The organism is Thermococcus sp. (assembly GCF_027063845.1).
Classification (GTDB): Archaea; Methanobacteriota_B; Thermococci; order Thermococcales; family Thermococcaceae; genus Thermococcus.
On record NZ_JAMOQU010000089.1, the window covers coordinates 1 to 56,726 of the forward strand.

The 56,726-nt window shown below is 54.1% G+C and carries 55 protein-coding genes and 7 tRNA genes (1 of these 62 running past the window's edge); 35 read left to right on the top strand and 27 right to left on the bottom strand.

All coding sequences use genetic code 11. The annotated features are described in order from the left end of the window. From MVO87_RS06530 to MVO87_RS06560, 7 genes are all read left to right on the top strand, one after another. On the top strand, window positions 1-251 hold a 251-nt coding region (locus tag MVO87_RS06530), incomplete at its 5' end, for a hypothetical protein (protein WP_297552630.1). Further along, window positions 238-1,584: a hypothetical protein gene (locus MVO87_RS06535; protein ID WP_297515591.1), complete on the top strand. Its 1,347-nt coding sequence runs from the start codon at window positions 238-240 to the stop codon at window positions 1,582-1,584. The genes MVO87_RS06530 and MVO87_RS06535, both read left to right, overlap by 14 nt. Window positions 1,585-1,619: 35 nt before the next feature. Beyond that, window positions 1,620-3,104: a glycerol kinase GlpK gene (gene glpK, locus MVO87_RS06540; protein ID WP_297552632.1), complete on the top strand. Its 1,485-nt coding sequence runs from the start codon at window positions 1,620-1,622 to the stop codon at window positions 3,102-3,104. A 208-nt stretch (window positions 3,105-3,312) separates the two neighbouring features. Then, a complete protein-coding gene (locus tag MVO87_RS06545; RefSeq protein ID WP_297552634.1) occupies window positions 3,313-3,843 on the top strand; it encodes a hypothetical protein in 531 nt (176 codons plus the stop codon). Between the two features lie 153 nt (window positions 3,844-3,996). Then, window positions 3,997-5,484, top strand: a complete 1,488-nt coding sequence (locus MVO87_RS06550; protein ID WP_297552635.1) for an NAD(P)/FAD-dependent oxidoreductase — start codon at window positions 3,997-3,999, stop codon at window positions 5,482-5,484. Then, window positions 5,484-6,740: an NAD(P)/FAD-dependent oxidoreductase gene (locus MVO87_RS06555; protein ID WP_297552637.1), complete on the top strand. Its 1,257-nt coding sequence runs from the start codon at window positions 5,484-5,486 to the stop codon at window positions 6,738-6,740. Before MVO87_RS06550 ends, MVO87_RS06555 begins: the two co-directional genes overlap by 1 nt. Next, window positions 6,737-7,081 (top strand): DUF1667 domain-containing protein, encoded by a 345-nt coding sequence (locus MVO87_RS06560; protein WP_297552639.1) that lies wholly within the window; start codon window positions 6,737-6,739, stop codon window positions 7,079-7,081. Before MVO87_RS06555 ends, MVO87_RS06560 begins: the two co-directional genes overlap by 4 nt. Here MVO87_RS06560 and MVO87_RS06565 read toward each other — a convergent pair. From MVO87_RS06565 to MVO87_RS06585, 5 genes are all read right to left on the bottom strand, one after another. After that, window positions 7,078-7,869, bottom strand: a complete 792-nt coding sequence (locus MVO87_RS06565; RefSeq protein WP_297512291.1) for a hypothetical protein — start codon at window positions 7,867-7,869, stop codon at window positions 7,078-7,080. The two genes, MVO87_RS06560 and MVO87_RS06565, sit on opposite strands and share 4 nt — an antisense overlap. Before the next feature lie 243 nt (window positions 7,870-8,112). Next, window positions 8,113-8,346: a hypothetical protein gene (locus tag MVO87_RS06570; RefSeq protein ID WP_297512288.1), complete on the bottom strand. Its 234-nt coding sequence runs from the start codon at window positions 8,344-8,346 to the stop codon at window positions 8,113-8,115. 155 nt (window positions 8,347-8,501) lie between these two features. Then, window positions 8,502-8,717, bottom strand: coding sequence for a hypothetical protein (locus MVO87_RS06575; protein ID WP_297512285.1), 216 nt, complete (start codon window positions 8,715-8,717; stop codon window positions 8,502-8,504). Continuing rightward, window positions 8,708-9,412 carry a PrsW family intramembrane metalloprotease gene (locus MVO87_RS06580; RefSeq protein ID WP_297552668.1) on the bottom strand — a complete coding sequence of 235 codons (705 nt, stop codon included), beginning with the start codon at window positions 9,410-9,412 and terminating at the stop codon, window positions 8,708-8,710. Before MVO87_RS06580 ends, MVO87_RS06575 begins: the two co-directional genes overlap by 10 nt. Window positions 9,413-9,457: 45 nt before the next feature. Beyond that, on the bottom strand, window positions 9,458-10,135 hold the full coding sequence (locus tag MVO87_RS06585) for a metallophosphoesterase (RefSeq protein WP_297552640.1): 678 nt from the start codon (window positions 10,133-10,135) through the stop codon (window positions 9,458-9,460). Window positions 10,136-10,226: 91 nt separating this feature from the next. On the opposite strand from MVO87_RS06585, the gene MVO87_RS06590 reads away from it, so the two are divergent. Continuing rightward, complete coding sequence (locus MVO87_RS06590; protein ID WP_042688742.1) at window positions 10,227-10,505, top strand: hypothetical protein; 279 nt, start codon at window positions 10,227-10,229, stop codon at window positions 10,503-10,505. Here the strand turns inward: MVO87_RS06590 and MVO87_RS06595 are convergent. Beyond that, window positions 10,492-11,073: a hypothetical protein gene (locus MVO87_RS06595; RefSeq protein WP_297512491.1), complete on the bottom strand. Its 582-nt coding sequence runs from the start codon at window positions 11,071-11,073 to the stop codon at window positions 10,492-10,494. The two genes, MVO87_RS06590 and MVO87_RS06595, sit on opposite strands and share 14 nt — an antisense overlap. A gap of 39 nt (window positions 11,074-11,112) precedes the next feature. Continuing rightward, complete coding sequence (locus MVO87_RS06600; RefSeq protein WP_297552642.1) at window positions 11,113-11,793, bottom strand: HAD family hydrolase; 681 nt, start codon at window positions 11,791-11,793, stop codon at window positions 11,113-11,115. A gap of 176 nt (window positions 11,794-11,969) precedes the next feature. Between MVO87_RS06600 and MVO87_RS06605 the strand changes: the two genes are divergently transcribed. The 3 genes from MVO87_RS06605 to gcvPB all read left to right on the top strand — a co-directional run bounded on the left by MVO87_RS06605 (window position 11,970) and on the right by gcvPB (window position 16,205). Continuing rightward, window positions 11,970-13,265: a phospholipase C gene (locus tag MVO87_RS06605; protein ID WP_297552644.1), complete on the top strand. Its 1,296-nt coding sequence runs from the start codon at window positions 11,970-11,972 to the stop codon at window positions 13,263-13,265. A gap of 84 nt (window positions 13,266-13,349) precedes the next feature. Continuing rightward, complete coding sequence (gcvPA, locus tag MVO87_RS06610; RefSeq protein WP_297552670.1) at window positions 13,350-14,696, top strand: aminomethyl-transferring glycine dehydrogenase subunit GcvPA; 1,347 nt, start codon at window positions 13,350-13,352, stop codon at window positions 14,694-14,696. Continuing rightward, on the top strand, window positions 14,697-16,205 hold the full coding sequence (gene gcvPB / locus MVO87_RS06615; RefSeq protein WP_297512659.1) for an aminomethyl-transferring glycine dehydrogenase subunit GcvPB: 1,509 nt from the start codon (window positions 14,697-14,699) through the stop codon (window positions 16,203-16,205). Between the two features lie 388 nt (window positions 16,206-16,593). On the opposite strand, the gene MVO87_RS06620 is transcribed toward gcvPB, so the two are convergent. Both MVO87_RS06620 and MVO87_RS06625 read right to left on the bottom strand, forming a co-directional pair. Further along, window positions 16,594-16,670, bottom strand: a tRNA-Thr gene (locus MVO87_RS06620). Between the two features lie 31 nt (window positions 16,671-16,701). Beyond that, window positions 16,702-17,295 carry an RNA ligase partner protein gene (locus MVO87_RS06625; RefSeq protein WP_297512679.1) on the bottom strand — a complete coding sequence of 198 codons (594 nt, stop codon included), beginning with the start codon at window positions 17,293-17,295 and terminating at the stop codon, window positions 16,702-16,704. A gap of 58 nt (window positions 17,296-17,353) precedes the next feature. Between MVO87_RS06625 and MVO87_RS06630 the strand changes: the two genes are divergently transcribed. Beyond that, the gene (locus MVO87_RS06630) at window positions 17,354-18,562 is read left to right on the top strand and encodes a hypothetical protein (RefSeq protein ID WP_297512661.1); all 1,209 of its coding nucleotides are present in this window, start codon (window positions 17,354-17,356) and stop codon (window positions 18,560-18,562) included. 233 nt (window positions 18,563-18,795) lie between these two features. On the opposite strand, the gene MVO87_RS06635 is transcribed toward MVO87_RS06630, so the two are convergent. The 3 genes from MVO87_RS06635 to MVO87_RS06645 form a co-directional block, all read right to left on the bottom strand. After that, window positions 18,796-21,096, bottom strand: coding sequence for a TRAP transporter permease (locus MVO87_RS06635; RefSeq protein WP_297552646.1), 2,301 nt, complete (start codon window positions 21,094-21,096; stop codon window positions 18,796-18,798). Window positions 21,097-21,098: 2 nt separating this feature from the next. Then, a complete protein-coding gene (locus MVO87_RS06640; RefSeq protein ID WP_297512665.1) occupies window positions 21,099-21,476 on the bottom strand; it encodes a DUF1850 domain-containing protein in 378 nt (125 codons plus the stop codon). Between the two features lie 74 nt (window positions 21,477-21,550). Beyond that, window positions 21,551-22,591, bottom strand: coding sequence for a TAXI family TRAP transporter solute-binding subunit (locus MVO87_RS06645; RefSeq protein WP_297512667.1), 1,041 nt, complete (start codon window positions 22,589-22,591; stop codon window positions 21,551-21,553). A gap of 228 nt (window positions 22,592-22,819) precedes the next feature. Between MVO87_RS06645 and MVO87_RS06650 the strand changes: the two genes are divergently transcribed. The 8 genes from MVO87_RS06650 to rpl12p all read left to right on the top strand — a co-directional run bounded on the left by MVO87_RS06650 (window position 22,820) and on the right by rpl12p (window position 28,224). Further along, a complete protein-coding gene (locus MVO87_RS06650; protein WP_297512681.1) occupies window positions 22,820-23,638 on the top strand; it encodes a D-aminoacyl-tRNA deacylase in 819 nt (272 codons plus the stop codon). A gap of 115 nt (window positions 23,639-23,753) precedes the next feature. Then, window positions 23,754-24,875, top strand: a complete 1,122-nt coding sequence (gene ftsZ, locus MVO87_RS06655) for a cell division protein FtsZ (RefSeq protein ID WP_042688716.1) — start codon at window positions 23,754-23,756, stop codon at window positions 24,873-24,875. 30 nt (window positions 24,876-24,905) lie between these two features. Continuing rightward, on the top strand, window positions 24,906-25,091 hold the full coding sequence (locus tag MVO87_RS06660; RefSeq protein ID WP_297512670.1) for a protein translocase SEC61 complex subunit gamma: 186 nt from the start codon (window positions 24,906-24,908) through the stop codon (window positions 25,089-25,091). Window positions 25,092-25,101: 10 nt separating this feature from the next. Further along, entirely contained in the window at window positions 25,102-25,560 is a 459-nt protein-coding gene (locus MVO87_RS06665) for a transcription elongation factor Spt5 (RefSeq protein ID WP_042688711.1), read from the top strand. A gap of 34 nt (window positions 25,561-25,594) precedes the next feature. Then, the gene (locus tag MVO87_RS06670) at window positions 25,595-26,086 is read left to right on the top strand and encodes a 50S ribosomal protein L11 (RefSeq protein ID WP_297512672.1); all 492 of its coding nucleotides are present in this window, start codon (window positions 25,595-25,597) and stop codon (window positions 26,084-26,086) included. A gap of 79 nt (window positions 26,087-26,165) precedes the next feature. After that, complete coding sequence (locus MVO87_RS06675; protein ID WP_297512673.1) at window positions 26,166-26,816, top strand: 50S ribosomal protein L1; 651 nt, start codon at window positions 26,166-26,168, stop codon at window positions 26,814-26,816. A gap of 5 nt (window positions 26,817-26,821) precedes the next feature. After that, entirely contained in the window at window positions 26,822-27,844 is a 1,023-nt protein-coding gene (locus tag MVO87_RS06680) for a 50S ribosomal protein L10 (RefSeq protein ID WP_297512674.1), read from the top strand. Between the two features lie 59 nt (window positions 27,845-27,903). Further along, entirely contained in the window at window positions 27,904-28,224 is a 321-nt protein-coding gene (gene rpl12p / locus MVO87_RS06685) for a 50S ribosomal protein P1 (RefSeq protein ID WP_042688703.1), read from the top strand. 49 nt (window positions 28,225-28,273) lie between these two features. On the opposite strand, the gene MVO87_RS06690 is transcribed toward rpl12p, so the two are convergent. Continuing rightward, window positions 28,274-28,675: a hypothetical protein gene (locus MVO87_RS06690; protein WP_297552648.1), complete on the bottom strand. Its 402-nt coding sequence runs from the start codon at window positions 28,673-28,675 to the stop codon at window positions 28,274-28,276. Between the two features lie 118 nt (window positions 28,676-28,793). Between MVO87_RS06690 and MVO87_RS06695 the strand changes: the two genes are divergently transcribed. The 6 genes from MVO87_RS06695 (at window position 28,794) to dnaG (ending at window position 33,922) form a co-directional block, all read left to right on the top strand. Then, window positions 28,794-28,871, top strand: a tRNA-Arg gene (locus tag MVO87_RS06695). 917 nt (window positions 28,872-29,788) lie between these two features. After that, complete coding sequence (gene dcd, locus MVO87_RS06700) at window positions 29,789-30,268, top strand: dCTP deaminase (RefSeq protein WP_297512677.1); 480 nt, start codon at window positions 29,789-29,791, stop codon at window positions 30,266-30,268. 276 nt (window positions 30,269-30,544) lie between these two features. Then, complete coding sequence (gene hpkA, locus MVO87_RS06705; protein ID WP_042688694.1) at window positions 30,545-30,748, top strand: archaeal histone HpkA; 204 nt, start codon at window positions 30,545-30,547, stop codon at window positions 30,746-30,748. 69 nt (window positions 30,749-30,817) lie between these two features. Next, window positions 30,818-32,092: a TIGR04013 family B12-binding domain/radical SAM domain-containing protein gene (locus MVO87_RS06710; RefSeq protein WP_297514333.1), complete on the top strand. Its 1,275-nt coding sequence runs from the start codon at window positions 30,818-30,820 to the stop codon at window positions 32,090-32,092. A 46-nt stretch (window positions 32,093-32,138) separates the two neighbouring features. Continuing rightward, window positions 32,139-32,540: a toprim domain-containing protein gene (locus MVO87_RS06715; RefSeq protein WP_297514349.1), complete on the top strand. Its 402-nt coding sequence runs from the start codon at window positions 32,139-32,141 to the stop codon at window positions 32,538-32,540. Further along, window positions 32,537-33,922, top strand: coding sequence for a DNA primase DnaG (gene dnaG, locus MVO87_RS06720; protein WP_042688685.1), 1,386 nt, complete (start codon window positions 32,537-32,539; stop codon window positions 33,920-33,922). The genes MVO87_RS06715 and dnaG overlap by 4 nt, the downstream gene beginning before the upstream one ends. On the opposite strand, the gene MVO87_RS06725 is transcribed toward dnaG, so the two are convergent. Continuing rightward, complete coding sequence (locus tag MVO87_RS06725) at window positions 33,923-34,651, bottom strand: hypothetical protein (protein WP_297514339.1); 729 nt, start codon at window positions 34,649-34,651, stop codon at window positions 33,923-33,925. It lies immediately after the preceding gene. Window positions 34,652-34,761: 110 nt separating this feature from the next. Here MVO87_RS06725 and MVO87_RS06730 point away from each other — a divergent pair, with 110 nt between their 5' ends. Next, complete coding sequence (locus MVO87_RS06730) at window positions 34,762-36,477, top strand: glutamate--tRNA ligase (RefSeq protein WP_297514342.1); 1,716 nt, start codon at window positions 34,762-34,764, stop codon at window positions 36,475-36,477. Window position 36,478: 1 nt separating this feature from the next. Here MVO87_RS06730 and MVO87_RS06735 read toward each other — a convergent pair whose 3' ends face one another. The 3 genes from MVO87_RS06735 to MVO87_RS06745 form a co-directional block, all read right to left on the bottom strand. Next, a complete protein-coding gene (locus MVO87_RS06735; RefSeq protein WP_297514344.1) occupies window positions 36,479-37,783 on the bottom strand; it encodes a sodium-dependent transporter in 1,305 nt (434 codons plus the stop codon). A 125-nt stretch (window positions 37,784-37,908) separates the two neighbouring features. Continuing rightward, window positions 37,909-40,407, bottom strand: a complete 2,499-nt coding sequence (malP, locus tag MVO87_RS06740; protein WP_297552650.1) for a maltodextrin phosphorylase — start codon at window positions 40,405-40,407, stop codon at window positions 37,909-37,911. Window positions 40,408-40,501: 94 nt separating this feature from the next. Next, the gene (locus MVO87_RS06745) at window positions 40,502-42,379 is read right to left on the bottom strand and encodes a phosphoenolpyruvate carboxykinase (GTP) (protein WP_297552672.1); all 1,878 of its coding nucleotides are present in this window, start codon (window positions 42,377-42,379) and stop codon (window positions 40,502-40,504) included. A 242-nt stretch (window positions 42,380-42,621) separates the two neighbouring features. Between MVO87_RS06745 and MVO87_RS06750 the strand changes: the two genes are divergently transcribed. The 3 genes from MVO87_RS06750 to tmk all read left to right on the top strand — a co-directional run bounded on the left by MVO87_RS06750 (window position 42,622) and on the right by tmk (window position 45,112). Beyond that, the gene (locus MVO87_RS06750) at window positions 42,622-43,707 is read left to right on the top strand and encodes a nucleotidyltransferase family protein (RefSeq protein WP_297552674.1); all 1,086 of its coding nucleotides are present in this window, start codon (window positions 42,622-42,624) and stop codon (window positions 43,705-43,707) included. A gap of 10 nt (window positions 43,708-43,717) precedes the next feature. Continuing rightward, window positions 43,718-44,428, top strand: coding sequence for a phosphohexomutase domain-containing protein (locus MVO87_RS06755; protein ID WP_297513877.1), 711 nt, complete (start codon window positions 43,718-43,720; stop codon window positions 44,426-44,428). 63 nt (window positions 44,429-44,491) lie between these two features. Further along, window positions 44,492-45,112 (top strand): dTMP kinase, encoded by a 621-nt coding sequence (gene tmk, locus MVO87_RS06760; RefSeq protein ID WP_297513865.1) that lies wholly within the window; start codon window positions 44,492-44,494, stop codon window positions 45,110-45,112. Window position 45,113: 1 nt separating this feature from the next. Here the strand turns inward: tmk and MVO87_RS06765 are convergent. After that, window positions 45,114-45,190 (bottom strand) — tRNA-Thr (locus tag MVO87_RS06765). Between the two features lie 98 nt (window positions 45,191-45,288). Between MVO87_RS06765 and MVO87_RS06770 the strand changes: the two genes are divergently transcribed. Beyond that, a tRNA-Asn gene (locus tag MVO87_RS06770) sits at window positions 45,289-45,364 on the top strand. 5 nt (window positions 45,365-45,369) lie between these two features. Continuing rightward, window positions 45,370-45,447, top strand: a tRNA-Ile gene (locus MVO87_RS06775). A gap of 819 nt (window positions 45,448-46,266) precedes the next feature. Here the strand turns inward: MVO87_RS06775 and MVO87_RS06780 are convergent. From MVO87_RS06780 to psmB, 6 genes are all read right to left on the bottom strand, one after another. Beyond that, window positions 46,267-46,344 (bottom strand) — tRNA-Pro (locus MVO87_RS06780). A gap of 444 nt (window positions 46,345-46,788) precedes the next feature. Next, window positions 46,789-46,876 (bottom strand) — tRNA-Leu (locus tag MVO87_RS06785). 52 nt (window positions 46,877-46,928) lie between these two features. Continuing rightward, the gene (rpiA, locus tag MVO87_RS06790; protein WP_297513859.1) at window positions 46,929-47,618 is read right to left on the bottom strand and encodes a ribose-5-phosphate isomerase RpiA; all 690 of its coding nucleotides are present in this window, start codon (window positions 47,616-47,618) and stop codon (window positions 46,929-46,931) included. Window positions 47,619-47,622: 4 nt separating this feature from the next. Next, window positions 47,623-47,994, bottom strand: a complete 372-nt coding sequence (locus tag MVO87_RS06795) for a hypothetical protein (RefSeq protein ID WP_297513857.1) — start codon at window positions 47,992-47,994, stop codon at window positions 47,623-47,625. A 69-nt stretch (window positions 47,995-48,063) separates the two neighbouring features. Next, window positions 48,064-50,010 (bottom strand): beta-CASP ribonuclease aCPSF1, encoded by a 1,947-nt coding sequence (locus MVO87_RS06800; protein WP_297513874.1) that lies wholly within the window; start codon window positions 50,008-50,010, stop codon window positions 48,064-48,066. 10 nt (window positions 50,011-50,020) lie between these two features. After that, entirely contained in the window at window positions 50,021-50,629 is a 609-nt protein-coding gene (gene psmB / locus MVO87_RS06805; RefSeq protein WP_297513854.1) for an archaeal proteasome endopeptidase complex subunit beta, read from the bottom strand. A gap of 102 nt (window positions 50,630-50,731) precedes the next feature. Here psmB and MVO87_RS06810 point away from each other — a divergent pair, with 102 nt between their 5' ends. Then, window positions 50,732-51,898 carry a P-loop NTPase family protein gene (locus MVO87_RS06810; RefSeq protein WP_297552676.1) on the top strand — a complete coding sequence of 389 codons (1,167 nt, stop codon included), beginning with the start codon at window positions 50,732-50,734 and terminating at the stop codon, window positions 51,896-51,898. 62 nt (window positions 51,899-51,960) lie between these two features. Here the strand turns inward: MVO87_RS06810 and gdhA are convergent, their stop codons facing one another. Beyond that, window positions 51,961-53,226, bottom strand: coding sequence for a glutamate dehydrogenase (gene gdhA / locus MVO87_RS06815; protein WP_297552652.1), 1,266 nt, complete (start codon window positions 53,224-53,226; stop codon window positions 51,961-51,963). Between the two features lie 597 nt (window positions 53,227-53,823). Here gdhA and MVO87_RS06820 point away from each other — a divergent pair. Together MVO87_RS06820 and MVO87_RS06825 are read left to right on the top strand one after the other, a co-directional pair. Continuing rightward, window positions 53,824-55,383: a sodium:neurotransmitter symporter family protein gene (locus MVO87_RS06820; protein ID WP_297552654.1), complete on the top strand. Its 1,560-nt coding sequence runs from the start codon at window positions 53,824-53,826 to the stop codon at window positions 55,381-55,383. Between the two features lie 154 nt (window positions 55,384-55,537). Beyond that, on the top strand, window positions 55,538-56,272 hold the full coding sequence (locus MVO87_RS06825) for an alpha-glucosidase (protein WP_297512497.1): 735 nt from the start codon (window positions 55,538-55,540) through the stop codon (window positions 56,270-56,272). A gap of 5 nt (window positions 56,273-56,277) precedes the next feature. Here the strand turns inward: MVO87_RS06825 and MVO87_RS06830 are convergent, their stop codons facing one another. Then, entirely contained in the window at window positions 56,278-56,595 is a 318-nt protein-coding gene (locus MVO87_RS06830) for a P-II family nitrogen regulator (RefSeq protein WP_297512499.1), read from the bottom strand. A 63-nt stretch (window positions 56,596-56,658) separates the two neighbouring features. Then, a protein-coding gene (locus MVO87_RS06835) for a 1,4-alpha-glucan branching protein (RefSeq protein ID WP_297552656.1) crosses the window boundary here: on the bottom strand, window positions 56,659-56,726 show its final stretch. The gene runs 2,038 nt beyond the window's last position; only the last 68 of its 2,106 coding nucleotides appear in the window; its start codon lies off the right edge, out of view; its stop codon occupies window positions 56,659-56,661.

The window sequence follows — 56,726 nt, forward strand, 5'->3', positions numbered from 1 at the left end:
CGCTTGAAAAATACTTGCCGTATCTAACCCCGGACGAGAGAAAAGCCGTCGAGGATTACATGGCCGGCCTAAACGAGACACTTCACCAAACCAAAGGGCAGGAGAACCTGTGCATAGCAGTTTTTGCTACTAACCCCGAGGCGATAATTCCGGACTATGGGGGCCACTCCGAGTTCCTAGCCAAATTCGCCCTTGTTGCCGTGTTTGTGGGACTCGCACTGGGGAGGTGCCGGGACAATGAAACACGATAAGACCATCTTCATTTGCATCATTGTCCTTCTGTTCATGGTGCTCGCGACCATTATTCCCGCCGAGAGATACTCCGGCCCCGGCGACCGTTTCATTCTCACCAACGGAGAGTTCAACGAAATCCTTCACTCATTCAACGCTACGAACCTCTGGAACTGCAACCCCAGAGCCATGATGGCCGTCGAATGCAGGGTCTACACCGATGGTGAGCTTAACGAGACGTTATCATTCTTCGAGAGCCTCCCACACGACACCATCGTTCTATATGCGGGAGAAGGGGGTTCATTTAACGTCCTACTCACCAATGAGACCGCCTTTAGGGAACCGCTTCCCCGAAATTGCGTTATCGTAGGCCGCAAGGAAGCCGGTGTCGTCTTCAGCAAAACGGAGCGGGAGAAACTGCGGAGGAAGCTTCAGGCGTTCAAAGAGCTTGAGAGCGTCCTCCAGAACCCAGAGGAAAGGGTGTTTATCCACAATAGGACTGTTGAACTCACCGCCGACCTTGAGTACGCCCTCGGCCTGCGGAGCAAGGGCAGACCCTGCAACATCACCCTCGTCACCGTCAATATAGACTACCCAAAGCCCGAAAGCAACGTTCCGTTCATGGCCCTCCTCTGGACAGGGGCTGGAGTTTCATCCATTGCGGGAGTTATTTTGAGCAGGGATAAGGATAAGAAGCTCGTCTTTGGAGCCCTCCTAGTTCTCTCACTAATTTTTGTTGGGACGTATCTGCACGACTCGTGGGTTCAATGGAATTCTGAGAGGGCAGTTCCAATCATTGAAGCACTCAATGAGAGCAACGCCACCTTTAAGGACGCGAGTAACTTTGCCGTTCTCTACGTCACACTCGACGGCCCTGAAAAGGCAAGAGAACTCGTGGAACTTCTCAACGAGTTCAACGTTAGGGTCCGGGTCACCTGGAACGGGCCCAGAACCCTCAGGCTCGACGGAATACTGTCCCTTGGGAAGCTGGAGACGTTTAAAAACGCCTCTCGAGGAGTGGGCTCTGTATTTATCCACAACAACAGCCCCACTTATGAGGAGTTCATAAGGAAATACGAGCTTGAGAACAAAATAATCGAGGAGCACCTAAACGAGGTATCCCCGAAAAGCAGGGAAGTGCTAAGGGAGGTCATTAGAGAAAACCAGCAGACCATTAAAAACCTAAGAATGGCCATGTATAACCGAGTCCAGCTGATAATCTTGGTTTCGCTTCCATATACTGCCTCGCCGGAGGCCTATCACGACCTCTCTTCAAAGCTGATGTTCGTTGGGGTTTTTCTTGGCCTCGGTTGCATCCTTACCAGCGTCACGGAAGATAAGCGAAACCGTTAATACCCCCAGTGCAGAGGTTCAATCTCGGTGGTCATATGGAGCGCTACGTCCTATCACTGGATGAGGGAACTACCTCAGCCAGGGCTATAATCTTCGACAGAGAGAGCAACATCATCGGACTGGGCCAGTACGAGTTCCCCCAGCACTATCCCAAGCCCGGCTGGGTGGAGCACAACCCGGAGGAAATCTGGGACGCTCAGTTCAGGGCCATCAAAACTGCCCTTGAGAGAGCGAAGGTGGAGCCGGACCAGATAGCAGCGATAGGCGTTACAAATCAGAGAGAAACTACGATAGTCTTTGACCGCGACGGAAAACCGCTCTACAATGCGATAGTCTGGCAGTGCAGGAGAACGGCCGAGATGGTGGAGGAGATAAAGCGCGAATACGGGAACGTGATAAAGGAAAAGACGGGCCTCGTTCCCGACGCGTACTTCTCCGCGAGCAAGCTCAAGTGGCTCCTCGACAACGTTCCCGGTCTGAGGGAGAAGGCGGAGAAGGGCGAAGTCCTCTTCGGAACCGTCGATACTTTCCTAATCTACCGCCTCACGGGTGAGCACGTTACAGATTACTCCAACGCCTCAAGGACAATGCTCTTCAACATAAAGAAGCTCGACTGGGACGACGAGTTGCTCGAAATCTTCGGGATTCCCGAGGGGATTTTGCCAGAGGTGAGAGAATCGAGCGAGGTCTACGGCTACACGAAGAAGGAGCTTTTGGGTGCTGAGATTCCCGTGAGCGGTGACGCCGGTGACCAGCAGGCGGCGCTGTTCGGACAGGCAGGCTTCGAGACTGGAATGGTAAAGGCCACCTACGGAACGGGGAGCTTCATCTTAGCCAACACCGGAAAGACCGTCCGCTACTCCGACAATTTGCTCACGACGATAGCATGGGGACTCAACGGAAAGGTCACCTACGCCCTTGAGGGAAGCATTTTCGTAACGGGTGCAGCGGTTCAGTGGCTCCGCGACGGGATAAAGATTATCAAAAAAGCTTCCGAGACCGAGGAACTCGCGACCAAGCTGGAGAGCAACGAAGGAGTCTACTTCGTCCCGGCCTTCGTCGGCCTCGGCGCACCTTACTGGGATCAGTTCGCGAGGGGACTGATAATCGGCATAACGCGCGGAACGGGAAGGGAGCACCTCGCGAGGGCAACTCTGGAGGCGATAGCATACCTAACGCGCGACGTCATAGAGGAGATGGAGAAGCTCGTCGGGATAAAGGAGCTCCGCGTTGACGGCGGGGCAACTGCGAACGACTTCCTGATGCAGTTCCAGGCGGACATACTGAACAGGCGCGTTGTCAGGCCCGTCGTCAAGGAAACCACCGCGCTCGGCGCTGCCTATCTGGCGGGACTGGCCGTCGATTACTGGGAGAGCCTTGAAGAGATAGAGAGCCTCTGGAAGGCGGAGAAGGTGTTCGAGCCAGGTATGGACGAGGGAACGAGAAGAAAGCTCTACCACGGATGGAAGGAGGCGGTAAAGAGGGCCATGGGCTGGGCGAAGGTCGTGGGGAGTCCCTGATTACCATCCATACCACTAAATTTTTATACCCCGCTTTAGTATAGAACCGGGGGGAGTTATGAGAAAAGAACTCGCAATTTTTGTTGTGCTCCTAATGATTTTCGTGCTTGGGCATGTTTTCTTGGACGATGATAGCACACACGAACTATACGAAGGGAGCCGTTCCCCAGCTACACAAACCACTCCAAATGCGCCCTCCGTTAACCAGGTGCTCATCAAGCTTGGCTCTTACACCTCCATCTGCTGGGAGGTGAACGGAACCTCGCTTTCGGTGCTCGGAATTCAGGCAAAGCGAATCAGGGGCTGTCTTAACCATTCGAACGGCTCCGCGGTTTACTGGATTGAGGACGTTAACGGGAGGAGATTTCCGTACAGGGTAAACTCCACGATGGATGAGATTGAGTGGTCAATTGTTACCCATACAGTCTGGCCAGAGCTGAACATCGTGAACTTCCTCTGGTGGGTTCTGGAAAACGGAAACGTTACGAGCGTCGAAAGAATCGGGAATCACTACGAGTTGCACGCATCCCTCGAGTACGAGGAGGAGTCCAACGCTGGAACCATTGAAGACCCATACTTCGTGAGAATCTCTGAGAGGTGGAACGTTACGCTCATCCTCGATGAAAACGGGGAACCCGTTGGAGGCCATTTCGTCGGGAGGGCTCGGGGTAATTCAAACGTCGTCGGCGCCAACTGGTTCAGGGAAGGGAACTTTACCATCCTCGGCGAATGGAAATGAATGAACACTTCCGTCCATTCAAATCCTGTCCTGCCCTGTCCTTTTTTCTAATGCCCCAAAGGGTTCTTTCATCGCTTTTTTCGCCAAACTAAAGGTTAAGGAAAGCTTTAAAACACCCGACATCGTTTCTGGAGTCAGATTGAGGTGAAGATTATGAAGACGAAAGTTGCCATAATAGGGGCTGGAATCAGCGGGGCGAGCATAGCGAGGGTTCTCAGCAGGTACGAGAACCTCGAAGTCCACCTGATAGAGAAGGCCCCAGACGTGGGCTGGGGGGTGAGCAAGGCCAACACAGCTCTGATTCACGGTGGCTACGACGACGACCCCGAGAAGTATCCCACGAGGGCGAAGCTGTGCATAAGGGGAAACAGACTCTGGCACCAGTGGGTCAAGGAGCTTGAGATTCCGCACGTCTGGAACGGGGCCCTGATAGTCGCAACGAAGGATGAGGACTTTGACGAGCTCGAGAGGCTTTTGGAGCGCGGAAGGAAGAACGGCGTCCCCGAGATGAGAATCGTTGATAGGGATGAGCTCTTCCACCTTGAGCCAAACCTCACGAGGGAAGCGATTGGAGCGCTGTGGGTTCCAATAGTGGGCCAGATTGGGCCGATTCCAGCCGTTATTGCGATAACCGAGAACGCCGTTGCGAACGGTGTGAAGACGCACCTCGAGACGGAGGTTACTGGCATAAAAGTCGAGAACGGCGAGGTTAAGGGTGTTGAGACGAAGGACGGCTTCATCGAGGCGGACATCGTTATCAATGCAGCGGGTCTTTACGCGGACAGAATAGCGAGAATGGCAGGCATAGACTACTTCGAAATCCACCCGAGGAAAGGTGAGTACTGGATTTTTGACGACGACGTTCCCGGGCCGAAGCGCGTCCTCTTTCCGACGCCGACGCCGATAAGCAAGGGAATAGTCGTGACCACCGAGATTTCAGGACATCTGATGATAGGGCCGAACGCCCAGGATTTACCGCCCGAGGAGAAGGAGAACCTCGCCACCACAAGGGAGGGCCTTGAGCAGGTCTGGGAGGGGGCCAAGAAGCTCTGGCCACAACTCCCGCCAAGGAACAAAGTAATCAGGACTTTTGCAGGTCTAAGGCCCGAGCCGACGGGAGGAGACTTCATAATCAAAGCCGAGGAAGAGGTCTGGGGCTTCATCAACGTCGCTGGAATACGCTCACCCGGCCTGACGAGCGCCCCTGCGATAGCCTATGAGGTAGCGGAGATTATAAAGCGCGACCTTGGAATCGAGCTGAAGGAAAAGGAGAAGTGGAACCCCTACAGGAAGGAAATCAGCCACTTCTTCACCATGACGCCCGAGCAGGTGAACGAGGCTATCAAGAAGAACCCAGCTTACGGAAAGATAGTGTGCCGCTGTAACAACGTCAGCGAGGGCGACATCCTTGAGGCCATAGAGAGGATGAAGTTCATAGGTGTTAAAACACCGAGCGTTGATTCCGTCAAGTTCAGGACTAAAGCCACAACTGGAACCTGCCAGGGAAGCTTCTGCAGGCCGAAGATTGTCCAGCTTCTTGCCAGGGAATACGGAGTAGAGCCCTGGAAAGTTACGCTAAAGGGTAAGGGAAGCGAGATTGGAATAGGAGACGTCAAGGTTCTCCTCAGGGGGGATGCCTGATGTTCCCGAGGATTCCAATGCTGAGCTACGACGTCGTTGTCATCGGTGGCGGTCCGGCCGGAATGGCGGCCGCGATTAGAGCCAAAGAACTCGGGCTAAAGGTTTTGCTCCTCGACGAGAACGACTACCTTGGAGGAATACTCCCCCAGTGCATTCACCCCGGCTTCGGCCTGCACTATTACAGGGAAGAGCTGACAGGACCCGAGTTTGCTTCACGCCTCGCGAAGAGGCTGGTCGAGCTTGGCGTGGAGTACAGAACGGCCGCGAGGGTTCTCGAGATTAAAAACTACTCCGACCTCGAGAAGGTTGTAATCTTCACATCGCCGGGCGGGGCCTATCAGGTCTGGGCGAAGGCGGTAATCTACGCCGCGGGAGCGAGGGAGAGGCACGCCTTCGAGATAGGAATCGTCGGTGACAGGGTTTCGGGAATCTACACGGCCGGAGAGGCCCAAACGCTGATGGACCTCTATGGCATAATGCCAGGTAAGGAGATAGTCATCGTGGGTTCGGGCGACGTTGGGCTGATAATGGCGCGCCGGTTCGCCCTTGAAGGCGCGAAGGTCAAGGCCGTTGTCGAGCTGATGCCCTATCCCGGGGGACTGGCGAGAAACGTGATGATTCTCAGGGACTTCAATATTCCTCTCTACCTGAGCCACAAGGTCGTGGAAGTCCGCGGAAAGGGCCGCGTTGAGCGGGTAAAGGTTGTCAAAGTCGACGAAAACCTCAACGAAATTCCCGGAAGCGAGTTCTGGATTGAGGCGGATACGTTGATAATATCTGCAGGTCTCGTCCCGAGCGTTAAAAAATTGAAGAAGATAGGGGTTGAGATTGACCCCGCAACGGGCGGACCGGTCGTGAACGACAGGCTGGAAACCAGCGTCCCGGGGATATTCGTTGCCGGGAACTCGCTCCTGATAAACGACCTCGTTGACTACGTCGCAGAGCAGGGTGAATTAGCGGCGGAGGGGACCAAGGAGTTCATCGAGAACGGGGGAATCGAGAGCAGGAAGTGGGTTAAGGTAGAGAAGGGTGAAAACGTCCGCCTGATTGCGCCCCACTACCTCAGTGGAGATAGGGACGTCTACCTCTACCTGCGCGTGTCTAAGCCGATGGAGGACGTCGAGCTCAGGATTCCAGAAATCGACAAGGGGATGAAGCTCCCCGTGGTCAAGCCGGCCGAGATGCTGAGGATAAAACTGAAGGCAGAGGAAATCAGAAAGGCCGAGAAGCTCACCGTGGAGGTGGTGAAGGCATGATATACCGCTTCACATGCATCGTCTGCCCCCTTGGCTGTTCAATCGAGGTCGAGGTGGAAAACGGAAAGGTCAAGGAAGTCAAGGGGTGCAGGTGTCCTCGCGGTAAGGAGTGGGCAGTTCAGGAGGTCACCAACCCAAAGAGGGTCGTGATGAGCGTCGTGCCGGTTGAAGGAGGAGCCCTGCCCACAGTGAGCGTCAAGACGGCCGAGCCGGTGCCGAAGGAGAAGATACCCGAGCTTATGAAGTTTCTGGCGAAGCTCAGGCTCAAAGCCCCGGTGAAGGTCGGAGAAACTGTTGCGGAGTGGAAGGGGATAAAAATAGTGGCGACGAGAGGGGCTTAGTCCCAGAGTCCATCAAAACGTGGGGCGTTTTCCACCCCCTTCGGCTTTTCTATTACCACGGGCTCGTTAATCTTGTTAAGAGCCTCGCTGTCGTGAACTATCACGTGGACTGGAATCGTATCGTTGGTGAGTGAGTGGGGGATATTGAGGGTGAGGTCAAAGTACGTCTCAATGTAGTATGGGGTGCCATCCCTCTTGAGCTTCACGAGAACCCAGCCATCATGGGTCTCAACGGTGCCGTTTATCTCGAAGAGTCTGTCCAAGGCATAGGTTCTCCCCGTGGCGTTGGCGAACTGCTCGAAGGTAACGTTGAGCTTGAACTGGTAACCACCATCAACGGGCATTATGCTCACGTTGGTCGAGTTGAGGATTGCCCGTATCGCATCGAGGTTGTAAGAGCCGGCGCCGGTTTCCTGGTTATCGGTGGCGTTGTACCACTTACCGTCAACTTTGAGGTAGGTATCGTTGCCCTCAATATAAAGGGGCCAATTGAACGTTATGTTGAGGCCGTTGTAGTAGACCCAACCGGTATAGTTGCCAAGGGCCCTCTTCTTCATGCGGTCCATCATGGCTTTTATCCTGAAATGCATGGTCATATTGACGGTGGTATTGTCGTCAGGTATCGTGAAGTCCATGGCCATCGTGAAGTTCTCATCATAATGGGCCGTTTTTATGTTCTTTATGGCCTTAATGACCTTCTCCTCGGTTAGGCCGGTGCTCTTACCAACGCATCCGGCGGCGAGGACAACAATCGCAACGAGGAACAGCGAGAGGGCAACCTTCCTCATCACTACTACCTCCGCTCGTTTTCAAGTAGGGGAGGAGAATCGAGTTTAAATACTTTTCGATTAAGGAAAAATTGAAAACTATATTGGATAAAACACCCTCATTGTAAGTGGTTACAACTAGAGGAATATCGTTCTTGAGAGAGAAGAAAGAGGTTAACACCACTCCCCGAGGACCATAAAGTTTCCCGTCAACAGGCCCTCACTTCCCCCAGCAGAGATGTAAGTTCTCCGCTCGAAAACACCTCAAAGAAGTCTCCTATTGGAATCCACACTAAGAACAAGCCTCATGCTGAGCTTGGTGGTTATAATATAGGGGTTTTCAAGCGGACCGGCGTTCACGGTCTCCGTCCTGTTGAGCTGTAACGTTAAGTGATAAATCTCATCTGAACGGGTGATGTTTACAAGCTTTCCGTTCTGGGCGACGTATCTGATGAAGTTCAAAACGTTCCACTCAATCCACGCACTGTTGAAGGCCAAATCTCTGAGAAAAGTATCGTTGGTTTCAGGGTTCAAAACAACAGCATACTCCCTTCCATCCCTGATTATCCTCCAGAACGCGCTGGAGTTCTAAAGGATGTAAGAAGTGTAAGGAGAAAAACAACAAAAATCGCCAGGAGAACGCGTTTCATCAGTTATACTTCGAATTTCTGGAGGAAAATCCTCAAATCCGTTTTGAAGGGCTCCTCGGCGCGCTGGAGCTCCTCGTTCAGAAGCTGGAGGAAGTTCTCCTCGTCGGTCGCCTCCTCCCAGAGCCTTCTAACGAGGTTCTCCAGCCTGTCCCAGTACTCCACGTAGGGGCGGGCTTCAAAGAGGGCCCGTTCAAGCTTTTCGTCGTTTTTCACCGCCATCCCCTCCTGAAGAGGTAATACCAGAACCTCTGCCTGTCTTCTTCTTCTCCCAGGATGAGGAAGTAGCGGAGGATGGAGAGGTTAACGAGGAGGAGGAATATCAGCATTATGTTATAGGCCGGAACAGTCGCGCTCAAGAAGGCGAAGTAGTCCCAGGTGAAGTGAAGGAATATCGCAAGGGCGTAGAAGTTGCCCAGGATTACGGGTCGGCCCTCCGCCCTTAGGCCGTAGCCCACCCCTATTATAGCGGTCCACGTTGCGTGGGCGATTGGCGTCAGGAATGCCCTCGTCAGCGTCACCGCGACGCCCCAGCCGAGGCCGTAGAGGAAGTTTTCGGTGGCGGCGAAGCCGAGACCCGCGGCGACTCCGTAGACGAGGCCGTCCATTATACCGTCCATCTGGCCGGCCTTATAGGGAAACCTGACCGCGAGGGCCTTGGCCGGCTCCTCAACGAGACCAGCAACAAGCGCAACGTAAAAGGCCGTCGTTGGGAGAATGGGCTGTATAAGACCTCCAACGGTCAGAACACTCTCTAGGATGTAAGATATGCCAACCGAGAGCGTCGCACCGAGGAGGAACGTCGCTATAACGTAGCGCTTTGGTTCTGGCTCGTACTTGTCCTTGTGATAGAAGTACCAGAGTATCGCGAGTGCAGGAGCGTAGGCGAAGAACAAAAGCGTTGTCAGCACGTCCATCGCTATCACCTATGAGGGTAATCTTTGAGGGGTTTAAATCTTTCGTTATAACCGTGAGAGAACTTCCCGAAGCTGGGACAGCTTCCCGAAGTCTAGGAGTTCATTATCGAGGGGCACCAAAACCCTAAAGTCCTCCGGGTAGAACCGCAGAAATGGCGAAACAATTTCTCTGAGAACGTCGTTGCCGTAGGCCCAGGGGCTGAACGCGGGCAGGACGATGAGCTTCTCGCCGAGGAGAAAGGCCGGGACCTTAACGATGGCCCCAACCTCGTCCCTGAGCCTTATCGCCGGGTGCTCGTGGCCGATTATGAAGCGCTCACCTTCAACGACCCTGTGACCGTGAACGAGCTTCCACCTTCCGAGCTTAAGTTCATCAACGACCTCAACGCCGAGCTCTCGGAGCCAGAGAGTTCCAACGTCGTGGTTCCCTCTGACGAGGACTATCTCTTCAACGAGCGGACCAATCTCTTCGAAAAACGCCTTGAGCTCCGCCCTCTCACGCCACTCCGGGATGAAGGAGTGCTTCAGGTCGCCGTTTATGATGAGCCTCTTCGGCCTTTCGCGCTTTATCAGGCCCTTTAAATCCCCCACGACCTCATGGAAAACCCTGGGGAGGTAGAACCCCTCCCTGGCCATCGCTATCTCGTATCCGAGGTGCAGGTCGGATATGATGAGGTTTCTTCCCAGGAGCAGTGCCTTCTCAGGGAGGGGCTTCGGTTCCATGGTTGTGGGTTCGTTTAAATGCTTTTAAACTTTGTTAGGGAAACCGAAAAGGTTTTAAGTCCGTCCGCCGAGGTAACAATGGTGAGTAAAAATGGCCTATATTGGGTTTGCGAGGAGTCCTCATGGGCCCGCGAGGACATACGAACTTATTCTTGAGGAGCTAAGGAAAAGGGGATTCCGCGTTGATTTCTCAAAGCACCACTGGATGGGGGATGTTCCATTCGGGCTCGTCATCGCGGAAACGGATAACGGGAAAATAGCGGTCAGGTGGAACCTTGGGCGGGAATTCAGCCTCAAAATCGAAGAGGTAAGCGACGAGGACTGGGATGAGTTTGTGGAGGACACCCTGGAGTACCTCAGCGGCGATTGATGTAGTGGATTCCGGTTTCATTCACCATTTCTTTGACTGTCTCAAGGCCCAGGAGCATGTAGTTTTTGTCCATAGGCGGCGCTATGTAACCGATGTAAGAACCATTCACGAACTTCCAGCTCCCTATTTCCTGGAAGTAAACCTCGTTGCCGTTTGAGGAGCTCTTGCTCGTCCAAACTACTATTGAGAGGGTTTCAAGTTTTTGAGTGAAGTTAACTGCAAGGTAGCCGTAGCCAAGGTTCCCCTCGCATTCGGTATCGTTCGTTTCAAAGCCAAGGGCTTTCAACGTTCCAGCATCAATTTCATAAACGGTGAGCACTCCAGTTGGTGTAAAGTTGTAAACGTACGCGACGGAGCAGTCATCGAGGAGCCTGTCCCCAATGGTGAACTGCCACTTTCCTTCTGGAGGTGAAGGGCCGAGGTAAATCGCCGTAACGTTAGGGGGTGCAGGGGTTATACCACCCATGAGGTCCTTCCACCAAGGGCCTATGGAGAGGACTAGTATCGCAACAAACGCGACCAGTGATAGTATCACTACCCTGCTCTTGAAGGGGCTCTTCATGGGCATCCTCCAAAGGTAGTTGGAGAACATCCTAGAAATAGTTTATCATTCTAGATGTTTTCTCTTTTGGACGTTCTCAATCACATCGAACAGGCTCCACAGATCCCTTATGACGTGAAGGTGCGGAATTAGGGCAAGCTTCTCTCGGTTCTTCTCAACGAAGCGAGCGGTAAACGGGAAGTAGTACCACACGAACTCCGTGTTCTCGTCGCCCCTGCCAATGAAGCGCCAGGGCTTGTCGTCCACCCAGATGAAGGTCTCGTTCCCGTACTTCTCGCGGACGAGCTGAAAGGCCTCGTCGAGCGTCATCTTCCTGCCAAAGACGATAACGTCGTCGAAGAGGTCATAGAGGCCGGCCATCTTCAGCCGTTTGACCTTCATGCCGTCTATGAAGTCCTCTGCCGAGAAGGATATGACCGTGTGCCCCTCTTCCCTAAGTCGCTTTAGGAACTCAGGGGCATCGTCTATGGGCCGACTAAGCTTCGCCCTCTCGATGAACCACGTCTCGAAGAACTTTGTCCGGAGGAAGAACGGCGGTTTGTGGGTCTTTTTATGGCCCCCGAGGCTCGGCCTCTCGAACTGGAGCTCAATTTTGGTCAACAGCTTCGCCCACAGCCCCTTTCCAGGGAGCCAGCGGTAGCGCTTCTCAAGTGCCCGCTTAAAGGCCTCCTCTATGCAGGAGTAGCTGTCCACGAGCGTTCCGTCGAAGTCGAAGCCGATTATCATTGACGACCCCTTAACTGGGGAGGATGATGGACATTTAAGCGTTGTCCCGGGTGACTTTTTCCATGTCGGATGATACGGCATGACCTGGAGGGCTCCAAAAACTATAACCCTAATAACTCGAAAAAGTTTTAACCACGCGTCACCTCACAAGCCTCGCATACACTTGGGGTGATAAAATGAAGAGGGCTGGAGCCATAGTTCTCGTCCTTATAGTACTCGGTGGGCTGGGCTTCGTGAGCGCCTGGCCGACGAACGGACCGACCCTCGAAGACCCAATGAACGTCCACCAGAAGCTGACCTACAAGGCCATACAGGCTGTCTACAGGGACAACCCGACCCTCGGCTCGATACTCATGCAGTACCGGGACCAGCTCCTCTACGGAGCATACGACGAGGACTGGCGCGGTGGAAGCATCGAGTTCAAGGGCAAGACCTACACCCTCCAGAGCCAGTACCACTTCCTTGACCCGATGGATCACGCCGAGCTTCTTACAGTCAATCTCTTTGGCGATGCGGACACATCGGCCGCCGACATGGCCCAGAGGCTCTACGAGCAGGCGGTTCAGCTCTGGAAGGAGGGCAAAAGGGAGGAGGCCATGCTATACCTCGGCAGGACGGTTCACATTCTCGAGGACATGAGCATGCTCGTTGCCCACACGACCCCCCACATGTTCGAAGACCTTGAGCAGTTCAAGTACATAGAGAACGCCCACGACTTCGTCGAGAACGAGGTTTCCCCCGCCGTCGCCGACGACATACTCAACGACCGCGTCCCCCTCGACCTCACGCCGATAAAGTGGTGGCAGATTCCTCAGGAGAAGGAGAGGTTCATCATGGGGAAGGACATCTACGTTGCCGACAACGAGAACGGCCACATGAGCCTCGCCAACGGCGTCGCCTGGGCCTACGCCGACCTCATCGCCCACAACTCCTGGCGTTACATGCTCTACTCGACCGGCAAGGACATCAATCTCTGGAGCGAGCGCGGCCACCTCGGAAGCTACTTCTGGACGAAGGAGCTCAAGAAGGGCGACTGGAGCGTCCTCAAGCTTGAGTTCAAGGGAGCCAGCTCAATAACCATCGTCTTCAAGGACATAGACATGCAGAACGCCTACTTCAAGACCCTCGGCTACGTTGAGGTCTACGACAAAAACTGGAACCTAATCGCCCGCTACGCCCAGGACCCGAACCCGCTCAAAGACACCAGAGTCACCGTTCCGGGGGATACAGTCTACATCTACACCCACGTTGATAAGGACGACTGGCTCGACGACGATGTCGACGGCTGGGCGATAAGGAACATCGAGCTCCACGCCAACTTCGACGTGAACGCACCGAGCGGCTTCAAGACCCTCGACGGTAGAGAGTACAGCCTCGTCCAATGGTCCGTCTACGAGACCATGCAGTACGACATAAGGGCCGTCGCCGGGCTCATGGAAAAGTTCTTCGAGGACGTCGGCGTTACCAGCTAATCTCTTCTCTTTTTTTGAGCACAAAGCATATATTCCACCCAGCCAACTTTTAAACGACCGTCTTAACCTTTCGAGGTGATTGCCATGGGAAAGCACTACCTTCCCAACCTCGCTCAGAGGGATGAAATGCTGAAGGAAATCGGCTTCAGCTCAATCGAAGAGCTCTTCTCGGACGTCCCCGAGGGAATGGTGAAGGAGTTCAACCTCCCAGAGGGAAAGAGCGAGTACGAGGTCTTCCTCGAGCTCAACGAGGTCCTTTCGAAGAACAAAACCGTCCTCGAGATGCCGAGCTTCCTCGGCGCTGGAACCTACTTCCATTACGTCCCAGCTCACGTTAAGTACCTCATCGAGAGGAGCGAGTTCCTGACCGCTTACACCCCCTATCAGCCCGAGATAAGCCAAGGTATGCTCCAGGCTCTCTTTGAGTACCAGAGCATGATGGCCGAACTCTACGGCCTGCCGGTCGTCAACTCCTCGATGTACGACTGGGGAACGGCAATAGCTGAGGCCGCTTTGATGAGCGTCAGACTTCACAGGGGCAAAAGGAAGCGCTTCGTGATTCCAAAGGCGATAAGCCCTGAGAAAAAGGCCGTCATCGAGACATACACGCGCGGTGCAAACCTTGAGATAGTCGAGGTTCCCTGGGACGAGAGGGGCCAGCTCGATATCGAGAAGCTCAAGGAATCCGTTGAAAATTCGGCTGGTGTTTACGTCGAGATGGCCAACTTCTTCGGCCTGGTTGAGGAGAACGTTAGAGAGATAGGCGAGATAGCCAAGGAAGCAGGAGCTTACTTCGTCGTTGGGGCCGACCCGACGATGCTCGGAATCTTCGAGGCGCCGGGCGAACTCGGGGCGGACATAGCGGTCGGTGAGGCTTCATACCTCGGCAACCCGATGAACTTCGGCGGGCCGAGGGCAGGAGTTTTCGCGGTCAGGAACGACAAGAAGCTCATCCGCCAGATGCCGGGCAGGATAATCGGAATGACGAGAGATGCTGAAGGAAAGAGGGCCTTTGTCATGACCCTCCAGACGAGGGAACAGCACATAAGACGCGCCAAAGCTACCTCAAACATCTGTTCGAACGAAGCACTCGTTGCCGTTGCTTCCGCCATACATCTGGCCAGTCTCGGGCCGAAGGGCTTGAGGGAGCTCGGCGAGGTCATACTCAAGAACACCGCCTACCTGAAGAAGAGGCTGGGCGAAGTGGCCGAGATTCCCTTCGAGGGCCTCTACTTCAAGGATGTTCCTGCTCGCTTCGAAAAGCCATACAGCGAGATACACGAGGCCCTTCTCGCGAGGGGAATACACGGCGGCTACTACATAGGTAAGCACTTCCCGGAGCTCGGCGAGACCGCGCTCTTCTCGGCAACTGAGACGACGAGGAAGGAATGGGTTGAGGTCCTAATCGAGGCCCTCAAGGAGGTGGCCTGAATGTTCCGCCAGGCTAAGTGGGACGAACCCCTAATCTTCGAGCTTTCCCGCGAGGGACGGGTCGGTTATACGTTGCCGAAGCCGATTGAGGACGTTGATGTCGAAATTCCCGAGAAGCTCAGAAGGAAGAGCAAACTCGGCCTTCCCGAGCTGAGCGAGCCGGAGATAGTGAAGCACTACACCCGCTTGAGCGAGATGAACTATGGAGTAGATTCTGGCATCTATCCCCTCGGCTCGTGCACCATGAAGTACAACCCCAAGATAAACGAGGAGATTGCCGGTCACCCCGGGGTCGCCTACGTCCACCCGTATCAGGACGAGAGAACCGTCCAGGGCGCGCTTAGAATAATGTGGGAGCTGGAGCAGTGGCTCAAGGAGATAACCGGCATGGACCGCTTCACGCTCCAACCAGCTGCCGGGGCAAACGGCGAATTCACCGGCGTTTCCATAATAAGGGCTTACCACCTCGACAACGAGGAACCCCAGAGGGACGAGATGCTGGTGGCCGATTCCGCCCATGGAACGAACCCGGCCAGCGCGGCGATGGCCGGCTTCAAGGTCATCGAGATTCCCTCGACGGAAGAAGGGACGATGGACCTGGAGGCCCTTGAGAACGCGGTCGGCGAGAGGACGGCTGGATTAATGCTCACAAACCCCAACACCCTCGGTATCTTTGAGGACGAGATATTGGAGATAGCGAAGATAGTGCATAAGGCCGGCGGGCTTCTATACTACGATGGGGCGAACCTCAACGCCGTCCTCGGAAAGGTTAGACCAGGCGACATGGGCTTCGACGTTGTTCACCTCAACCTGCACAAGACGTTCTCAACACCGCACGGTGGAGGCGGGCCGGGAAGCGGGCCGGTCGGAGTTAAGGACTTCCTCAAGGACTACCTGCCCGTTCCGCTGGTGAGCTACGACGAGGAGAACGACCGCTACTACCTCGACTACAACGTGCCCAAGAGCATAGGGAAGGTGAAGGAGCTCTACGGCAACTTCGCGGTCATGGTGAGGGCTCTCGTTTACCTCAAGGTCATGGGCAAGGAGGGACTGAAGAACGCGAGCGAGATAGCTGTTCTCAACGCCAACTACCTGACGAGAAAGCTTTTGGGAACGAAGGGCTACGAGTTGCCAGGCAAAAAGCTTAGAAAGCACGAAACCGTCTTTTCAGCCGAACCGATGAAGAAGGAAACTGGCGTGACGGCAATGGACGTGGCGAAGAGACTTCTCGACTTTGGACTGCACGCGCCCACCGTTTACTTCCCGCTGATTGTGCACGAGGCTCTGATGATTGAACCGACAGAAACCGTCAGCAGGGAAGAGATTGACGCATACGTCGAGGCGCTGAAGAGGATAAGCGAGGAAGCCTACAACAACCCCGAGGTCGTTAAGGGCGCTCCCCACAACACAGCAGTTAGGCGCGTGGACGACGTTCTTGCCGCCAAAAAGCCCGTCCTCAGCTGGAGGATGTACCTCGAGCTGAAGGAGAAGGGCGAAGTAGACTACTAACTCCAATTTTTCTATATCATTTTACGGACCCTTAAAAAGAAACCCGGTCTAAAATAACTTTTTAGACCTCCTTGAAATTGCGGTAGAATAAAGAATCACGAACCTTGGTCAAACTTCGCGCTCAGCCTTTGAGAAAGGCTGGCGAAAAGAGCGCCCTTCTCACCAAAGGGCAAAAACAGTCGTGCATTTGCCGAGTGCAAGTTTGGACAGGGTTTAACACCAAACAAGGCTTTTCAAGCAGTTCCAACTTTGTTATTAGCGTCCGAAGGACGCCGTTTAAAGGATGGAACACTCACCAAAGAGCACGTGGATAAGAAACCCACTTGGAAATTAATACTTCAAAAAAGCACTTAATCTTCCGCCAGCGCTTGCGAAGCAAGGGCTGTAATGGAGCCCCGGGCGGGGTTTGAACCCGCGACCTGCCGCTTACCAAGCGGCCGCTCCACCAGGCTGAGCCACCGGGGCGCTGTTGACGTTGATACGATGGAGGGAGCCTTTATAAATTTTTCTCTCCGAGCTTCTCGACGAGACCCCCAAGGACATCCTTGAACGCTGAAGCGTCAATCCACTTGATGCCCATCTTCTGCGCCCACGTCAGGATTCCAACGTCCGCAGAAACTATCGTCGCGTCCAGCTCTTTGGCGAGAAGGATTAACTCAAAGTCCTCCTTGCTGTCAACGATTCCTTCTCGAAGGGCCTTGCGGTAGTTCCTCCGGAGCTTCTGGATTATCTTGTCCACGTTGTCCGTCTCGACGACGCTTTCTCGAACGGCCTTCTCTGCAACTCTAAGCCCCTTGTCAACCCGTCTCCTTATGTCGTCTATGAGCTCGTAAACGACGAAGGCCGGAATCTTGAGGTCGTGCAGGTTGGGGGGCTTCTTGATGATGTAGAGCTCTATCTCCGGCTTCAGTTCCTCGTCAACGAAGTGCATGACCTCACGGTAGATACCAGGTGGCATGTAAAACTCCACCTTCCCGAAGAGCTTCTCGGCGTAGTCTAAGAAGGTCCTCATGGCCTCGGTCGGGTTATCGCCGAAGTCCTTCCGGATTTCGGGGTTGACGAATATGCTCGTGTCGAGGACGAACCTCAGCGTCATCGGCCACCACAAGGTTATTTAGGGTCTGGGCTTTAAAAGGTTGGGTGGAAGCATGAAGGTCGGCGTTGCTTTCGGGGTTAGCGAACTCGCGAATCCGAAGTCGTTTGAGAAGAAGGCCTCCGAGTTCCTCACAACCCTCGCAAAGGACTTCGACGTCGTCGGCGGTTTTATGCTGAGCTCAAAGGCGGACTTTCGGGAGGCCAAGGAGGAGCTCAACTTCAACGAGGTTGACGCCATAATCCTCTACCCCTTAACGGGTGGAACTGAAGGGTTCCTCAAAGAGTTCTTCGTCTTCAGAAGGCCCACCGTAATCTTCGGCGACCCCTTCAACAACTCCCTCGCCGCTGGAATCGAAATCAGGGAGTTCCTGCGTGAGCGGCTCGTTCCCTCGACGCTTGTCAAGGACATGAACGAGCTCAAGGCCGCTTTGCTTGCCTACGAGGATTCCCTCGAAACCCTTGAACCATTCCTCCGGGCCAGGCTCGGCCTCATCGGCAGAATCTCCCCCTGGCTCGTCAACGAGAAGTTTGAGCTCCCCTACACGAGGATTAGCCTCAAGAAGTTCTACGAGTACTACGATAAGGTGAGTGATGAAGACGGCTGGAAAGTCGTTGAGGAAATCTTTGAGCGGGCGAGTGAAGTGAAGGAACCCGGAAAAGATGCCTTAACAAAGGCGGGCAGAATCTACCTCGCAATCAAAGAAATCCTGCGCGATTACAGGCTCGATGGCTTCACGATAGGCTGTTTCGACTTCATAGGCAAGCTCAACGCAACGCCCTGTCTGGCCCTCGCGATGTTCAACGCCGAGGGAATTCCAGCGGGCTGTGAGGGCGAGCTGAACTCGCTCCTCGGGATGTACATTGTAAAGAAGTACTTCGATAAGCCCGCCTTCATGGGCAACGTTGCGGACTTCGGGGAAGACCACGTGATAATCGCCCACTGCACCGCACCCCTGCTCTGGCGCTACCGCTTGAGGAGCCACTTCGAGAGTGGCATAGGTGTTGGCGTTGACGTCGAGTTTCCGAGGGGGAAGGCGAGCCTCTTCAAGCTCTGCGGGAGGCGTGCGGTGGTTGCGGGCGTTGAGGTTGTCGGAAACGAGCATCTTGAGAACAGGTGCAGGACGCAGGTGAAGCTCAGGATTGAGGATGCCCCAGAGTTCCTCGACGGAACACTCGGAAACCACCACTTGATGGCCTACATTGACCCTGAAGAACTGGCAGATTTGCTCAGCGAACTGGGCTTTGAGGTTATGCTTTACTGATTTTCTCTTTCGATTCATATACCAAAAGGTTATAGCCACAAACGTTCTAAGTTTTTAGGGGGTGAGAGCTATGAGGCCAGCCCAAGCCGCGATAGAGTACCTGTTTATGATTGCCCTTGCGCTGATTATGGTTTATGTAGCCGTACGTTTAATGCGTCAAACAACAGAACAGGCGACCCAGCAAATAAATAAAACGAGTGAAGAGCTCATCCAGATTCTCCGGAATATGAGCTCTAACGGGTAGCTGAGACAATTCCAAGTTTTTCTCCTATCAATGCTGCAGTGAGTACCAAGACAAGGCCAAGTGCCACTATCCCTGGATGTAACGATGCTGCGGCAAACGCCACAACTATGAGCGCTACCCTGTATGCTTTGTTGAGGTGCCCTTTCAGCCATCCTGTGAATCCCACCGATAGCATGTAGAGCACGAGTATCGTTGCAAGAAGGTCATAGACCACCGTCGCCGCCATTTTTATCGTCCAATCGCTGACCGTTATTATGAACATCTCCGGGTGCGTGAAGTAGATGTAGGGGCCGATGTATCCCGCTATTGCGTAGCGAACGGCGTTGAGGGCCGTCTTCCAGAAGTCACCGCCTGCCAAGGCCGAACCCGCGTAGCTGGCGAGCGCTACGGGTGGCGTTATATCTGCAAGGATTCCGAAGTAGAACACGAAGAAGTGCGCCGCGAGGAGGGCTATGGCTGTTCCAAAGCCCGGAACCGGCTGGTTATATGGGGGGACGGAGCTAACTGCTTGGTAAATCGCGGGCGCCATGACGAGTGATGTTATGATGTAGTTCGCCGTTGTCGGGACGCCCATTCCAAGTATCAGGCTGAAAATCATCGTGACTATGAGCAGGAGCCAGAGGTTTCCGCCCGTGAGGTCTGCCAGACGATAGCCGAGGGAGTTGGCGAGGCCGGTTATCGTTAGAGAGCCCTGTATAAGTCCAGCACTTGCAGCCGCGAGCATAACGGCTGTGCTCGTCTTTCCTGCCTCTATCATTGACTCGTAGGTCGCCGAGAACATCTCCTTTCCGTCGTGCGTCTTCGATATCGCTCCAACGATTAGCGAGAAGATTATTCCAAAGATTCCCGTAAGGAAGAGAAGGTTCTCCTTGCTCATGCCGATTGCCTGGTTGAAGGCTATGAACAGCAGGAACAGCGCCGTTATGTAGAACTTCTCGTTGAACTCCACTTCCTTCTTCAGCGCGCCGAGGACGAAGAGGAGAGCCGTTAGGGCGACGAGGAGTGGGTAGCCTTTGCCTACGAACATTATGAACGTTCCGATGAGAACTATTGCCACGTAGAGTGCTTCATTGCCCTTAATCCCGTCTTTGGAAATCCAGGCAACCCAGATTGCGATTCCCAAGGAGGATATTGCCGCGATGTGAGCCGGGATTCCCCAGACGAGGGCGACCGTTATGACGACTATCGGCAGGAGGATGTAGCTCTTCCTCAGGAAGTAGCGTATCGGCTTGAAGTGCTCCTTGGGCATGCCCTTGAGGCCGAGCCTCTTGGTTTCCCTGTCTATGAAGAGGTAAACTCCCGAGTAGTAAACGAGGGCCGGAATAACGGCCGCGATGATTATCTTATTGTACGGTATTCCAAGGAACTCCGCCATTATGAAGGCCGCCGCGCCCATTATCGGGGGCATTAGCTGGCCACCGGTCGATGCCACAGGTTCAACGGCCCCCGCTATTTCTGGAGGGTAGCCGGCCTTCTTCATCAGCGGTATCGTGAAGGTTCCGGTGGTAAGGACGTTGGCGACGCTTGAACCGCTGACGGTTCCCATGAGACCGCTCGCTATGACGGCGGCTTTGGCCGGGCCTCCCGGGCGGGAGCCGAATAAGCTTAACATGAACTCGGTAATGTAGTCGCTTATGCCTATTTTGAGCAGGAAGGCTCCGAAGAATATGAAGGCGAAAACATAAATCGTCATGACGTAGAGTGGTGTCGCGAAGATTCCCTCGCTGGCGAGGTACATGTGTTCCGTGAACACCATCCAGTTGAAGTTAATGTTCTGAATGGCGTAGCCAAGGAACACTATGACGACCAGGGGGAGAACCCAGCCTATCACCCTCCTTGTGGCTTCGAGGACGACGAGTACGGCTATGAGGGCGAATATCACGTCCCTCTGGTAAACCGTCGCGTTCTCGGCGTAGCTTGGATACCTGAAGAACAGGTAAAACATCGTTATCAGACTCAGGGCTATGAAAACGTAGTCAATCAATCCAACGTTTTTGAATCTCTCAGAGCGCCGGAAGGGGTAGAGAAGGTAGGCTATGATAAGAATCATCGCTAGAACGAAAGCCTCTCCCTGCTGGCTCTGGAGTGTGTAGAGAAGGAAGTTGAGCTTTATTCCAACGCGGGAAAGCATGTCGTAGAGGGCTCCGTTGAAGTTGAAGATGAAGAGAATCTCGTATATTCCAATGAGCACCGCCGATACCGTCACGACCATTTCAAGCTTTGGGGGCAGTTTTCTCGTCCTGCTTATTACCTCCTCAAGTTCCTCAACTTCCACATGCTTCTCTTCCAAAGTTAACACCTCCCTAAGGCTGTGAGAATCAGGGGGCACCTCTCAACCCGGAAATGTACGAGTCCCGGGGTCGGTGGCCTGATTACAGACGCGTTGTTCACGACGATTTGAGGCCGGTTGAAGGGTATGAACCAGTAGTCGAGGCTCTTCCCGAGGGGCTGGTTGATGACCTTGTAGTAATAGTCGCCCTCCCTGCCCTGGATGTCCTCCGGAAGGCCGGCCCCGAAGTCCTTCCAGAGCATCTTCCTGACGAACATCCCGCTCGAGTTGACCTCGATTACCTCGACTACCTCGCTGTGTTCCACACTGTGGTTGTACTCAATCCTAAGCCAGACTTCACCGAGGTGATAAACATACGAGGATGATTCAGTCGTTATCACCAGGGAATTAACAGGAAAAACGGATGTGACAAGGAGTAAGATGACAAAAAAGAAAAGGGTCCTTTTCAAGACCCTCACCCGCTCGGTGGCTTGATATTGTCAGGGACGTTGAGGCCCTTCTCTTCATAGTATTTGTAGGCACCTGGGTGGAGCGGTATGCTCATACCGTCGAGGGCCGTGTCGAGGCTTATGTACTTGGCCTTCTGGTGGACCGCGCGGAGCTGATCAACGTTGTCGAAGAGCACCTTGGTCATATCGTAGACGACGTTCTCTGGAAGGTCGGCGCTGACGACGAGGATTGCCTTGACGGCGAGGGTTGGCGTGTCCTCAGTCATTCCCTTGTAGGTGTCCTTCGGGAGAACCTGCCTGACGTAGAAGATGTAGCCCTCGCTCTTGAGCTTGTTGAGAATATCGTCCGATATTGGGATGACTCTAACGGGCGTTGTAACGGCTATCTGGGTTATGGCCGGGGTCGGGGCTCCGGAAACTATTACAGCCGCGTCAATCTGGCCGAGCTTGAGGGCCTGGGCGGCCTGGCTGAACTTCTGGTTGACCTTCTGAATCTTGTCCCAGACGCCAGCCGCCTTAAGAATCTGTTCGGCCGCAACGGCCGTTCCGCTTCCCGGAGCACCTATTGCAACTTTCTTTCCGGCCAAGTCCTGAAGGCTCTTTATGTCGCTGTCCGCCCTAACAACGAACTGGACCGTCTCAGGGTAGAGTGCCGCGACACCGCGAAGCTTCTTTATCGCGCTTCCCTCAAACATGTAAAGGCCGTTGTAGGCATAGTAAGCCACGTCGTTCTGCATAATCGCGGCCTGGGCGTTGCCGTCGCCGATGGCCTTGGCGTTAGAAACGCTTGCACCGCTGGTAACAGCCTTAGCTTTTATGCCCGCCTTGTTAAGGAGCTCCGCGTATTTGGAGCCCAACGGATAGTAGACTCCGCTGGTTCCTCCAGTGTAGATTGTTATGGTCCCTGTGTAGGTCGTTTCCCCGGACGTTCCCGAGGTTCCGGTCTGGGTTCCCGTCTGGCTTTCGCTTCCTTCGCCCATACAGCCGGCCACGAACACTGACAGTATCAATACGGCCACGAGGGCCAGGGTTGTTAACCTCTTCAAACCACACACCTCCACATCAATGTACACAATATGGCTATATGGCCATATTGGTCTATTAGTGTACTTTTCCTTTTTAAATAGTTTGCGTTACAACTTCGAAAAACCTACGAGCCATGTTTTATTGTTACTACTCAATTTTCGAAGGTAAATGGGTATATTTTGCACACTCTCGCGGCTATCCCCATAACGTTTTATAACCTCCCCGCTAACCTGGCCCCGGTGGAAGCCATGAAGGTCATCATGACCACGAAAATCGACAGGGCTTCGATGAACATAATGGAGAAGCTCATCGAGAACTTCGGGTTCAAGGAAACCGACATGGTCTTCGACGGTAACCCAGTTTACAGGAACGGGGAGACGCTGATACTCACGACCAACGACGAGATGATTTACTACGACAACCTCGACAAGGCTATAGATGCCCAGCTCGGTTTTATGCCCGAGGTGATAGCCTTCGCCTCTAGGCATTCGAGCAAGCAGAAGTTACCGGCACTGACGACCCATGTAACTGGCAACTGGGGAAAGGCCATGTACGGCGGGAAGGACAAGAGTTTAGCGATAGCGTTGCCGAGTGCAATGAAGCTTGCCCTCCTCAAGATGAACGAGCTAAACGACCTCGGCTGGACCGTCTGCTACGAAGCAACGCACCACGGACCGAGCGAGCTCGGAGTTCCGAGCTTCTTCATAGAGATTGGTTCGAGCGAGGAGGAGTGGGTAAACAACAGGGCGGGCGAGATAATAGCCGAGACAATCGTTTACGTCCTTGAGAACTACGAAAAAGCTAAGTTCAAGGTTGCCATCGGAATAGGCGGCGGCCACTATGCACCGAAGCAGACGAAGCGTGCCCTTGAGACCGACATAGCCTTCGGCCACATAGCCCCGAAGTACGCGCATCCCCTCTCCCGGGAGATGTTCCGGAAGGCCATTGAGAGAACCGCCGAGAAGGTCGAGGCGATATACGTTGACTGGAAGGGTAGCAAGGGTGAGACGAGGCAACTCGCGAGGTCGCTGGCGGAGGAGCTCGGCCTTGAGTTTATCAGGGACTGAGCCGAAACCTTTAAAGAGACTACGGGCCAGTTAAGTTCAGTTTCGGGTTAGCTAAGTTTATATACCACTCCCATACAAACTCCAAAGGGTGTTAAACTCTTCGGAGGGTGAAAAGATGCTGAAGCTGATTGAGGACGCCATCGAGAGAACCTCGGCGGCCCAGCCCAAGGCCGTTCCGGAGGTTCAGCCCCAGTCGGACATAGATGAGGAGCTTAAGAAGCTCCTTGAGCAGATTCAGGCCAAGATATACGTCGTCGGTGTCGGCGGTGCCGGTTGTAACACCGTTAACAGGATGATGCAGGTTGGAATCGAGGGTGCTAAGATAATCGCAATAAACACCGATGCACAGGATTTGCTCAAGATTAGGGCCCACAAGAAGATACTCATCGGAAAAGAGCTTACCAGAGGCCTTGGTGCCGGCAACAACCCCAAGATGGGTGAGGAAGCCGCAAAGGAGAGCGAGAGGGAAATCAGGGAGGCCCTTGAAGGCGCGGACATGGTATTCATCACCTGCGGTCTCGGTGGAGGAACCGGAACCGGTGCAGCACCAGTAGTCGCAGAGATAGCCAAGAAGATGGGTGCCCTGACCGTTGCCGTGGTTACCCTTCCGTTCACCGTTGAGGGCATCAGGCGCATCAAGAACGCCGAGTATGGTCTCGAGAGGCTCAGGAAGAACACCGACACCGTCATCGTCATCCCGAACGACAAGCTCATGGAGGTTGCCCCGAACCTGCCGATTCACATGGCCTTTAAAGTTGCGGACGAGATACTCGTCCAGGCCGTCAAGGGCATCACCGAGCTCATCACCAAGCCAGGTCTTGTCAACCTCGACTTCAACGACGTGAGAGCAGTCATGAAGGACGGCGGCGTTGCGATGATAGGCATCGGCGAGAGCGACAGCGAGAAGAGGGCTTTGGAGGCCGCCCAGCAGGCACTCAACAGTCCGCTCCTCGACGTTGACATCAGCGGTGCCAAGGGCGCTCTCATAAGCATCAGCGGAAGCGACGTCAAGCTCGAGGAGGCCCAGCAGATTATCGAACTCGTCACCAGCAAGCTTGACCCGGAGGCGCAGGTCATCTGGGGTATCCAGCTTGACGAGGAGCTCGGCAAGATGATTAGAATCCTCCTCGTTGTCACCGGCGTCAGCTCGCCGTATGCCGTCGCCGAGGAAGAGGAGAAGTCCTACTTCGGCGAAGAAGAGAAGAGAACAATCAAGCTCGACCTTGACGAGCTTTGAATCCTTTAAACTTTTAGAGGGGTGAATGAAGTGACGAGCACCGTCGAGAAGATTAAAACGTTCCTCTCAGAGTCCAAGAGGGTACTCCTCGTTACGAGAAAGCCAGGAATGAAGGAGTTTAAGCTGGCCGTCAAGATTACCGGTATTGGAATGATTCTCATAGGCCTTATAGGAATGCTCATTAGGATGGTCGGTTACTTCATCACGGGCTCGTGAGGGTTGCGCCATGAGCGAGGGAAAGATATTCACCGTCAGCGTTACCGTAGGTCAGGAAACCACGACCGCGAACCTCGTTTACAGCAAGGCTAAGACTTACAACATCCCTATTCAGGCCATCCTTGCACCAAGCAAGGTTAAGGGGTACATATTTGTGGAGGCCCCAAACAAGAGCGCCGTTGACGAGGCTATAAGGGGAATCCGCCACGCGAAGCGCGTTCTCCCCGGTGAGATTCCCTTCCACGAGATAGAGCACTTCCTCGAGGAGAAGCCAGCGGTTAGTGGCTTCGAGCCCGGCGACATCGTCGAGCTCATAGCCGGCCCGTTCAAGGGTGAGAAGGCCAAGGTCGTCAGGGTTGACGAGAGCAAGGACGAAATTGTCGTCGAGCTCATAGGCTCAATCGTCCCGATACCGGTCACGGTGAGGGGCGAATACGTTAGACTTATAAGCAAACGCCAGAAGGAGTGACAGGCCCGAGACAAAAGTAAAGGTGGTGAGATGAATGCCACAGGTTGTCGAAGTCCTCGTTGAAGGTGGAAAGGCCACACCCGGACCCCCGCTCGGTCCGGCCATCGGTCCCCTTGGACTGAACGTTAAGCAGGTCGTTGACGAGATAAACAAGGCCACTAAAGAATTCGAGGGAATGCAGGTTCCCGTCAAGATTATCGTTGAGGACCCCAAGAAGAAGACCTTCAGGATTGAGGTCGGTATTCCGCCAACCAGCCAGCTCATCAAGAAAGAACTCGGCATTCCGAAGGGCTCAAGCGAAGCTGGCCACACTCCGGTCGGGAACCTCACCATGGAGCAGGTCGTCAAGATAGCCAAGATGAAGATTGACCAGATGCTCTCACCGACCCTCAAGGCTGCAGCGAAAGAAGTCATAGGAACCGCCCTCAGCATGGGCGTTACCGTCGAAGGCAAGGACCCGAGGGAAGTTCAGAGGGAAATTGACGAAGGACTCTACGACGAGATTTTTGAGAAAGCCGAGGAGTGAGGGAAAACTTTAAAAATCCCTCCTTTTACGCATCTTTGACTTTTTCGGCTCAAATCGAAAACGAAAGGGAGGGCTGTAAATGGCCTTCGACAGGCAGAAACTCGTGGAAGCGGTGAAGGAGGCGAAGGCCCGGGCTAAGCCGCGCAACTTCACACAGACCGTCGAGATAGCAGTCAACCTCAAGGATATCGACCTCCGCAAGCCGGAGAACAGGTTTAAGCTTGAGGTTGTACTGCCCCACGGTCGTGGGAAGGAGCCAAAAATCGCGGTCATCGCTGATGGTGCCGTGGCTGAGGCGGCTAAAAAGCTCGGGCTTGATGTGATTAGTGGAGAACAGCTTGAGGAGATAGCGAAGAGCCCGAGGGAAGCGAGGAAGCTGGCGAAGCGCTACGACTTCTTCATTGCCGCAGCTCCGCTGATGCCCAAGATAGGTAAGTACCTCGGTAGGTACCTCGGTCCGAGGAACAAGATGCCGCAGGTCGTTCCGCCGACCATGACCAACCTCGAGCCCATAGTCAACAGGCTCAAGAAGACCGTCAGAATACAGCTCAAGAACAACCCGGTTGTCCACGCCCCGATAGGCACAGAGGACATGGACGACGAGAAGCTCGCTGAGAACGCCGAGGCGGTTCTCAACGCCATTATCAACAAGCTCGAGCGCGGAGAGAACCAGGTAAAGTCAGTGTACGTGAAGACCACAATGGGCCCGGCCGTTAAGGTTGAGAGGTGAGGGAGATGGCCCACGTAGCCGAGTGGAAGAAGAAGGAAGTTGAGGAACTCACCAAGATTATCAAGAGCCACCCAGTGATTGCCCTCGTTGACGTGGCCGGTGTCCCCGCTTACCCGCTCAGCAAGATGCGTGACAAGCTCCGCGGGAAGGCCCTTCTCAGGGTCAGCAGGAACACCCTCATCGAACTGGCCATAAAGAGGGCCGCCCAGGAGCTCAACAAGCCTGACCTCGAAAAGCTCGCCGACTACATCGAGGGAGGAGCGGCGATACTCGCCACCGAGATGAACCCCTTCAAGCTCTACAAGCTCCTCGAGGAGAGCAAGACCCCTGCCCCGGCCAAGCCAGGAGCGGTCGTTCCCAAGGACGTCGTCATTCCAGCCGGACCGACCTCGATTCCACCGGGCCCGCTCGTCGGTGAGATGCAGGCCCTTGGAATCCCGGCGAGGATTGAGAAGGGTAAGGTTAGCATTCAGAAGGACTACACCGTCCTCAAGGCGGGAGAGGTTATAACCGAACAGCTCGCGAGAATCCTCAACGCCCTCGGTATCGAGCCCCTCGAGGTCGGTCTCAACCTGCTCGCCGCTTACGAAGACGGCATCGTCTACACTCCTGATGTCCTCGCGATAGACGAGCAGGAGTACATCAACATGCTCCAGCAGGCCTACATGCACGCATTCAACCTGTCAGTTAACACCGCCTATCCGACCAAGCAGACCATCGAAGCCATCATCCAGAAGGCCTACCTTGGTGCCAAGAACGTTGCAGTCGAAGCTGGCTACATCACGCCTGAGACCATCGAGGACATCTTTGGCAGGGCCCTTCGTGCCGTCCTGCTCATAGCGCAGAACCTGCCCGAGGAGTTGCTTGACGAGAAGACCAAAGAGCTTTTAAACGCTCAGGCCCAAGTGGCCGTTGCCGCGGCTCCTCAGCCAACCGAGGAGAAGGTTGAGGAGGCCGAGGAAGAAGAGGAAGAAGAGGAGGCATCCGAGGAGGATGCGCTCGCCGGACTGGGCGCCCTCTTCGGCTGAATTACTTTCCCTCGCACACGTGTGAATAAAGGAATGAAGATGATTGGAGGTGTGAAAAGATGGAGTACGTGTATGCCGCTCTGCTGCTCCACGCCGCTGGTAAGGAGATAAACGAGGAGAACCTCAAGGCCGTCCTTGAGGCCGCTGGAGTCACTCCGGATGAGGCCAGGATAAAGGCTCTCGTTGCAGCGCTCGAGGGCGTCAACATCGACGAGGTCATCGAGAAGGCCGCCATGCCTGTCGCCGCTCCGGTCGCTGTCGCCGCCGCTCCGGCTCCCGCCGAGGGCGGTGCCGAGCAGGCTCAGGAGGAGGAAGAGGAGGAAGAGGAAGAGGTCAGCGAGGAGGAGGCCCTCGCTGGTCTCGGCGCCCTCTTCGGCTGAACTCCTCTTCTCTTTTGTCCGCCCTCGGGCGGGCTTTTCAAAACTTTTCTCAGCGCTTCCTGAAGACGACAACCGTCTTCCACGTCCTTCTGTATCCCTCTGGGTTGAGCCTTCTCCTCAGCAACTCCATAAAGACCACGTAAGTTACAAAGAAGATGACGGAAACGACAACCTTTTCGACCGTGTTCCTGAGGCCATTGAGTGCGTTTATCCAGGCTATGCCGAGGGCTCCAAGCATCAGGAATCCCGCGGTCTCGTACAGGGCAACGTTTCTCGGAAGTCTCTCAAACTTTCTGAGGGTCACTCCGACAACTAAAGTAATTAGGCCGATGAGCCCTAAAACCACAGTTGTTGTATCCACGGCACTTGCTCCATATCTCTGCGCCAGCAGGGGGTAAAGGGGAAGCGCCGGTGCAAGTGCAAAAAAGCCTGCAATGGTGACCCCACTCACGATGAGCACTTTTGTGCTTCTTCTCATCCCTCTTCCCCAATTAACATTGGCCGAGGTAACCTAAAAGGTTTTCGTAAACCGCAAGGTTTATGTTTAGCCCATCGGAACCATCAGGGGTGGGCCGGTGGCCTAGCCTGGACGGGGCGTCGGCCTTCGGAGCCGAAGGTCGCGGGTTCGAATCCCGCCCGGCCCGCCATTGAAACTTTGCCTTCGCAAAGTTTCATCAAAGTTTGTAGCTCTTTCTGGAAGGATATATTTCAAGAGATTTTCCATTTAATTGGCCGTATTGGGTAAAAGAACTTTTTAAATTGCCCCTTTTGGAAGGGTTTACCTTTAAATCGATGCCCGAAGGGCGTCAAGAAGAGAGTAAACCCCTTTGTAGGGTGCTGTTTTTGTGTTCTCCATTTGAAAAGAGCAATTTCGTGAGTAAAATCGATTTTATGGGGGTCTTTGGCGAGGAGCTACTAACTTTTGGTGAAGCTTTTGAAAAAAGCTTCCTTCGCAAGCGCTGGCGGAAGAGTAAGTGCTTTTCTAAGGATTAGCAAGTTTTGAGATGGGTTTACTCAACTTGCCCCTTGATTAGTGTTTCACTCTAAGAAGGCGTCCTTCGGACGCCGATGATAAGTTGAAACTACGCAGGAGCTTCATTTAGTTTTTAAACCCCTAGTCAATGTTGCACTTTTGGTGCACGACTGGCCTTTTGCTCGTTAGAGAGAAGGGCCTCATATCGCCAGCCTTTCCCAAAGGCTGTTGCAAAGTTTCATCAAAGCCGGCATGCCTTTTGAATGGTTCGTTCTCAGGGGTTTACTTCCAAACTCGCCAGTTTTAAGCGTGTTTCCTCCATTAGCACCCGAAGGGCGCTGTTTAAAACTAAACACTTTCCTCCACACGCCATCATGAGCGTAAACCCCGAATCCATCGACTGTTTGATAACGCATGCAACTTTTCTTTTACCCTTTCGGACAGTTAAACCATTTTGGTCAAGCTTTGCGCAAGCAAAGCTTGCTGGCCTCAGGAGTGGTGGCCCTCCGCACCCCTCGGTGCCGGGCCAACCGCTCATCATCGGCCGGATTATTTTTATACCACCGCCTTAAATCCCCAGCGGTGGTTGGTATGATGCTCCCAGATTGGAAGATAAGAAAGGAGATTTTAATCGAGCCCTTCTCTGAGGAGTCCCTGCAACCTGCTGGCTACGACCTTCGCGTTGGCGATGAGGCTTACCTCAACGGTGAAATCCTGAACGTTAAAGAGCTCGGAACCTTCGTGATTCCCCCTAAAACGTACGCTCTCGTTTTGACCCTTGAGAGAATCAAGCTTCCTGACGACGTTATGGGCGATATGAAGCTGAGAAGCAGTCTCGCGAGGGAAGGAGTGATTGGGTCTTTCGCCTGGGTTGACCCGGGCTGGGACGGGAAGCTGACCCTCGGCATCTACAACGCCTCTGAGGAGCCTGTTGAGCTCTCCTACGGGGAGAGGTTCGTTCAGATTGCCTTCATCCGCTTGGAAGGGCCTGCAAAGAAGCCGTACCGCGGAAAGTATCAAGGAAGCGCTGGAATCGCGCTCTCAAAGCGCAGAACCAGGGAACTTAAGTGAATTAAATCCAATTGTCTCGAAGCGCCTAAAGGTTTTCTATCAGGGCCATCGTCTGGATTTGGGGACCATATCTGGGTGGTGTCTTTTTATCACATTTTAACAATTGTCGTAAACCCTACAATGCTCAGCACCTGGCAGATTTTCCCCGTGCCCAAAAGGCATGTATACTTAGGTGTACATCCAATTTGGAGGCTTTAGAGACCGTTTTTACCGAAAGCTTTATATACCTCCGATTGCTTAGAGGGTACCGAAAAAGCTTTTACGGAGGTGTTGTGAATGGCCGAGCTTCCAATTGCCCCGATTGACAGGCTTATTAGGAAGGCCGGCGCCGAGAGGGTCAGCGAGGAGGCCGCCAAGGTCCTCGCCGAGTACCTCGAGGAGTACGCCATCGAGCTCGCCAAGAAGGCCAACGAGTTCGCCAGGCACGCCGGCAGGAAGACCGTCAAGGCCGAGGACATCAAGCTCGCCATCAAGGCCTGATGGCCTTTTTGGCTTTTCTACCCATTTCCAAACCGTTAGCGTTTTAAGCCTCTTCTCGCGCTTTCGACCATGCCGGAAATAGCCGTTCGAATGACCAGGCGCAATCATAACGCCTTCGTTCACCTCCTTGGGGCCCTTGAGAGCCAGGGCTTTGACTTGGGCGAGCTCCTCATAACGAAGGACTTCAACGAGATTCTCAAAGCCCGGCCGAAGGTCGTCCTCTACTCCTTCTTCACGGAGGAAATCTGGGGCGACCTCCCGAGGGAAGTCCGGCTTTTGAAGGAGAACGGCGCGCTTCTCGTGGCGGGAGGCTATCATGCGATAGCGATGCCCAAGCACACGCTCAACGTCCTCGGGTTTGACGTAGCCGTCATCGGAGAGGGCGAGGAGGTAATATACCAGCTCCTAACGACCCTGAAGAGGACAAACTACAGAATAACCTCCGAACTCGCCAAGGTGAAGGGTCTCGCCTTCTACCTCAACGGTGAGTTCACCTTTACCGGCTTCGCGAAAGTCGAGGACTTCTGGCGTTTTCCTCCGTATCCCGAGAGCGTCCGCCTGATTTCGCCGATAGAGATAAGCAGGGGCTGTCCCTTCCGCTGTTACTACTGTCAAACTCCCTACATCAAGGGCTTCCGCATGAGGCACAGGCCCATAGACCAGATTGTGAAGTACTCACGGAGAATGAAGGACATGCGCTACATAACGCCGAACGCCTTCGCCTACGGTTCTCCGGGGGCGATACTGAAGCTCAACAAGCTCGAGGCCCTTCTCAAGGCCCTTCAGCCCCTCAGGAAAGAGGGCAGGAGGCTCTTTTATGGAACCTTCCCGAGCGAGGTGAGGCCTGAGTTCGTCCTGCCCGAGACCCTTGAGCTCCTCATTGACTACGCCGACAACAGGAGGCTTGCAATCGGAGCCCAAAGCGGGGACGACGCGATGCTAAAGGCCATGCACAGGCTCCACAGGGTCGAGCACGTTCAGCGGGCCGTTGAGTACATGCTCGAGTACGGCTTTGAGCCTGTGGTTGACTTCATCGTCGGCCTGCCGAACGAGAGCGCGGAGAGCCAGAGGAGGAGCATCGAACTGATGAAGTGGATTATGCGGAAGGGCGGAAAGGTTAGGGCACACTACTTCATGCCTCTCCCAGGGACCCCCTGGGCGCGGTGCAAGCCGAGTCCGCTGAGCGAGGAGATGAAGAAGTTCCTCGGTAGAATGGCCGCTAAGGGAAAAATAGAGGGCTCATGGGGAGTCCAGATAGAGCTTTCAAAAAGGCTCCAGAAGCTGATAGAGGAGTTCTACGAGGAGCCGATGAGCTACCACGGAAGTATAAACTCAGTCTGCTGAACCCAAAAGCTTTTAACTTCACGGAGTATTGGATGGCGAGGGCGTTATGTACGCCGAAAACTATAAAAGATTCCTGGAGCTTATAGACGAACTGCGAGAGTTTGAAGGCGCCCTCATCGTTGAGGGCATGCGAGACGAGGTGGCTCTGAGGAATCTGGGGGTCAGAGCGGAGATAATCAGGCTCTCCCGCCTGCCTCTACCAGAGGTCGCGCTCATCGCCTCATCCTACGGCGAAGTCAAGATACTCACAGACTTTGACAGAAAGGGGGAGGAGCTGGCCAAAAAGCTCCTTCGCTACCTGGCCGGCTACCCCTGCAGGGTGGACGTGGAAACCCGGAAGGAGCTCAAGAAGCTGGTCAAGAAGGACATCAAGGGCATTGAAGACCTCTACGGCCTATACCTGAAGGTAATCTCCGTTTCTGACCCCCTGCTGGAGGGGATTCGATGAAGAGAAAGAAGACGATACTCCAGCAGGTTTTGGCTGAAAAACGAAAAAAGGCTAAAGAGGGTGGTTTCATGTCAGGAAAAGACGAGTTTGGAACGACCAAATACGTCATCTACGCCGAGTTTGAGGCTAACGGCATCGTCGAAAGGCCCGACGTTGTTGGTGCTATTTTCGGACAGACCGAAGGTCTTCTCGGAGACGACCTCGACCTGAGGGAGCTCCAGAAGACCGGAAGGATTGGAAGGATTCGCGTCGAGGTTCACAACAAGGCCGGCAAGACCTACGGAACCATTACCGTCCCATCGAGCCTCGACAGGGTCGAGACGGCAATCCTCGCCGCGGCGCTTGAAACCATTGACCGCGTTGGTCCGGCCGAGGCCAAGATAAGGGTCCTCCGCATAGAGGACGTTCGCGCCACAAAGAGGAAGTACATCATTGAGAGGGCCAAGGAGATACTCGAAACCCTCATGGAGCAGGAGATTCCCGAAACCCAGGAGCTCACCGAGGAGGTCAAGAAGGCAGTTCGCGCCAAGGAGCTCATCGAGTACGGCCCTGAGAAGCTTCCCGCTGGACCGCACGTCCCGTTCTCCGACTCAATCATCGTCGTTGAGGGAAGGGCCGACGTCCTCAACCTGCTCAAGCACGGCATAAAGAACGCGATAGCCGTGGAGGGAACCTCGATTCCGGAAACCATAATCAAGCTCAGCAAGGAGAGAATAGTTACCGCCTTCACCGACGGCGACCGCGGTGGAGAGCTCATCCTCAAGGAGCTCCTCCAGGTTGCCGATGTGGACTACGTAGCCCGCGCCCCCGAGGGCAAGGAGGTCGAGGAACTCACCAAGAAGGAGATAGTCAAGGCCCTGAGGAGCAAGGTTCCCGCCGAGCAGGTCATCAACGAGATGTTCAACAAGGGTAAGAGCTTCTACGAGCTGATAAGGGAAAGGGAAGAGAGGAAGCCCGAGCCCAGGAAGGTCGAGCCGAGGGAGCCGAGGGTCGTCCCGGTCAAAGTCGAGGAAAAGAAGCCGGAGAAGGTTGAGAAAGTCGAAAGGCCAGAACCCAAGGAGGAGAAGATAGTCAAGCCCATCGAGAAGGCCCGCGTTCCAGAGCTTGAGGAGTTCGGTGAGTTCATCGAGCGCGTTAAGAAGGACGGAATAGCACTCCTCCTCGACGAGAACAAGAACGTCATAGCGGAGATTCCAGTCAGGGAGCTCACGAACCAGCTCAAGGAGCGCAAGGACGTTTACGCGGTCGTCTTCAACGGCGTCATCACCCAGAGGCTCATCGACACAGTCAGCGAAACCGGCGTTCGCTACCTAATCGGCGCGAGGAAGTACAACGTCGTTAGAAGGCCCGTCCAGCTCAAGATAATAACCTTCGCCGAGTGATTAGCGGAGGATTACTCCGCTCCTTCCCCTTTTTATTGACATTCCCTTTTCCCTTGGGGTGTACAGGAGGGGGCTTTTCCTCACGTAAAGCCGTTCTCCCATGCCCTCCCTGGAAACGACTTCAACGACGTAGTGGGCGTAGAGTGAGAACCACGAGAGGAACTTCCCCGATGTTCTGTCCCTGTTGAGAACCCACAGGTTTATGGACTCCCTACTGTCTGCTTCGCTAAGTGCCATGAACCTCTGAAATATTCTCAGTGTGTTTCTCTCCCCCAGGAAAAACGCAAAGCCATCGAGTGTGAAATCCACGCGGACAACCCGCTGGTCGCCCATTTTCTCCTGTTCAATTGTCCTGAACAGCATTGAATACTTGGGAACGAACGTGTCTGCTGAAAGGTTTTCCCCTGAGTAAACGAAGTCTTCATTGTATTTGATACCGTGAAGGGAGCCAAAGACGTCTATGACTGCCAGGTTACCGCTTTCACCAAGGGCGCGAAGGTCAACGCCTGAGGGAAAGAGTTCAATTTCCAGCGTAGAGAGGGGCAAAACGGTGTTCGTTACAACTCCGAAGTCTCCCATTTCAACTCGATTTCTCATAATCTCAAAGGCTATTGTCCAGCCGGTTGAATAGGTGTTGTGAATTATCAGGAGGTTGCCGTTTGGAATCAAACCTCCTCCTATTGCACGGTCGAGTTTCCTGATTCCAGTGCTCAGTAGCTCCATGGTCACCCCACCGTAACGTTCGTAAATTAAATTTTAACGTTTAGGTTTATCTCTCTTTTGGAATTTCGGACTAACCTTTATAACCGCTTTCCCCATTCCCCCACAGGTGGTTAAAGATGGTGGAGGAGCTAATCTGGAAGTACGCGCTCATCAACGCCTACACCCACAAGGGTAAGGCGAACCCGAAGGCGGTTATAGGGAAGGTTCTCGGCGAGAACCCGGAGCTGAGGCCAAAAGCCAGGCAGATAATCCCGCTCGTGAACGAGATAGTTGAGAAGGTAAACGCCCTCTCCCTTGAGGAGCAGGAGGCGAAGCTGAGGGAGATTTACCCAGAGTTCTTCGAGGAGAAGAAGACCAAGAAGGAGGAGAAGAAGGGCCTTCCCCCGCTTCCCAGGGCGGAGAAGGGAAAGGTCGTCACCCGCTTCGCACCTAACCCCGACGGTGCCTTCCACTTGGGGAACGCGAGGGCCGCTATTCTGAGCCACGAGTATGCAAGGATGTACGACGGCAAGTTCATACTCCGCTTCGACGACACCGACCCCAAGGTCAAGAGACCGGAGCCGATTTTCTACGAGTGGATTAAGGAGGACCTTGAGTGGCTCGGCTTCAAGATTGACGAGATACACATAGCGAGCGACAGGCTTGAGATATACTACGACTACGCCGAGAAGCTGATAAAGATGGGCAAGGCCTACGTCTGCACCTGCCCGCCGGAGAAGTTCCGCGAGTTAAGGGACAAGGGAATAGCCTGCCCGCACAGGGACGAGCCGGTCGAGGTTCAGCTCGAACGCTGGAGGAAGATGCTGAACGGAGAGTACAAGGAGGGTGAAGCTGTCGTCAGAATAAAGACCGACCTAAAACACCCCAATCCCGCCGTCAGGGACTGGCCCGCTCTGAGAATCATAGACAACCCCAACCACCCGAGGACTGGGAACAAGTACCGCGTCTGGCCCCTCTACAACTTCGCATCTGCCATAGACGACCACGAGCTCGGCGTCACCCACATCTTCCGCGGACAGGAGCACGCCGAGAACGAGACGAGGCAGAGGTACGTTTATGAGTACCTCGGCTGGGAGTACCCGGTCACGGTGCACCACGGCAGGCTGAGCATCGAGGGGGTTATCCTCAGCAAGTCCAAGACGAGGAAGGGCATAGAGGAGGGCAAGTACCTCGGCTGGGACGACCCGAGGCTCGGAACGATTAGGGCCCTGAGGAGGCGCGGAATAAGGCCCGAGGCGATAAGGGAGCTAATCATCGAGGTCGGTCTGAAGAGGAGCGACACGACGATAAGCTGGGACAACCTTGCTGCCATAAACAGGCGCATAATAGAGCCGATAGCTAACAGATACTTCTTTGTCGCCGACCCGATTCCAATGTACATAGAGGGGGCCAAGGAGTTCGTTGCTGAGATTCCGCTCCATCCAGACCATCCAGAGAGGGGCGTTAGAAGGCTTAAGTTCGTTCCAGGAAAGCCGGTTTACGTCTCCAAGGACGACATGGAGCTCTTCAGGCCAAGGAACTTTGTTCGCCTTAAGGACCTCTTCAACGTCGAAATCCTTGAGGTGAGCGAGGACGGTATTAAGGCAAGGTTCCACAGTGTTGACTACGAGATAGCGAGAAAGAACAGGTGGAGGATGGTTCACTGGGTCACCGAGGGCAAACCCTGTGAAGTCTGGGTTCCCGAGGGCGAGGAGCTCATCATAAGGGAGGGGCTACTTGAAAGCGACGCCCACGTTAAGGTCGATGACGTCGTCCAGTTCGAGCGCTTCGGCTTCGTGAGAATAGATGAGGTAAAAGATGGAAAGGTCAGGGCGATTTTCGCCCACAAGTGATTCATTCTTTCTTTCCAAATATTTCGTTGCCCAGCGCACCGAATCCAACAAGCACTACTGCGAGCAGGGCACCAATCCAGTTAGCCCCTCCAGCTTTAGCCGTTGTGTAGAGGGAGTAGAGCCCCATTGGTATGAGGACTATGAACAGAATGGCCCCAGCTACTTTCTGGATGGTACTTGGCTGAACCCCTGTAATCTCTCCGACCCTCTTGGAAACTACCGGAATGTACTCAAAGACCGCCGTGAAGAATATAGTTGTAGAAACCCCGAGCAACATTGCCTGGGCCAGGCTGGGTATTGAATCTGGAATCCCAATTAGTAAAACGAGCCCCATCAGGTACATGGCTGCCTTGTTCCTTCCGACTCTGGTGTTGAACTCTATTATCTGGAGACCAACCTCGGCTGTTGGCAATATGCTGGTGATTCCAGCGAAGAATATTGAAACCGCTATCAGTAGCAGAAGACCTTTGTAGTCAGCGAGAATTGTTGGGAGCTGTCCCATGAGGTGAATCGCTCCCTCTTCTCCACCGTACACGTACTTCAAGAGCTCCTCCGGGGTAGAGGGCGCTATGGCGTAAACTATCGTAATTGTGGAGAGGATTCCGATAATGGCCTGTATAATAACACCCGCCCCAATGATGAGCTTGGCGTTGAAGCGCTCGTTCATGAAACTGCCAAGCATCAGGTAGAAGGCGAATCCAAGGCCGATGCCGTAGATGGCCCTTTCAATGGCAGCCATCACGAGGTCTACAGTTACCGGATGCCTGCTCATTATCATGTGTTTTGCCATGCCCAGAAACGCCGCGGTCGACGGAATCTTCGACACGAATGCCACAGTCGTAACGACGACTGAGATAACGAGTACCATTGAACCCGCTGCCATTATCGTGAACGTCTTCTCCTTGGCCCTCGTCAGGACGATGAAAACTATCACCACCATTAGAACCTTGGCTATGAGCCTTCCTACGGTCCCGGTTCCAACAATTGGGGACAGGAGAACGAGCATAGTGTTGGCGGTATAGTATGAGAGGAACACGACTATCAGCGCCAGCACTGCGAGTATCATGGCTGGTTTTCTTAGAACTTTGTTGTAGAGCTCAACAAAGTAGTAGCCCGATTTTGTGACCTTCTCTGCCTCTGTTATAGCAACGTACGTAAACACGGCCAGGAACAGCAGATGCACTACAAGCCCCGTTAGCCCGTATTCCATCCAGAACTGAGGGAACAGCCCAATTGTTCCTATGCCCGTTGCAAATCCAGCAACGAGGAACATCAAGTACAGCGTCCACTTCCTTATTTCATCCATCCCAACCACCCCCAAGAGCTTTCCTTTCGAATGGAATCCTAAAAATTAAAAGCTTTACCGTGCGATTCCCCTTAAAAATTTAGAATTGAAATCTTTATTTGAATTGAAACGTGGCTTTGGAACATTCAGTCCAGGCCAACCCACTTCACGAGGCCGAGCAGGAACTTGTGGGGAAGCTTCTCGTGGTGCGGGTAAACGCGCAACGCGTAGTGCCAGCAGGGGTCTCCGAGGTGCCTCAGCGCGCTCCCGCGGTAGGTGTAGAGCCACTTTCCACCTTCGAGCCGCTTCGGATGCCTGAGCTCGACGATGTGCGGCCTCTCTATGTGATATCCCTCCGCCCTGACTCCATAGTAGAGCTCGACGCGAACATCTTCAGGCTTCAGCCCGTCGAGGTCAACCGTCACCTCGAGGCCGGAGCGGTCATCGAGGACTTTAACGTCAACGAAGCCTACCTTCGGCCACGACTCGGTTACGCGGTCCTTCCACTCGGCTATCTCCTTGGCTCCACGGTAGCCCTCCTTCGTGAGCCATATGTGGTTGCTCATAGCCTTTGAGTAAAACTTGTCCATGTACTCCTTGACCATTCTGTGGGTGCTGAAGCGCGGGGCGATGCTCTTTATGCTCTCCTTCATCATGTAAATCCACTTCGGCCTGTTGCCGTAGTAGGTAGGGATAATCTCTCTCTCAAGGAGGTCGTAGAGGGCCTGTGCGTCCTTCACATCGTCGGCCTCGCTCTCGGGCTCGGTGCTCTCCTCGCCTATGACCCAGCCGTTCTTTCCGTTGTAGCCCTCGACCCACCAGCCGTCGAATATGCTCGCGTTCAAAACCCCGTTCAATCCAGCTTTCATTCCGCTCGTCCCGCTGGCTTCAAGGGGCCGTCTCGGCGTGTTCAGCCAGACGTCAACGCCCGCCACCATCAGCCTCGCGCTTCCCATGTCGTAGTTTTCCAGGACGAATATCTTGCCCCTGAACTCGGGCATCTTGCTGACCTCGTAAATCCTCCTCAGGAACTCCTTTCCACCCCAGTCGTTGGGGTGGGCCTTTCCACCGAAGACTATGTAAACCGGCCTCGTCGGGTCGTTCAGGAGCTTTCTGAGCCTGTCAAGGTCCGTGAGAAGAAGAACCGCGCGCTTGTATGTTGCAAAGCGCCTCGCGAAGCCTATTATGAGCGCGTTCTCGTCTATAGCCGGAATCGGGTCGTCGGTTCCGAGGCGTTCGTTCCGCTCCATCGCCTTCCGCCTGAGGAGCTCAATGAATTGCCTTTTGGCCTCGAGGTGGGCTTCCCAGAGCTCTTCATCGGGAATCCTCTCGACGGCGTACCAGATACCCTCAAGGTTCGTGTGCTCGCGCCAGACCTTGCCGATGTAGCGGTCGAAGAGCTTCCTCATCTCGTTGTGGACCCACGTCATTGTGTGAACGCCATTGGTTATTGGTTCGATGGGTATCTCGTCGAGTGGAACCCCCGGCCAGATGTCCTGCCACATCCTTCTGCTCACTTCTGCGTGCAATTTGCTGACGGCATTAACGTAGCTTGACGTCCTAATCGCGAGTAGTGTCATGTTAAACTGTTCTCCCTCCCTGCCGAGTTCGAGGAGCTCTCCCCTATCTTTGAGGAACTTGGCGAGTCGTTTCCGAACCTCCTCAATCGGAAACCTGTCGTGGCCAGCTGGAACCGGCGTGTGAGTCGTGAAGACCGTCGTCCCCCTAACGACGCTCAGCGCCTCGGTGAACGTGAGGCCCTCGTCCATGAGCCATGCAATCCTCTGGAGGTTCGCGAAGGCAGGATGCCCCTCGTTCAGGTGGACGATGCCGGGCTCTATTCCCAAGGCTTTTAACAGTCTCATTCCACCGATGCCGAGGAGGATTTCCTGCTTTATCCTCTTGTCCATCTCTGCGTTGTAGAGGTAGTCGCATATCTTCCTGTCGTCTGGGCTGTTCTCGGGGACGTCCGTGTCGAGGAGGTAAATCCTTACTCTGCCAACCTGAACCTCGAAAGCCCTCGCATAGACCGTCCTGTCCTCAATCGGCACCTCGATTAGGAGCCTCTCCCCGTTCCTGTCGAGGACGGGCTTTATCGGCATTTCCTCGGGTCTGTACTCAGGGAAAACCTCAATCTGGTTTCCGTTCTCGTCTATCTCCTGACGGAAGTAGCCATGCTTGTAGAGCAGGCCAACGGCTATGAAGGGCAAACCGAGGTCGCTCGCTGTCTTGACGTGGTCGCCAGCCAAGATACCAAGCCCGCCGGAGTAAATGGGCAGGCTCTTGCTTATACCGTACTCCATGCACAGGTACACAATCGGCTTGTCCCAGTTGGGATAATTGGTTGAGAACCAAGTTGAGTCCGGGTTCATGTAGTCCTCGAACTGCTCCATGACGAGCTCGTAGAGGTTCATGAAGTCGTCATCACGAAGGAGCTCGCGGAACCTGTGGTGGGGTGTGTCAAGGAGTAGCTTCACCGGGTTCTTGTACTCGGCCCAGTGCTCGGGGTCTATCTTTTCCCAGAGCTTCGTAGCTCGCCTGTTCCAGCTCCACCAGTAGTTGTAAGCTAAATCAGCGAGCCCCCTGAGCGGACTCGGAAGTTTCTCACGGATTGTTTCATAAGTGCACTCGTCAACCCTCGCCATAGAAACCACCGCGTATCATCATGGGTGATACTAATTTCTCGCGAACCTTAAAAACACTGTCGCTCGGCGTTCGACGAAAGGAGAAAAGAAGAAGTCATGCCCGCTCCAAAACGAACGGGCTTATATAGTCCCCGTACTCCTCCCTGGCCTCAAGGAGCCTCTTCCTCTCCTCTTCGAGAACCCGGAAGAGCTCCTCGGGAACTTCTCTGACCTTCTCGCGGTAGATTTTCTCTATGCGCTCAATCTTCGCGAGGAGTTCTGGAACCCTTATTGTGAACTGCTTCTCGTAGTCTTCTCTGCTGTACTCCTTGTTGAGAACCTCCTTGAAGAGCCTTGCCAAATCCTCGTACTTCGGAATGTACCCTATCGGCGTCTCGATGGCATCAACGTCGCCGTGAACGCGAAGCTCCATCCACTTGAGCCATACCGCTTTGTCGAGCTTGTGGTTGAGCCACTTGCCGTTCTCGTCGCGGAGGAAGTAGTTAACGGCGAATATCTTCGGCGTCTTCCTCAGCTTCTCACCGAACCGCAGGTAGTTCTCGATGTACTCGCCGAGCGGGACGCTCATAAAGTCGAGTATGGCCATTGGGTTGAAGGCCCTAACGCCTTCCTTTCCGAGGGTCGCCGCCGTCGTCTCGCTCTCAAGCGAGGCGCCCATCGTTATAACACCGTGCTTCCAGTCAAAGGCTTCCCTCACCGGGGGCCAGGTGTCCTTATCGCGACCGCCGAAAATCATTCCGCCGACTTCAACACCGCATGGGTTCTCGAGGGCTTCCAAATCCACGTTCGGAAAGTGCTCAAGCGAAACAGTGAAGCGCGCGTTCTTGTGGCTCGGCGGTATCTCGTTTCCTTCTTTGTCCTTCTTGCCCTTCCACCACTTTCCGCTGTGGTTTTCTCCTTCGTCAGGAATCTCGATGCCCATCTCGTTCCAGTAGGGCTTTCCGTCCTTGACGAGGACGTTGGAGAAGATTATCTCGACCGGAGAGTGGAGGACCTTCCATATTATCGGGTCGTCCTCTGGATTAACGCCCTGGATTATGCCAAAAACACCTTTCTCGACGTTGGCACCGCGCGCTACGCCGTTGACCGGAAGGATAAACGTGAGGTCGTCTCCGACTATGTTCTCCCAGGGAATCATGGCGGTGGAAGTCTTACCGCACATGCTTGGATATGCACCTGTGAAGTAGGTCTTCCTGCCGTTCGGGCCGTTAACACGCATTAGGAACATGTGCTCGCTGAGCCAGTCCTCTTTAACTGCCTTCTGGATGGTGAGCCTGAAGGCGAGCTTCTTCAGGCCGATGGTGTTGCCACCGTACTGGGTGTTGACGGAGTAAACGGTGTCGTCCACAAGGTCAATGTAAATCCTCCTCTTGTCGAGGTTCTTGCTGGTCTTCCTCTCGTCGAGCTCTCCTGCCGAGTGGATGAAGCGGAAGAACTTCGCGTTCCTTCCGAGGCGTTTGAACTCCTCGTAGCCCTTTCTGTAGAGTATGAACTCAGAATGGGCTACGTAGGCCGAGTCGGTGAGCTGGACGGCGGGAATCGTGAATATCGAGTTCTTGGGCCCGAGAACGAAGAAGCAGATGAACAGCTCCTTGCCCTTCATGACACCCCTCATGAGCTCCCTAATCTCCTTCAGGCCCTCTTCACGGTCCTTGGTGTTGAGGAAGGGAATCTCCTTTCCGCCGGGGACGAGGAGCTTGGTGTTGGCCTTGTCCCTGGCCTGGTCGTAGTAGTTGTCGTAGTGGACGGTGTGGTTCGGCGTTTCGAGCATCTTCTCCTCGCCGTAGTAGAGGGCCTTCCAGCGGACGTACTGCTCGTCCTCTTCGCTGTCGGTGCAGACGAAAACCTTGCCCGGCTCGAGCCACTCAATCCACTCCGCCAAAAAAGCGTGAAGCTCGGGGTTGTCGATTGCCTTAACCTTCTCAAACTGTTCCTCCGGGAGGAGTTTCCTAAGCTTTTCAAGGGCGTCCATTTTTGTCGCCTCCATCGGATGTGTGCATCTTACCTATTTAAAGTTCCTTCGTCGTTGTGACCATCAACTGGGCGATTAAAGGACCTTTGTCTGATATAACGTCGAATTTTTTGGGCAGAGTTGTCAACTACTGAACCAAGTAATGGTCATCAATGGGCTCCTGGACGCATCCATGTGAATGAACGATGAAGGGCGCAAAGTATTTTAACTGGGAGTGATACAATAAAGCGGTGCGGTGCAAGATGAAGGCAGTGATTTTGGCCGGAGGCAAGGGAACGAGGCTTCTTCCCCTGACCGTGTACAGGCCCAAGCCAATGATACCCTTCTTCAACAGACCCCTAATGGAGTACACCCTCCTGAGCCTCATTGAGGCCGGTGTTGACGAAGTTTACGTTCTCGTCGGTTACCTTAAAGAGCGCATAATCGACTACTTCGGCGACGGGAGTGAGTGGGGGATAGAGATTCACTACTCCAACAAGGAAAACGTGAAGCTCGGAACCGCTGGGGCCACCAAAAAGGTCGTCAAGCACATGGACGACACCTTTCTGGTCGTTTCAAGCGACGTGCTAACGAACCTCGATTTGAGGGCCCTCTACGAATACCACAAAAAGAAAAAGGCCCTCGCCACGATAGCGCTTTCCGAGGTTGATGACCCGACACAGTACGGCATAGCGATAATAGACGAGAACGGGAGAATTCAGCAGTTCAAAGAGAAGCCGAGACCCGAGGAAGTGTTTAGTAACCTCGTCAACGCGGGCATCTACGTCTTCGAGCCCGAAGCGTTCGACCACGTTCCCAAGAACAAGAACTTCGACTTCTCCAAGGACCTCTTCCCGAGGATGCTCAAAAACGACCTTCCGCTCTACGGGTTCCCCTTCAAGGAGTACTGGAACGACGTTGGAAGGCCGTCGAGCTACCTTCAGGCGACGGAAGATGTTTTCCTTGGGAGGCTCATCCTGCCGCAGGTGAAGACCGAAAGCCTTAAGGGCAACCTTGAGCACGGGGGAGCGCTCTACACTGGCAGGCGTTGCGTTCTGCGGAAGCCAGAAATCAGGGGCTTCGCGGTCATTGGTGATGACGTTGAGATAGGCAGAAACGTTAAAATTGAACGCTCGGTAATCTTTTCAGGCGTGACCATCGAGGACGGTGCCGAAATAAAGGAGGCCATAATAGGAGAAAACGTTCACATAGGCAAGGGCGTTGTCATACAGCCCGGCAGCGTCATCGGCGACAACACGCTCATCGAGGACTTCAGCAAGATAGGCTCGAATGTGAAGATTTGGGTCGAGTCAAGGATTGGTCGGGAGAGTATAATACTCCCAGATTGAGGTGGTGGAAGTGGAAGTGTATTATTCGCAGAGGTTTAATCCCGAGGAGCTTGCCCTCCTTGGAAGGGCCATAGGAACGGTCTCCCACGGAACGATAATAGTCGGCAGGGATGGAAGGGCCATCTCGCGCTACGGCAAGAGGGCGATGGTGGTTGGCATCGTCAGCACAGGTTCAACGATAATGGACGTCCGCCTGATTCCGCTCATAGCGCTCAAGGACTTCGCCCACAAGAAGGGCCTTCCGCTGGCCTACGTCTACTACTACGGGGGCGTCCGCGTTTACGTCAGCGGAATCGACGTCGACGAGATAAACGCCATCCTCGAGAGCAGGAGCTTCATCGAGGCCCAGCCCAACGACATCGGTGCGACGGTTTACTACCCCAACGCCCTCGACGACTTCATGCACGACCTCTTCAAGCACTACAACTTCAAACTCGGAGGAAAGGCCCTCGTTGATGCAATGAACACCCCTGCGGTGCTCTTCTTCCCCAGGATGAACGAGCACTTCGGTTTTGAGGTCGAACTCATGAACGACATGATGACAAGCTACCTGCCGCCGAAACCCAAGGAGGTCTTCCTTCACAAGCTGAACAAGGGGGACTACGACTTTGGAATGCGCTTTAGACCCGATGGCGTCGTGGAGTTTTACCGGGAGGACGAGCAGAAGGAGTTCATGAGCATGTGGTCGCTCTTCGACTACCTCAAGAGGCTCTCAGTATGACGGCAGTTTTATAAGCCCCCTGCCGAGGGGTTTACACGTTCTTCCATTTTGGGGGTGACGGGCTTGGGGATATTCATTGTGCTCGAGGGCATAGACGGCGCTGGAAAATCAACTCAGGCAAAGCTACTCAAGCTGTGGCTTGAGGAGAGGGGCTATGAAGTCGTTCTAACAAAGGAACCCACGGACACACCGTTCGGAAAGCTCATCAGGAAACTGGTCTTGACGGGTGGAAGGGAAGGAATCATTGACGGGGCTAAAATAAGTCACGAGGCGGAGGCTCTGCTCTTCGCGGCGGACAGGGCCGAACACGTTGACAAGCTTATAAAACCCGCGCTCGAATCGGGAAAGGTTGTGATTTCGGACCGCTACTTTTACTCGTCGCTCGCCTATCAGTGGGCGAGGGGACTTGACCTTGAGTGGCTGATAGACCTCAACCGCTTTGCAATAAGGCCCGACCTCGTTCTGCTTCTCGACCTTCCTGTCAAGGAGAGTATGAAACGCATAAGAACGAGGAGCATAAAGACCGAGTTCGACAAAATAGTGGAGCTCCAGAAAAAGGTTCGCGAAAACTACCTCAAGCTCGCGGAGCGCTTTCCTGAGATTAAAATCGTCAACGCACTGGAGGACGTTGAAGGGGTTCACAAGCAGATTGTTGCACTCGTTGAGGCCCTGCTCGAGAAATGAATGGAGCCCCGGGCGGGATTTGAACCCGCGACCGGCGGATTACAAGTCCGCCGCCCCGCCAGGCTAGGCTACCGGGGCAGGCTCGCTTTAGGGGACTCCTTTGGGAGTTATAAACCTTTTCCCCTTTCTAACCGCAAAATTTATAAACGTCCCCTGTATCCCCTACATTGGGTCGAGCCGCCGTAGCTTAGTCGGTAGAGCGCCGGACTGTTAATCCGGCGGTCCCCGGTTCGAATCCGGGCGGCGGCGCCATCAGTGGGCCCGTAGCTCAGCCTGGTCAGAGCGCGCGGCTCATAACCGCGTGGTCGGGGGTTCAAAGCCCCCCGGGCCCACCATAGCAAACTTTTCTGGGGAAAAGTTTGACCAAAAGTGTTTGACTATTCAAAGTGTGGAGTTTATAGTTCGTGCACGTCAAGGAGTGTCTCTTGTTGGGAGTTTCTTTTTGACTTGCTATTCAGAGAGCGTTTCCTCCCCGAAAGGCGTCCGAAGGACGCCGATGATAAGTTGAAACTATTACAAGGCTTGTTTTTAATGCTAAACTCGCGTTAAGTTCTTCAATTTGAAAGTGCACAACTGAGGTTTGCTTGTTTGGTAGACGAGCGCTTTTCGCCAGCCTTTCCCAAAGGCTGTGGGCAAAGTTTCATCAAAGTTCGTGATTCCTTTTGAAAAAGCCTATTCTTTGAGTGGATTTCTTTTTGAGTTGCTCTTTTGATGAAATGAATTCCTTTGAAAGCGCCTTTTACAGGGGGTTCAAGTCTTTGCGCTCCTTCGGAGCGCGGTTCAAGTAGAACCCGCGTGAAAGAGGGTGTATCTTTAAAAAATTCAATCTTCAAGGGTCAGTTTAGAGTTTAAAATCCCTTTGTAGAGGAGCCTCAAGGAAGAATCACAAGCTTTTGGTGAAGCTTTTTCCAAAAGCTTCCTGCGCAAGCGCTGGCGGAAGATTAAGCACTTTTTAGAAGTGTAAGTTTCAGAAGGAGCTTCTATTATATCTCGCCTCCTATTGCGAGGGTTTTTCTCTCTTTGAAGGCACCCGACAGGCGCATTTTTGAATGAAACACTAATCAAAGGAGCGAATAGGGCCCTGCTTGAAAACAGGGACACGCCCAAGAAAGGCACATCATTTCCGCCAGCGCTTGCGCAAGCAGGGGCTGATGTGGTGGGGCCGCCGGGATTTGAACCCGGGTCACGGGCTCCCAAAGCCCGCAGGATGGGCCAAACTACCCTACGGCCCCCTGCGGTAGGTGCATCACGGGTTGCCTTATTAAATTTTTCGCCGCTGAACTGGATGATGATTTCACGTCAACAAAGCTAAAAGGAAAGAATGAGAGAGCTTCGAAGGCTGATATAGTGCATTCCAAATAAGGACAAATAAGGAGTCGCGAACTTTGATGAAACTTTGCCCACAGCTTTTGAGAAAGGCTGGCGAAATGAGTACCCTTCTCACCGAAGAGCAAAGGAGTCAATCGTGCACTGTTAGAGTGCAAGTTTAGAAAGGGTTTAATATCAAACAGGGTTTTTCAAGCAGTTCCAACTTTGTTATTAGCGTCCAAAGGACGCCGTTTAAAGAATGGAACACTCACCAAAGAGCACGTGAACAAGAAACCCACTTGAAAATGATAAATACTTCAAAAAAGCACTTAATCTTCCGCCAGCGCTTGCGCAAGCAAGGGCTGATGTGGTGCGGGGGCGGGGATTTGAACCCCGGAACCCCTACGGGAGTGGATCTTGAGTCCACCGCCTTTGACCAGGCTCGGCAACCCCCGCGCTCGCGGGACTCCCGAAGAAGTGAAAAAGGGCTGAGTTTATAAACCTTGCTTCAGCGCTCCATCCTCTTGACTCCATCTTTCGTGCCGACGAGGACAAGGTCAGCTATGTCCGCGAAGATTCCGTTCTCGATGACGCCTGGAATGTTGTTGAGCTCTATCTCAAGGTCGAGCGGGTCCTCTATGCGGTGGAACCTTGCGTCGAGTATGAAGTTGCCGTTGTCCGTAACGACGGGCCCGTCCTTCTTCTCGGCCATCCTCAGCTCGGCGGTGGCGTTGAAGACCTCTATCTCCTCCGCGATTGCGCGCCAAGCAACGGGAATCACCTCGATGGGAACGGGCATTCTCTGACCGAGCCACTCGACGAGCTTGGTCTCGTCAACGAGGACGACGAACATTCCGGCTCTGTACTCGATGATTTTCTCCATCGTCAAAGCCGCACCGCGCCCCTTGATGAGGTTCATCTGCGGGTCAACCTCGTCCGCCCCATCAACCGCTATGTCTATCGCGTCAACCTCGTCGAGGCTCACCACGGGAACCCCTGCCTCAAGGGCCAAGAGCCTCGCCTGGTATGAGGTGGGGACGCCGTAAACCTCCTCAAGTTCACCGTCCATGATGAGCTTACCAAGGTAGCGGATGAAGTAGGCGGTTGTGGAGCCGGTACCGAGGCCGACGACCATTTCATCCTCGATTAGCTTTAGGGCCTCCTTGGCGACGGCCTTCTTCATTTCCTCAACGTTCATGAAATCACCCCGTCACGTTGGTCACATTAAACACGCATTTAATCCCGGCCGTCCCATTGTGGACGACCCGGTAGAGGAGGCTCTGGTTGGAGTAGCAGACCGGCTGGAAGTTGATGGCCACCGAGTAGCTGAGCATCGTGAAGTAGAGCCAGAACAACAGCCAGCCCCAGAAGGCCTTCCTGAGTATCGCCCGCTGGTCGGGAACGTCGGGCGGGAGCTCCTTGACGACCGCCATCACGAACTTGTCCACGAAGAAGTATAGCAGGAAGCCGAGTATCCATGCGCTCCTGTTGTAGTACGCCAGCAGTCCGCTGATTACCCCGGTGATAATGCCCCATATATAAACCGCGAACGAGAACTTGTACTCTATCTTCACGTCCTCCCACCTAAGGGGCTCTTGTGGGAGAGATTTAAAACGTTATCGAAAAGGTGCAGAAAGGAAGGCTCACTTGAGCCTTATGGCGTCGAGGTTGTTGGGCGCGCGCGTTGATATGCCGAACTTCCTGTGTATGCTGGAGCTGAGGTCGAGGCACTTGTGGGCCTCGCCGTGGACGGTGATTATCCTTTCCGGCCTCGGCCTGACGCGGGCGACGTAGCTTATAAGTTCTCTCCTGTCCGCGTGGCCGGAGAAGCCGTCTATCGTGTGGACCTCCATGTTGACCTGAACGACCTCCGTCCTGCCGTCCTCGCCGATGAGCGGTATCTCGCGCAAACCTCTCTGAACCTGCCTTCCGAGCGTGCCCTCGGCCTGGTAGCTGACGAAGATGATGCTGTTCTTCGGGTCGGGGGCGAGCTGTTTGAAGTATTCGACGCTCGGTCCACCGACGAGCATGCCCGAGGTGGCTATGATTATCGCAGGCTCCCCGCTGTCTATGATATCCTGCCTCTCGCGCGAGTTGGCGACGGGTTTGAATATCGGGTTGAGGAACGGGTTGTAGCCCTCGTGGAATATCTGCTCGCGGAGGCTCTTGCTGAGGTACTCCGGGTAAGCTGTGTGGATTGCGGTAGCTTCCCAAATCATTCCGTCGAGGTAAATCGGAACTTCTATTCCCCCGACGCGCGCGTACTCCTCGAGAACCATCATTATCTCCTGGGCCCTTCCAACGGCCATCGCCGGGATGAGCACCTTTCCACCGCGCTTGATGGTTTCTCTTATAACCTCTATGAGCTTCTTCTCGGCCTCCTCACGAGGCATCTGATAGTCGTTGCTTCCGCCATAGGTGGACTCCATGACCAGGGTCTCAAGGCGCGGGAACCTGCTCACGGCGGGCTCGAAGAGCCTGGTCGGAATGAACTTAAAGTCTCCGGTTACGGCTATGTTGTGGAGTCCATTGCCTATGTGGAGGTGGACAATGGCTGAACCGAGTATGTGACCAGCGTTGTGGAGGGTCAACCTTATGTCGGGGGCTATGTCCCTGACCTCGCCATAGTCGAGGGTTATGGTGTGCTTTATAACCTCCTTTATGTCCCTTGGTCTGTACAGGGGCTCGACGCCGTTCATGTGCTGAATCTCAATGAAGTCCTGCTGGAGGAGGGTCATCAGGTCCCTCGTCGGGGGAGTGGTGTAAATCGGCCCGTCGAAGAGCTTGTAGCGGAAGAGGTAAGGTAGCATTCCGCTGTGGTCGAGGTGGGCGTGGGTTATGATTATCGCGTCAAGAAGGCCCTCGTCAAGGACGTAGCGGAATTCTGGAGCGTCGAAGTGCGGAAACGCTTTGAGCGGGTCTTTCATCGCGGCGATGTTCACACCGAAGTCAACAAGAACGTAGCTCTCATCGGTCTGAACCAAGAGAGCGCTCCTTCCAACCTCGCGGAAGCCACCCAAACCGGTAATCCTAATCCACCTGCTCTTGTACTCGGACTTGCGGTAGATGTTCCTGCCGACCTGCCTGAGGAACTTCCTCCTGTCCTTGCTCTCGGTCTGGAGAATCTGCCTTATCGAGTAAATCGTCTGGCTCTGGAGCGGAGGAGTCCTGACGACTCTCGGCGCCCAGTGAACCTTCTGCGTGATTAGGCGAAGCGTCTCGCCGTTTTTCCCGATGACGAGGCCGGGCTTCTTGGCCTCTATGAGAACTTCGCCGACTGAGGGGTCGAAGCTGATGTTGGTTATCTCGGCCTCCTTCGGGACGAGCTCCTTAATCATCTCCTCTGCCTTCTCGGGCGGAATCAGGATGTCCGGGTCAGGACGGACGCTTATCCTCTTCTTCAGAACCTTCGCGAGGTTCCTGATGAGGTCACCGTCCTTCATTATCGCCTCTGGGTTCTTGGTGTAGATGACGAGCTCCGGCCCCTCGAACTCGACGTCGGTTATCCTCGCGTTCGGCGGAACCATCTGGGCTATGACCTCGCGAATCTCCTTGAGTATCTCGTCAACGTAGGTTTCCCTCCGAATCAACGCCACCACCTCAGAACAGCGCTTTGAGTTCCTCCTCGCTCCACTCGCGGTAGCCGTCCTTCGTTACCGTCACGAGTGTAACCCCACCCCCCGTATATATGTCCCTGCGGGTGGAAGCTTTTATCGCCTTCAGGGCGAGCCTTATTCCATCCTCCAGTGAGAGGTCATCGCGGTAGTTCTCCTCAAGGATTGAGAAGGCGAACTCCATTCCGGAACCGGCGGCGGTGAACTTGTCCTCCGTGACGCCACCGGCCATATCTATCGAGTAGAGGCCCGGCTTCTCGTCGTAGCCGGCAATCAGAAACCAGCCGTAGTATGGCATGAAGCGGTTCCCGTGCAGGATGTTCGACGTGAGAGTGGCGAGGGCTCTGACGCTCATCTCCCTGCCGACCCTCGCGCGGTAGAGCTTTGCCTCAGCCCTTAGAAGTCTGACGAGGCTCAGTATGTCGCCAACGCTCCCCGCTCCTGCCAGGGCGAGGTGCTCGTCTATCTGGAAGACCTTCGTGACGCCCTCGGAAAGCACCATGTTGCCGAGCGATGCCCTTCTGTCTGCCGCTAAAACTACACCGTCCTTGCAAACTACGCCGACGGTAGTGGTTCCCTTTAGGTTCTCAGTCAACTACAACACCCCTGGAGTTGGTTTTTAGAATAGAAGAACCTCTGAACCCCGCTTAGAGAAAGAGTATTTAAAGGTTTCGCCCCACTCCCTTAGGTGGTTGTCATGGCAAAGGAAGTAATCCTTCTAACCGGCCCGCCCCTCAACGGGCGCGACGAATACCTGAGCGAGGCCCTTGAAAAGGCCAGCGGGGAGAGCTACGCCTACTACCACGTCTTCGAATACCTCAGGGAGGTCGGAAAGGAGAGGGGTGTTAAGATAACCCGCAAGAACGTCCTCGACTTCGCGATAAACCACCAGGATTTGATGAACGAGATTCGCGACGAGGCCTTTGAGAGAATCAGACGGGAGATAGACGAGAGCGACAAAAGGTTCCACCTCGTTTCGACGCCAAGTCTCTTCCGCTGGGGGAGCGGGAGCGTCATAGGATTCACCCTCAGCAACCTTAAGCTCTTACGGCCCGACAGGGTCATCATCGTCCTCGACGACGTGCTCTCGGTCAGGAGGAGGATAATCAACGACCCGGAGTGGTTCGAGCGCTTCGGCAACGACCCGAACAACATAAAGCTTACCACTCTTGTAATGTGGCGTGAAGATGCAATAAACCACGTGAAAACATTAGTCCACGAGCTCAAGAAGGAGGGAATAAACGTCCGCTACGTCCTCCAGTTCGGCATAAGGCACCCACCGGAGGTTTTCCTCGACCTGCTGTTCAGGGAGAAAGAGAAGCCCCTCGTCTACCTCAGCTATCCGATGACCGGCCACGAGGAGGAATACTACCACCGCGTTCGGGGCTTCTACGACAAGCTGAGTGAGCACTTTACCGTTCTCGACCCCGGAGCTTTAGACGACTGGTGGGTCGTCGCCGAGTACGACAACCAAGTGGCGAAGAACCCGAACGTGAAGAAAATCAGGATAAAGCACCTCCTTGACGGGAACGAGGTGGACGAGCTCGACAGGGAAGATATTGAGCAAGCCACAGAGATACTCAGGAGACAGCTCGTCGAGAGGGACTTTAACCTCGTAGATGTCAGCAGGGCCATAGCTGTCTACCACTATGCCGAGGGCGTTTCAGCGGGGGTCGTCAGCGAGATGGCTGAAGCGTACAGGACGCTTGCGGCGATATACCTCTATTACCCCTTCAAGAGAAGACCCAGCCCGTTCATGGAGTTCTACGGCATGCAGAACCCATCGAGGCGGACGATGTTCAGGGACGAGGACGAGATGATAAGGGCCATGGTGGATGAGAAGGACTACTGGACGAAGGGCTGATTTTTCTTTTTACTTCCCAAGAACCTGCGGGAGAATTGAGAAGGAAATGAAGGGAGAAGAAATTACTTCTTGACCCATCCGCGGTGTTTCATGGCCTCGTAGACCCTCTGAACGGCAACGACGTAGGCGGCGTCACGCATGTGGATGTTCTTCTCCTTGTGAGTGTTGAAGACGTCCCAGAAGGCCTTGGTCATCTTGTCGTCGAGCTTCTTCCTGGTCTCCTCAACGGTCCAGTAGAAGCCGTTGATGTTCTGCACCCACTCGAAGTAGCTGACGGTGACACCACCGGCGTTACAGAGGAAGTCCGGAATCTGGAGGACGCCCTTCTCGTGGAGTATCTCGTCGGCCTCAGGCGTGACCGGACCGTTGGCGACCTCGGCGACAATCTTGGCCTTGACTTTGTCGGCGTTTTCCTTGGTAATAACTCCCTCGATTGCCGCTGGAGCGAGGATGTCAACCTCGAGCTCGAGGAGCTCCTCGTTGGTGATGTTCTGGGTTCCCGGCATGTCCTTAACTGAGCCGTGCTCCCTCTTCCACTTGAGGACCTCGTCAGCAGATGGGAGTCCGTCCGGGTTGTAGATGCCGCCCTTGCTGTCGCTGACGGCGACGACCTTCATGCCGAACTCCTCGCTCATTATCTTGTGGAGGTAGTAGCCGGCGTTACCGTAGCCCTGGATGGCGATGGTCTTGCCCTTGAGGTCGTCCCAGCCGAGGGCCTTGGCGGCCTCACGGATCGTGAATGCGGCACCACGGGCGGTGGCGTCCATCCTGGCGACGATACCGCCAACTCCCGGCGGCTTACCGGTGATAACACCGAAGGCCGGGCCCTTCCTTCTCATTATGGTCTCGTACTCGTCCATCATCCAGGCCATTATTTTCGGGTTAGTGTAGACATCCGGAGCCGGAATGTCGGTCCACGGGCCGATGACGTCGTAGACGGCCCTTATGTAGGAGCGAGCAAGCCTCTCCTGCTCCCTCTCGCTGAGTTTCTTCGGGTCAACGATGATACCACCCTTACCGCCACCGTACGGAAGGTCAACGACGGCGACCTTCCAAGTCATCCAGGTGGCGAGGGCCTTAACTGTACTGAGAGTCTCGGCCGGGTGCCACCTTATACCACCCTTGGTCGGGCCGCGGGCCCAGTTGTGCTGAACGCGGAATCCGGTGAAGACCTTGACAGAACCGTCGTCCATCTCAACGGGGACACTGACCTCAACAATCCTCATGGGCCTCTTGAGCCACTCAAGGGCCTCTTCGCTTATGTCCATAAACTGGGCAGCCCTCTCGAGCTGCTGAACGGCCATCTCAAACGGGTCAATCTCGACCATTCATATCACCTCAGGCTTTCGGTAATCTGCGATATCCCCTACGACCTTTGCATATATAAACCTTTCGGGAAAGGAGGAAGGAGAGGGCTTAGTTTGCAACAAAAAGTTAGCATCTCAAATTTTCGAAGAAATAAAAAGCGCTCCCGAAATTTTTAGCCAAAAAGAGGGATGTACATCCAAGATTTTATGAACATTGGTGAACATTGAGGTGCAACGGTGAAGGAAAGAATAGAAACCCTCAGCGAGAAGTCGGTCATCATCCCGTCAGCTCACTCTCGTTCCAATCATCGGGCGACTCCTTCTTGGGGGTTCTGATTAAAAACTCTTTTGTGAACAATACTTCATGCTTTGTGTCGTCGCATTGCCAGTCCATTTCAAAAGGTTATTGTCATAATGACTCCAAACTCCGCCACTGAATAGGCATATCTGAAAAAATGACAAAAAAGGATTTCAGGTTATTTTACGACAAAGTAAATCGTCTTTCGTCGAAATAAAGGCCCAAAAAGCTTTTTAAACAATGATGTCCTTTATACGTAGTGCCCCGTTAGTGGGCATTCGATCCCAATAAAATACAACCCTGATTGGAGGTGGTTAAAAGTGGAACAGCAGAGGGACCAGTGGGCGACCAAGATTGGTTTAATTTTGGCTATGGCTGGAAACGCGGTCGGCCTCGGTAACTTCGTGAGGTTCCCAACTCAGGTCGCCCAGAACGGTGGCGGCGCCTTCATGGTGCCGTATTTCATAGCGCTGTTCTTCCTCGGTATTCCAGTGATGTGGATTGAGTGGGTCGCCGGTCGCTACGGTGGCAAGTATGGTCACGGTACCCTCGGTCCAACGTACTACCTCATGGCCAGGGAGAGCGTTAAGCCCAGAAGCGCCCTCTGGTGGGGTGTCATAAGCGGTATGCTCGCGTTCTCGCTGACCATACTCCTCAACAGCTACTACTTGCACCTCATAGGCTGGTCTGCGGCATACTCCTGGTTCAGCATAACCGGAGCCTACTTCGGCAAGAATACCGGTGAGTTCTTTGTTCAATATCTCAACAACCACGCAGAAGTTATGTTCTTCTGGGGTATCACCGTTATACTGCTGGCCATAGCGGTTGGTCAGGGTGTCAGCAAGGGTATCGAGAGATGGGTTAAGGTCATGATGCCGTTGCTCTACATATTCGCCATCATAATGGTCGGCTACATCTTTGTACTCGGTTCGCCAGTTGACCCGAACTGGAGCACCATAGATGGTTTCAGGTTCATCTGGACTCCAAACTGGGGCTACCTAAAGGAGCACCTGGCGGCAGTTATGCTGGCAGCAACGGGACAGATATTCTTCACCCTCTCGCTCGGTATGGGTATCATCCAGAACTACGCCAGCTACCTCGGTCCCAAGGATGACGTTGCACTCTCAGGCATCGCAACGGTCTCACTCAACGAGTTCGCCGAGGTTGTCCTCGGTGGTTCAATAGCCATACCGCTTGCCACAGCCTACGCTCCCAAGATTGTTCCACCAGAGGTTCTCGCCAAAGGCAAGACCGAGGTGTTATCCTGGATTGGACACAAGTTCGGACTCGGCTTCTCGTACACCAGCCTGCCCAACGCTTTCGTCAGCATGGGTGAGGCGGGAAGGCTCTTCGGTGCACTCTGGTTCCTCCTGCTCTGGTTTGCAGGATTCACCTCGGCAATAGCGATGTACAACTACGTCGTTGCACTGCTCGAGGAGGACCTCGGCATAAAGAGGAACGTTGGAACCTGGGTCGTTCTGGTGATATACTTCCTCGCGGGACTGCCGGTCATCTACATTGACGGCTACATGGACCAGGTTGACGCGTGGGTGAGCTTCCAGCTGACCCTGCTGGCGCTCTTCGACATCATTGTCGCGGTGTACCTCTTCAAGCCCGACAACTTCTGGAAGGAGCTCCACGAGGGAGCCTGGATGAAGGTCCCGGAGTGGTACAAGCCGATAATCCTCTACATTGCGCCGCTACTCCTCATGATACCGCTCCTCGGAATGGTCAAGAGTCTCATAGGCACGACCCTCGAGTGGCCTGCCAGGATTGCAATATTGCTAATGTGGGTCATTGGCTTCATCGAGAGCTACTACTCAATCAAGAAGAAGTACGGCGAGGAGCTCGAGAAGAACGAGGTTATCATAAAGGTCTGAGGTGGTGACGATGGAGAGCTGGGTAATCTACATGCTCTTTGCCTGGTTTGTTATTTTTGCGATGATGTACTGGAGCATTGGAAAGCTCCTCAAGGCCGAGAAGGCACAAGGGTCTTAAGGCCCTCCTTTCTTTTCAACTTTTGGAGGTGTAAACGTGAAGAGCAAGGATATTCTGCTCGACACAGCAGAGGTTCTTGAATCAACCCTCGATAGAATAGACCGTCTCACGGTTCTCACGGAGAAGGAGAAAGAACGCGTGAAGGCTAAGATTAAGGAGGCCGCCGAGAACTTCAGGAGGCTCGCTGAGGAGGTCAAGAAGGACAACGAGGAGCTCGCAGAGTTCTTCTACAAGAAGGCCAAGGAGTTCAAGCTCATGAGCACCGACAAGGCCATAGAGAGGGAGGGTAAGAAAAACTACCTCAGGCTCGCCGATAGGATACTCCTCTATTCCCGCTCCGCTGAGTACGACTTCAAGCCCGAGAAGCTGGCCGAGCTAAAGAAGGTTTATCGGAGGTATCTGTTTGGGATGACGGCATTCTTTGTGCTCACCGGTTTCTATCTCAACCAGTTTTTGGCCATAACTGCCCTAATCCTTGCGATTCCGATAATCCTCTCGATGCTCTCTCTCCAGAGAAGGGGCTACCTCGGACTTCTGCTGGCGTATTCTGCGATACCAATACCAATCATCGTTGGGGTAATGGCCCTGAGGTCAAGCATATACAATCTAATTACGCCAGAAAAAATTACGGAAATAATGGCCAAAACCCACTGGAGCGCCAGCACAGTCAAGGCATACCTGGTGTTCCTCATGCTCCTCTCTGCGGTTGAGCTGTACCTGATAGGGAGTGCAATCGTTGGTCTCTACAAGCACCGCCACGCGTTCCTCTGATGAAGTCAGTAAAGGGCCTCGTTCCCCTTTTCCCCCGTTCTTATTCTTATGGCCTCTTCGACGGGGATGATGAATATCTTTCCGTCGCCGGGGGTTCCGCTCCTTGCGGTCATAACGATTGTGTTGATAACTTTTTCAAGGTCCTCGTCCTTGACGACGAGCTCAATCTTCATCTTTGGTAGGAGGTCGTAGGGTGGTACACCTCCCTGAACACCCCTCCATTGAACAGGATACGCCGTCAAGGGCACGATGCCAATCTCCTTGAGGGCGCTTTTTACCCTCTCAAAATCGTTTCCCCTGATAATGGCCTCAACCTTCTTCATGGACGACCACAGATAATAATTCTCAGAACTTCAAAAAAGGCTTTCGAAAACAAAAATGAAAGCTCAGGAAATCTGGGCCAAAAACTTTCTCAGCCTCTTTATCGAAATCCGGGTTTTTCTCGCGAGCTCTT

What these genes read in the sequence shown, in the direction of transcription:
- MVO87_RS06750 (WP_297552674.1), top strand. Translation starts at nt 42,622, where the DNA reads ATGAAGGCAGTGATTTTGGCCGGAGGCAAGGGAACGAGGCTTCTTCCC.
- MVO87_RS06595 (WP_297512491.1), bottom strand. Translation starts at nt 11,073, where the DNA reads ATGCCCATGAAGAGCCCCTTCAAGAGCAGGGTAGTGATACTATCACTG.
- MVO87_RS06630 (WP_297512661.1), top strand. Translation starts at nt 17,354, where the DNA reads ATGAAGGTCGGCGTTGCTTTCGGGGTTAGCGAACTCGCGAATCCGAAG.
- MVO87_RS06745 (WP_297552672.1), bottom strand. Translation starts at nt 42,379, where the DNA reads ATGGACGCCCTTGAAAAGCTTAGGAAACTCCTCCCGGAGGAACAGTTT.
- rpiA (WP_297513859.1), bottom strand. Translation starts at nt 47,618, where the DNA reads ATGAACGTTGAGGAAATGAAGAAGGCCGTCGCCAAGGAGGCCCTAAAG.
- ftsZ (WP_042688716.1), top strand. Translation starts at nt 23,754, where the DNA reads ATGCTGAAGCTGATTGAGGACGCCATCGAGAGAACCTCGGCGGCCCAG.
- MVO87_RS06710 (WP_297514333.1), top strand. Translation starts at nt 30,818, where the DNA reads ATGCCGGAAATAGCCGTTCGAATGACCAGGCGCAATCATAACGCCTTC.
- MVO87_RS06650 (WP_297512681.1), top strand. Translation starts at nt 22,820, where the DNA reads ATGAAGGTCATCATGACCACGAAAATCGACAGGGCTTCGATGAACATA.
- MVO87_RS06680 (WP_297512674.1), top strand. Translation starts at nt 26,822, where the DNA reads ATGGCCCACGTAGCCGAGTGGAAGAAGAAGGAAGTTGAGGAACTCACC.
- hpkA (WP_042688694.1), top strand. Translation starts at nt 30,545, where the DNA reads ATGGCCGAGCTTCCAATTGCCCCGATTGACAGGCTTATTAGGAAGGCC.
- MVO87_RS06565 (WP_297512291.1), bottom strand. Translation starts at nt 7,869, where the DNA reads ATGAGGAAGGTTGCCCTCTCGCTGTTCCTCGTTGCGATTGTTGTCCTC.
- MVO87_RS06830 (WP_297512499.1), bottom strand. Translation starts at nt 56,595, where the DNA reads ATGAAGAAGGTTGAGGCCATTATCAGGGGAAACGATTTTGAGAGGGTA.
- gcvPB (WP_297512659.1), top strand. Translation starts at nt 14,697, where the DNA reads ATGTTCCGCCAGGCTAAGTGGGACGAACCCCTAATCTTCGAGCTTTCC.
- MVO87_RS06715 (WP_297514349.1), top strand. Translation starts at nt 32,139, where the DNA reads ATGTACGCCGAAAACTATAAAAGATTCCTGGAGCTTATAGACGAACTG.
- gcvPA (WP_297552670.1), top strand. Translation starts at nt 13,350, where the DNA reads ATGGGAAAGCACTACCTTCCCAACCTCGCTCAGAGGGATGAAATGCTG.
- MVO87_RS06730 (WP_297514342.1), top strand. Translation starts at nt 34,762, where the DNA reads ATGGTGGAGGAGCTAATCTGGAAGTACGCGCTCATCAACGCCTACACC.
- MVO87_RS06560 (WP_297552639.1), top strand. Translation starts at nt 6,737, where the DNA reads ATGATATACCGCTTCACATGCATCGTCTGCCCCCTTGGCTGTTCAATC.
- MVO87_RS06600 (WP_297552642.1), bottom strand. Translation starts at nt 11,793, where the DNA reads ATGATAATCGGCTTCGACTTCGACGGAACGCTCGTGGACAGCTACTCC.
- MVO87_RS06585 (WP_297552640.1), bottom strand. Translation starts at nt 10,135, where the DNA reads ATGGAACCGAAGCCCCTCCCTGAGAAGGCACTGCTCCTGGGAAGAAAC.
- MVO87_RS06670 (WP_297512672.1), top strand. Translation starts at nt 25,595, where the DNA reads ATGCCACAGGTTGTCGAAGTCCTCGTTGAAGGTGGAAAGGCCACACCC.
- MVO87_RS06555 (WP_297552637.1), top strand. Translation starts at nt 5,484, where the DNA reads ATGTTCCCGAGGATTCCAATGCTGAGCTACGACGTCGTTGTCATCGGT.
- MVO87_RS06810 (WP_297552676.1), top strand. Translation starts at nt 50,732, where the DNA reads ATGGCAAAGGAAGTAATCCTTCTAACCGGCCCGCCCCTCAACGGGCGC.
- malP (WP_297552650.1), bottom strand. Translation starts at nt 40,407, where the DNA reads ATGGCGAGGGTTGACGAGTGCACTTATGAAACAATCCGTGAGAAACTT.
- MVO87_RS06735 (WP_297514344.1), bottom strand. Translation starts at nt 37,783, where the DNA reads ATGGATGAAATAAGGAAGTGGACGCTGTACTTGATGTTCCTCGTTGCT.
- dcd (WP_297512677.1), top strand. Translation starts at nt 29,789, where the DNA reads ATGATGCTCCCAGATTGGAAGATAAGAAAGGAGATTTTAATCGAGCCC.
- MVO87_RS06535 (WP_297515591.1), top strand. Translation starts at nt 238, where the DNA reads ATGAAACACGATAAGACCATCTTCATTTGCATCATTGTCCTTCTGTTC.
- glpK (WP_297552632.1), top strand. Translation starts at nt 1,620, where the DNA reads ATGGAGCGCTACGTCCTATCACTGGATGAGGGAACTACCTCAGCCAGG.
- dnaG (WP_042688685.1), top strand. Translation starts at nt 32,537, where the DNA reads ATGAAGAGAAAGAAGACGATACTCCAGCAGGTTTTGGCTGAAAAACGA.
- rpl12p (WP_042688703.1), top strand. Translation starts at nt 27,904, where the DNA reads ATGGAGTACGTGTATGCCGCTCTGCTGCTCCACGCCGCTGGTAAGGAG.
- gdhA (WP_297552652.1), bottom strand. Translation starts at nt 53,226, where the DNA reads ATGGTCGAGATTGACCCGTTTGAGATGGCCGTTCAGCAGCTCGAGAGG.
- MVO87_RS06665 (WP_042688711.1), top strand. Translation starts at nt 25,102, where the DNA reads ATGAGCGAGGGAAAGATATTCACCGTCAGCGTTACCGTAGGTCAGGAA.
- MVO87_RS06580 (WP_297552668.1), bottom strand. Translation starts at nt 9,412, where the DNA reads ATGGACGTGCTGACAACGCTTTTGTTCTTCGCCTACGCTCCTGCACTC.
- MVO87_RS06605 (WP_297552644.1), top strand. Translation starts at nt 11,970, where the DNA reads ATGAAGAGGGCTGGAGCCATAGTTCTCGTCCTTATAGTACTCGGTGGG.
- MVO87_RS06675 (WP_297512673.1), top strand. Translation starts at nt 26,166, where the DNA reads ATGGCCTTCGACAGGCAGAAACTCGTGGAAGCGGTGAAGGAGGCGAAG.
- MVO87_RS06575 (WP_297512285.1), bottom strand. Translation starts at nt 8,717, where the DNA reads ATGGCGGTGAAAAACGACGAAAAGCTTGAACGGGCCCTCTTTGAAGCC.
- MVO87_RS06590 (WP_042688742.1), top strand. Translation starts at nt 10,227, where the DNA reads ATGGCCTATATTGGGTTTGCGAGGAGTCCTCATGGGCCCGCGAGGACA.
- MVO87_RS06550 (WP_297552635.1), top strand. Translation starts at nt 3,997, where the DNA reads ATGAAGACGAAAGTTGCCATAATAGGGGCTGGAATCAGCGGGGCGAGC.